Raw genomic sequence first — 57,671 nt, 5'->3', positions numbered from 1 at the left:
CCGCCCATGCTGCGGCCACGTTTTGAGCCTACTAGCATGCCCATTGCACCGCCGCCCAGCAGGCTTTTTACGTCAAAACCACCGGATGAGCCGCTGCCTTGACTACTGCCGCTACCGCCGCCTAACTGCTTAGAAAGTCCGCTCAACATTCCCTTAACATCGACACCGCTGCCACTAACGCCCTTCTGACTACCGCCGGCTTGCTTCATCAACTGCTGCAAAATTTTGCTTGCGTTCATCCTTGTACTCCTAAGTCGATATTATCTTTTGGCTCTTGTAAAGACTAACTCACGTTATAAAACATACTGTATGAACGCAGCATGAACTAACGCTGGCTGAGACATTAAAAAACTTAGACATCAAAGTTGTGTCCCCTTTATTTCCACCGAACTACCGTGGCGACTGGCACGCACGTCTATACGCACGGGCATTTGCTCTTTAAGTTCGCTGACGTGTGAGATAACGCCAATCATGCGCCCGCCCATTTGCAGCTCGCTAAGCATGGCAATGGCCTGATCCAAGGCATCTTGATCCAGGCTGCCAAATCCCTCATCAATGAACAGTGTATCCAGCTGAATACCGCCAGCATACGCCTGCACCACATCTGAAAGCCCCAGCGCCAACGACAGCGCCGCCATAAATGATTCACCGCCGGAAAGTGTCGCCACTGAACGGTTCTTGCCGGTGTAGGTGTCGGCTACATCCAGCTCCAGGCCTGACGCTCTGTTACCTTTGGAGGGGTCTTCCCGGCGCACCAACTGATAGCGCCCGCGGCTCATGCGTACCAGACGTTCAGAGGCTTGAATCAGCACGTCATCCAGCAATACGCCCAACACAAAGCGTTGCAGGCTAATACGATGCCCGGTGCGGCCATTAGCGACCTCGCTTAGCGTGCCCCACAGCTGATACTGGGCTTCCAGTTCGGCCTGGGCAGCGTGGGCCGCGGCCAGTTTTTGGTGAATGCCTTTGAGCGTGGTTAACCTGCCGTCAAGCGTTCGCCACGCCTCCAACTGGGTGTTCTCTTCCGCTTGGGCAGCCTCGGTTAGCCGGGTCAACGCAGCGAGATCTGGCGGTGTTTTATCCGCCAACTGGGTTTGATAACTCTGCAGCGCCCCTTCCAGTTCAGCCAGTCGATGCTGATACGTTTCAACCTGACGCGTCAGCTCTTGCCGCTGGGTGTCGTCCAACTGTGCCGCCTGAAACGCCGTGTCATCTTCGAAGGGGCTGGCCTGTAGGGCCGTTTGCCACTCGGTTTGCGCCTGCGCTTGCACCTGTTGGTGACGCTCGACGCGTTCGCTAGCACCGCGTAACTGCTCTTCCGCCCGCGCCAACTGGGTTTGAGCGATCGATAGCGTCTGCTGAGCGCTCTCCCAGGCTTTTTCAAGCAGGGCGATTTGGTGTTCAAGCTCAGCGAGGGTTCGGCGCATGGCCTCAGGGTCGCGGGCCTCTTCCGGCAGCGATTGGCTCAACTGGTCGCGCTGACTCTCCAGGCGCAAGGCGTCTTCTTTCGCCTTTTCAACCGCAGGTTGCTGGGCTTTCAGCTGCTTATCCAGCGCACCCCACTCCCGGCGCAGCGCATCGCGGGCGGCGGTTTGCTGGCGAATTTCCGCCTCAACGCTTTCCCGCCGCTGTGCTTGGCGACGCAACTCTTCGCAGGCATTTTCCAGTTCTATCAGCGCCTGGCTGGCCCACTCGCCCAGTTGCTGGTTAAGCCGCTGAACCTGGTCTGCGTTGTGACTAATCTGCTGGGTAAGCTGATGGTGACGACGTTCAGCATCTTGCTGCGCCTGACGGCTTTTTTCCAAGGCAGAGCGCGTCGTTTCTACCTGCGCTTGCGTAACGACAGCTGCGTTTTGAGCCGCTGGAGCTGGGTGATCACGGCTGCCACACACCGGGCAAGGGGCGTCCACTTCAAGGCTAAGCGCTAACAGTGCGGCCTGCCCCTGGTGCCAGTACATCTCCTGTTCAGTGGCATGTCGCTGCGCTTGCGCCACTTCGCTTTGCTGTCGGCTGAGTGCTTCCGTTGCCTGCTGCTGTTGGGCGATTAACTCCCGCCCCTGCCGGGTGAGTTCGTCCAGCTCCTGGCGCTGATTGAGTAGGCTTGCATGGCTGTTTAGCTCCGCGGGAGCGCTAGCCAGTTGCTGGAACTCCAGTTGCAAACGCTCAAGGTTCACGCCAATGGCTTCGCCTTGATGACGAATACTCTCTAGCTGGGCCTCATCGCGCTTAAGCGCCGTATCGCCTTGTTGCCAGGCAGCCTGCGCCGTTTGAAAACGCGCCTGCAGCTCGCTTAATTGCTGGCCTTTGTGGATAAACTCACCCAACTGGCGATGCCGCTCACGCAGTGTGGGGAGCTCCGTCTGACGCTGGCGTGCCGTTTCCAGCGTTTGCTGCGCCTGTTCGGCACTTGTGCGTTGGGAGGTTAACGCGGCTTGCGCCTGGCGCTGTTCTGCTTGAGCGGCGGCTAACGCCTGCTGCGCTTGGGCGAGCGCAGTGCTCTGTGGGCGCAGCGCCTGCGCGTGGGCACTTTGCGCTAAATGCTCCTTAATGCTTTGTACATAGGCGTGCTGCTCAAGATGGCGAGCTTTATCCGCCGCAAGTGACTCCCGGGCCGCAAATTGGCGCTGCAGAGCCTGAGCTTCGTCGCGTTGCTGCTCGGCCTGGCGGCGCTGTTGCTGGGCGGTGTCAAAGCGTTGCCGTGCCTGTTCTACTTGAGGCGCCAGCGCCTCTTGCTCTTGCGCTAATGCGGCTTGGTTTTCCAGTTCACCACCGGCGAGAATGCCGCTAATATGCTGGCGATGGTCATTCACCGCCCGCTCGATTTGATTGGCCTGGGTACGCAGGCGCTCTTCAATACGCTGAAAAATCTGGGTTTGAAACAACTGGGAGAAAATCACTTCGCGCTCTTTGGAGCCTGCCAACAGCAGTTCTCGGAACTTGCCCTGGGGGAGTACCATGACCTGACGGAACTGGTTAGCATCCAGGCCGATCAGGGTTTGCAGCTCCGCAGTGGCATCGTTGACCTTGCGCGCGACCAAGCAGGTTTCCTGCTCGCCCTGTGCGTTCAAGCGCCACAGCTGGGCTTCCGCGTTATGGGTGGTGGTGCCTTCGCCGCGCGCTTTGGGGCGCTCCTGCTGGGGCACGCGACGCACCCGGTAATCTACTCCACGCAGGCGAAAATCCAGCATGACTTCGGTCAACAGCGTGGCATCGGCCTGGTCGCAGCGCATCTGGGTGGGGTCGCGCTCATTGCCGGTAGTCTGACCATACAGCGCAAAACACAGTGCATCGAGAATCGAGCTTTTACCGGCGCCGGTAGGCCCGTTAATCAGAAACAGCGGGCTTCTACCCAGCGCGGTGAAATCGATGGTCTCACTGCCCGCAAAAGGGCCAAACGCCTGCATGGTGAGGACTAGTGGCGTCATTGCTGGGCCTCATCGCGCTGCAGTTGGGTAATTAACGCTGCCATGGCGCTTGCCTGCTCTTCGCTCATGGCCTCCCCACTGGTTTGATTAAAGAAGTCACTAAACATATCCAGGGCATCAAAGCGCAGCCGGTCGCGATCAAGCTGCTGATGGCCACGGGCGTCCAACATACCGGGCTTCTCCAGATGCAGGACATTGGGATACACCTCGCGAAGCTTGCCCATAGGGTCGAGAATGGCGTGGCGATCGGTAAGCCGCACCAGCAGGTAATCATCAGCGTGCGGGTCTGTTCGCCCCTGGGCGATCAATGCATCAATCTCACCCTCTAATATGCGCACTTCACGGCAGGGTATTAGCGGAATCTGTTCAATCTGGGTGACACCAGACTCGTCGATATCCACCAGCGTGACGCCTTTACGCTGATTAGCTTCCGAGAAGCTATATTTGAGCAGTGAGCCGCTGTAGCGAATATGCTCGCCACCGCGGTATTGCGGGCCATGCAGGTGGCCAAGCGCCACATAGTCAAAGCCTTGCATGGGCTCCCAGGCAACGCTTTCGGCACCGCCTAGCGTCAGCGGGCGCTCCGAATCTGAGGCGCTGCCGCCATCTACAAAGCAGTGGCTCATCAATATACAGCGGCGCGTTGGGTGACGCTGTTCGCTAATTCGTTCGACCAAATAACGATGGGCACCGTCAAAATCGTGCACGTCGACCTTAAAGTGACTGCGCACATGCTCAGGATCAGCGTAGGGAATACCGAAAACATCTACCTCAACGCCATCGACAGTGAGCGTCACGGGGGTCGCGAAGTCAGCCAGGTCAGAGAGAATATGCAGCCCGGCTTGACGCAAGTGGCGTGCGCCAAAGCGCAACCGCTCGGCGCCATCGTGGTTACCCGAAATCATGATGACCGGCAGCTTGCGCACCTCACAGAGCGCATGCAGCACCTCGTCAAGCAATGTTACCGCCGCTGAAGGAGGCACAGAGCGGTCGTAAATGTCGCCCGCAATCAGCACCGCATCGATCTTTTCCCGGTCAATGATCTCGATGAGTTGATTGAGCACCTGACGCTGATCTTCCAGCAATGAAAGATTATGGAATAGTCGACCCAGGTGCCAATCCGCGGTGTGGAGTAAACGCATAACAAGCTCAGTAAAAATGGTGTAACGGCATCATAACAACCCAGCCCGTCCTCTACTCATAAAAAAGCCCCGCACGCTGGCGGGGCTATTCGATGCTCAGGCGCTGACCTAGCGACGGAAAGCATCAGGGTAGTTGGTTAAATCCACGTTCCATAGCACTGGCAGTAGGAAATAAACCGCTGCCACTATTAACAACAAGGCAATAATGTTGATCCAAAAACCAGTACGCACCATCTCAATAATCTTGAGCTTGCCGGTGGCGAAGATAATCGCGTTGGGCGGCGTACCCACAGGCAGCATAAAGGCGCAGTTAGCGGCCATGGCGGCGGGCACCATGAGTACAAAGGGATGAATATCCAGCGCTAATGCCAATGACGCCAGCACCGGAAGAATCATCGTCGCCGTTGCGGTATTCGAAGTGATTTCGGTTAAGAACAGCACCATACCGGTTGCCAGCAGGATCACTAGCAGGAAGTTAGCACCTTCCAGCACGCTCATCTGTCCGCCGATCCACTCTGCTAAGCCTGAAGAACCAAAGCCTGCGGCAATGGCCAAGCCTCCACCGAACAGCAGCAAAATGCCCCAAGGTACGTCTTTGGCAACGTCCCAACCTAGTAAGCAGCCGCCTTTGCTCTTGGAGGGAATCAAAAACAGCAGAATCGCGGCAAAAATAGCGATCATCGTGTCACTGATACCCGGAATGTTGATGATCTGCCCTTGCCATAAAAACGAGCGAGTGATCCACAAAAAGGCAGCCAGCAGGAACACAGCCAGCACCGCTTTTTCTTCAAAGCTAGTAGTGCCTAAGGCAGCCTTTTCTTTGTGGATGAGTTCACGCCCACCCGGCAAATGATTAAATTTGATCGGGAAAAATACCCGTGTCAGCAGCAGCCACGTGGCGAATAGCAGCACCACGACAACGGGGAAAGCAAACATTAACCAGCCAGCAAAAGAGATCTCGATACCGAAAAGCTCGTTAACAATTGCCGCGAGAATAATATTCGGCGGCGTGCCAATCAGCGTCCCCAGGCCACCGATAGTGCCGCCATAGCCAATACCAAAAATCAACGCTTTGCTAAATTTATCAATTTCGCCGCTGTGATCCTCATCACTTTTTTTCAGCTCTTGGCTCACTTGGTAAACAATAGCCGACCCGATCGGCAGCATCATCATGACTGCCGCCGTATTGGATACCCACATCGATAAAAACCCCGTGGCGGCCATAAAGCCAAACACGATGTTATTAATGCTGGTACCCAATACGGCAATAATCGACAGCGCTATTCGCTTGTGCAAATCCCACTTTTCCATGGCCAGCGCGATCATAAAGCCGCCTAGGAATAGGAAAATAATCGGATTGCCGTACGCAGCGGTGACCGTACTGCCTTCAAGCGCGCCGGTAATCGGCAACAAGATGATGGGCAGTAGCGAGGTAACGGGAATAGGAATGGCCTCTGTGATCCACCAAACGGCTACCCACAGCGTGGTCGCCAGCACCATGCGCCCTTCAAAGCTCAAGCCGTCGGGATGAAAGAACATCACGACAAACGCAAATAGCAAAGGCCCAAGCAGTAACCCTACCTTTTGCGGCGGCGTGTAGGCCGGTGGCTTAGGATCAGGGGATGGCTCGCGCTTGGCATTGGAAGCCGCTGCCTTCGCGGCACCACCGGTGGGCAGTGCGCACATCAATAGGTTTTTGGCTTGGTAATGGGAATTCCATAGCTGATCCCATACCGTCATCAGGGCGGTTTTATGCATACAATTAGCGTCGCTTTCGAGATATTAGTGATCGGATGTCGAGAATGCACGCGCAGTTGGTTAGCCTACTAATACGCGTCGCGGGTCTTTCTATGGCGCCCTTTATTTCACTGCAACAGGTATTCAGTCCAGTCATTTACCCAAATTTACCACCAAAGTCTAACAGCCTTTAGTCCTAATTATTAGTTATCGCTAGCTATTACAACGGGCTTTTAGCTCGTAAGTTACTGCCATTATTAATTAATTAATTTCTTATACGCAGATTAAGAAGTCGCGCATGCTAGACCAAGGGACAATGCCGCTGATCCAGCGACCTCTCAAACGCTTCGCCAACGCGTTGCGCAAATGACGTATAACGCCCGACCAGGTCACGCTATGGGCTTTCTTGATCGGCATGACCGCCCTGCCGCTGTTAGCCTGGTACGCCCCAGCTTTCCTAACAAAGCGTTCTATTATTTAGAAGGGTTAACCGAGGGCACTGAAACCGTACTCGCCCTGGTGGTTTTTTGCCTTTTCCCTGGTCATTTTCCGACCCTGGCGACTCTTTTTGCCAGTGCATGTTTTGTCACCACGGCAACACGTCTATGGGGAGGCTACTGGACACTTCGCAGCCTTGCTGGCTGACGCTCAACGGCGGCTTACGCCGCTAATTGAATCGCCCCACTTGCTATTGCGCTACTCCCAAGCGCTGATGACTCAAATGGCGCAAATGGCGATGTGCAATCCACGGGGCCGCTTGAACGCGAACTCATACTGGAAGACGAGAAGCTTGCGCTATTAACCATGCTCGAACGGCCAATGACGCGGCACGTTATCGCGTCGAGCCCTATGTTGTCGCCGCGGACGTATACTCCGTTGCGCCGCACACAGGGTTCGGTGGCTGAACATGGTACACGGGGTCAGCAGGCTGGATGTACCGAGCTGCTATTGAGAGCATCTTGGGTATCCGCCGGGAAGGTGAATGCTGGTTATCGCCCCCTGCCTAACTAGCGACTGGCCAGGCTTTAATGCCACCTTTTTAGGAGATATGCGCCGAGATTTTGACACAGCCGCCCATGGCATACCCGCAGCTGATAGAATACCGCCCGATTCAAGCGCGTTAGCGGCCCCTCGCTGCCACGCCACTCACTTCCCACTATCTGAGAGTTGCGCAATGATCGCTACTGTCCAAGCCGTTTTTCGGCCATTTTTACGGCTAGGCCTTATCCCACAGATTTTAATGGGTATCGTTGCCGGAGTACTGCTAGCTCTGTTTGCACCGGGCATGGCTGGCAATGTGGCGCTACTTGGCCAGCTATTTATTGCCGCTTTGCAGGCGGTGGCTCCCATTTTGGTGTTTGTACTGGTCGCCGCTGCCATCTCGGCTCATCAAAAAGGTCAGCCAACCCATATTCGTCCCGTGCTGGTGCTATATATGGCAGGCACTCTAATCGCTGCGTTAATTGCGGTAGCAGCAAGCTTTCTATTTCCCACCGAACTTGCCTTGAACGCAGTGCAAGTGGACGGCAATCCGCCTGGCAACATCGTTAGCGTTCTACGCGACCTGTTGTTGAATGCGGTTACCAATCCCGTTGGCGCGCTGATGGAGTCGAACTTTATCGCTATCCTAGCGTGGGCAGTAGGCCTTGGCTTAACGCTTCGCCAAGCTAGCGATACCACCCGCCAAGCCTTAAGTGATTTATCCACGGCGATAACCCGCATTGTAACGCTGGTGATTCGCTTAGCGCCGCTGGGTATCTTTGGTTTAGTGGCCGGTACGCTGGCAGAATCTGGCGTTGAGGCGCTACTCAATTACGCCCAGCTACTGGGCGTAATTGTGGGCTGCATGCTATTTGTCGCACTAGTAAGCAATCCGCTGTTGGTTTACTTAACTACTCGAAAAAACCCTTACCCACTGGTATTTACTTGCCTGCGTGGCAGCGCGATTACCGCTTTTTTCACTCGTAGCTCGGCCGCAAATATTCCGGTTAACTTGGAGCTGTGCCGCCGCCTGAAGTTAGATGCCGATACCTACTCTATTTCGATTCCGCTGGGAGCGACGATCAATATGTGTGGTGCGGCTATCACCATTACAGTGATAACGCTGGCCACTACCCATACGCTGGGCATTAGCGTTGACTTCCCCACAGCGCTGCTGCTGTGCATGGTTTCATCGCTAGCGGCCTGCGGCGTTTCAGGCGTGGCGGGCGGATCACTAATGCTGATTCCCATGGCTGCTAGCCTGTTCGGCATCCCGACGGAAGTGGCCATGCAAGCAGTGGCTATTGGGTTTGTGATCAGCGTGGTTCAGGACTCAACCGAAACCGCGCTTAACTCCTCGACTGATGTACTGTTCACCGCAGCGGCCTGTCAGGCGAGAGCAAAGGTGCACTCTTAACCGCCAATCTAGAGGAGTGGCTTGTTTTCATCATAAGCGCGGCAAGAGCCCTCAGTGCAGCGCGCTAAGATGCTTTTGGATGGTCGTCACGATATGGTGGGCGGCCCCCTCCTGAAAACGATAGCGCGGAACGCTAACGCTGATCGCCCCCGAAACGCGTCCATCGACGCCATTCACCGCTTGACCGAAGCAGATGGTACCTAACTCATTTTCTTCATCGTCGATGGCATAGCCCTGCTTGCGCGTCACTGCCAGCGCCCGTCGTAAATCCTCCAGACTCGTCAATGTTTGTACAGTGATCGGTTCCAGCGTTAGCCGCGCTAGGTATTGTTCGCAGGCTTCTTTGCTCAGTGCGGCCAAGTAGGCTTTACCCACCGCGGTTGAGTGCATAGGCACCGGCATACCGATATAAGAGGCCATACGCACAGCGTCGGCCGATTCGACCTTATCGATAAACGTCATGTGATAACCATACGGAATCGCCAGATTAGAGTCGCCTGACAACGGCGTGACTGATTTCGGCGCTCGTCAGTATCAGTTAGATGTTCGCAATGACGATGCCGTGATGGCGTTCTTTGCTCAATTCACGCGCATTGATATGCTGGTTAACTGTGCGGGCGTCATCCTACGCGGTGGTAAGGAATTTACGCCTCAAGGTTTCGCCGATGTCGTGGATATGAATCTAAACGGGACCCAGCGTTGCTGTCAGGCGGCCTTTGAAGCGCTTAAGAACGCAGGTGGCTGTATTATCAATACGGCGTCGATGCTGTCATTGTTTGGCAGCGGGTTTGTTCCCGCCTACTCCGCATCTAAAGGAAGCGTCGCCCAGCTGACGCGCTCACTGGCGATTGCCTGGGCGCCCGAAGGTATCCGTGTCAATGCGCTAGCACCCGGCCGGATAGCGACAGAATTAACGTCAGCGTTAGTTCAAGACAAAGAGCGTTCAGCGGAGGAGCTTATAGACCGGACGCCTATGGGTCGCTGGGGAGCGCCCGATGATTTGATAGGGCCCGCCTTGTTTCTGGCATCACCCGGAGCCAAATTTGTAACCGGTGTCATTCTGCCGGTGGACGGTGGCTACGCCGCTCGTTAAACAATCTTTATCAGGAGAGCCACGATGGAACTAGGCATTAAAGGTCGCTGGGCAGTGGTTTGTGCCGCGAGCAAGGGTCTGGGTAAAGGGTGCGCCATGGCACTTGCCCAAGAGGGAGTGAATCTGGTCATCAATGCCCGCAATAGCGAAACCTTGGCGACCACGGCACAACAGTTAAAAGCGCTGAACCCGAGTATAGAAGTCGTCACCGTTGCTGGCGACATTGGTGATGCGCAGGTGCGTGCGGCAGTGTTAGAGGCCTGCCCCCAGGTCGATATCCTTATCAATAATAATGGCGGGCCGCCGCCGGGCGATTTTCGTGATTGGAGCCGGTCTGACTGGCTCAAGGCATTAGAAGCCAACATGATCACACCCATCGAGCTTATCAAAGCCACCGTTGACGGCATGTCGGAACGCGGCTTTGGGCGCGTGGTGAATATTACCTCCGGTGCCGTAAAAGCCCCGATCGACGTACTCGGGCTGTCTAACGGCGCTCGCAGTGGGCTGACGGGGTTTATTGCGGGATTATCGCGTCAGCCTCAATTGGTGAGTCGCAACGTCACCATCAATAATCTTTTGCCTGGCCCGTTTGAGACAGAACGCCTTGAAAGCGCCTTAGCATCTGAAGCCAACATTTCTGGCCACAGCCTGAAAGACGTGACTGAAAAGCGTCTAAGCGGTGTGCCTGCCGGTCGGTTTGGCACGGCGGAAGAGTTTGGCGCATTTTGCGCATTTATTTGCAGCCAGCATGCCGGCTACATGACGGGGCAAAACTTCTTGCTTGATGGCGGTAGCTACCCCGGTACTTTTTAACGTTTGCACTCCTTGCCCCCTCACAGCTGCCTGTTTCTCGGATAAAAATTCGAAAGCAGGCAACTGCCTATGAAGAATACCCGCCATTATCTATGCGCCAGGCCTGCCCAAATCTGGCACGCGATTACCGCGCTGACTCTCCTGACTGGCGCACTAGTCGTTGACAGGCTAACGTTCTTTATATAGAACGTTCTATATAAAGAACAGCTGGGCGGTATGTCATGGATAAGCTTTCACTCAGTACCCTAGGTCAACACCTGCAGACGCTGCGCATGGAGCGGGGCTGGTCGCTTTCGCAGTTGGCCAATGACGCGGGCATCGCTAAATCTAACCTGTGCCGCCTTGAGCAGGGTAGCGGCAACCCCACGCTGGATACTATCTGGCGGCTGGCGGTACAGCTCAATGTCCCCTTCGGTACACTGGTAGCCCCGATTACCGTGCCGCTAGGCGAGGATGGCATTCAGGTGCGCCTGATTGATCAAGGCAAAGGCATCCCGCAAGTGGATGCCTACTGGATGCGCTGTGCGCCCCATACGCTTCGCCACGCCGAACCTCATACGCCTGGAACCCGAGAGTCGCTAACGCTGATTAGCGGCTGCCTGGAAGCGGGGCCAGATGGCGCGACGATAGCGCTTACCCCAGGGCAGACGGTGACATTCTCCGCCGACCAGCCGCACCTTTATCGCACCCAGGCTGTGGAGGCCACTTTAATAATGACCATCACCTATGGTGAAAAAGGCAATACGCCATGAGCCAGCCTGCTCGTCACACACCGATTCGCTCAACCGTAAAAGGTGCCCGGGAAGCCATTCCGCTGCTGGGAGGCTATATACCGGTCTCACTCTCCTTTGGCCTGGTGGCGACTCAAGCAGGCTTTAGCACCTGGGAAGCCGCCGCAATTTCAGCGCTTGTTTACGCCGGTGCATCGCAGTTTCTATTTGTAGGCATGGTGGCGGCGGGTTCACCGCTATGGCTAGTGGTGGCAATGACCCTACTCATCAACGTGCGCCATGTCGTTTACGGTCCTAATCTAGCGTCATGGCTGCCACCCAGCCGCCACTGGCCTTGGTTAATGCATGGTTTGACCGATCAAGTCTTTGCCCTCGCTCTGACTCGACTGCCTCAGCTGTCTGCGCCCGAGCGTTTTAGCTGGTTTATGGGGGCCTCTTTGCTGGCATGGGGAGTGTGGATAGTGGGCACGGTAGTAGGCGCCACCGCTGGAGAAACGTTAACCACGCGCTGGCCGCTGCTTGGCGAGGTTATGCCGTTTGCTTTGCCCGCACTATTTTTGACTATGGTGGCGCCGCGCTTCACCGATAAGCGCTGGGCACTGGCGATGGGCTGCACCATTCTTTCAGCGCTGCTATTAACTCTTTATGGCTGGAGCAATGTGGCTATTCCGCTGGCCGCTGCCTGCGGCGCGCTGTGCTTCTATATCGTGAAGTTTCAGGCGGGAGGGCGCACGCTATGAGCACCGAGCTATGGATCGCCGTTATAGCGTGCGCCATCGGCACGCTGTTAATGCGCGTCGTCCCTTTCCTATGGATGCAGCGCCGCCTCAATAGCGATACCGGCATCAATAATATGCCTCAGTGGTTGGGCATTCTCGGCCCACTGATGATTGCCGCCGTACTGGGCGTTTCGATTATGCCGGTTAATCCCAGTGCTATTGCCTGGATCGCAACGGCCATTGGGCTTTCCGTCACGCTGGCAGTATGGTCGCGGCTACGTTCGTTAGGCTGGCCCGTGGCCGCAGGGGTGACCGTTTTTGGCCTAGTGCAAATAGTCGCTCACATTTGATAATGCGTTGCATTGACTTTTGCTGCATGACATCATCGCGGCTCTCTAATTTCCGCCGGCTTGAAAGTGATCTTCAACCTGAACGCTCACCGCCATTACCGCAAAATGTTACGGTGCGTGCTACTGGCGGCCTGTGCAACGCTGGCTTACGCCATTGCCGAGGCTAGCGAAGAGCAGCCCACTACGCCAGCCCGCATCGTCACGCTGTATCAGGGCGCTACCGATAGTGCCGTCGCCCTAGGTATTACGCCCATTGGTGTGGTCGATTCCTGGTTAGAAAAACCCATGTATCGCTACCTGCGTGACGCGCTTACTAACGTAGAGCACGTAGGCTTAGAAACTCAGCCCAACCTAGAAAAAATTGCCTGGCTGGCGCCTGACTTAGTGGTTGCCAGCGATTTTCGTCATGCCCGCGTAGCGCCGCTATTGAGCGCTATCGCCACCACGGTGACGGCGCCTAACGTGTTCGGCTTCAGAACAACGCTTACCATGATCGCCAATGCCACCGGGCGAGAGGCACAGGCAAGCGAGCTACTGCAACGCTGGGACGCGCGGGTTGCTGATTTTCGCCAGCAGATAGCCGCCCAAATGGGCAATGAATGGCCGCAAAAGGTTGCCGTCATTCGCTTCAAGAGCGACCACGTTCGCATTTATACCAGTGGCTTTGCGGGCTCCATTTTAGATGAACTGGGCTTTGAGCAACCCGATACGCTACAAACCCAGGGCTGGGGAATGAAGCTTTCCAGCACTGAAAATATTCCGGCACTGGATGCCGACGTTATCTTTGTACTGCTAGAGCCAGACGATGCCGCCATTGCTAATAATTACCGGCACTGGGCTTCTCACCCGTTATGGCAACAATTAAGCGCCGTTCAAAACCAGCGCGTGTATGAAGCCGAACCCGTGAGCTGGATGATGGGCGGCGGCATACTGGCGGCAAATGCCATGCTAGATGAACTCTATCGCCATTATGGGTTGACGCAACCGCTGCCCCGCCAAGCCTGTCGCGCTCTTGCCGCCACTAGCATTGAGCAAACGACATGCTGAACAGCCACACTGCAAAAAGCCTGGGCCTTTTACTGGCGGCCTTCACGGCACTTGCGGCCTTTTTCGCTAGCGTTATGCTCGGCACTACCGACATCCCGCTGGCATCATTAGCGGCCGCAATTCATCACTATGACCCCACCCAAATCGATCATATCATTTTATTCAACGAACGCTTACCCCGCGCGGTGATTGCCACGCTGGTCGGCGCCAGCTTAGCCATTGCGGGCGCGCTCATGCAGACCATGACGCGCAATCCTCTGGCATCACCGGGAATTTTGGGGATCAACGCAGGTGCAATGTTTTTTGTGGTGGTCGCGGTGTCCTTCCTAGCGCTGCGTACACCTGCTGACTATGTGTGGGCCGCACTGCTAGGCGCGCTTGTTGCCGCGGCGCTCGTGGTCATTCTCAGCAGAGGCCGCCACGGCGAGCTTTCACCTCTTCGCGTTGTGTTAGCGGGCGTTGCTGTCACCGCTATGTTTGTCTCGTTCAGCCAAGGGCTGCTGGTGATGGATCAGCAAAGTTTTGAAAGCGTCCTTTACTGGCTGGCGGGGTCGGTGTCAGGGCGCGATCTTTCGCTAGTCACGCCGCTATTGCCTCTTTTCGGCACGGCAATGCTACTGAGCGCGCTGTTAGTGCGCCACGCAAACGCGCTAATGCTAGGCGACGACATGGTCACGGCACTGGGCATGCAGGCAACCACGATCAAGCTACTGTTAGGACTTATCGTGATTGTATTGGCGGGCAGCTCTGTAGCATTGGCAGGCATGATCGGCTTTGTAGGCCTGATCGTACCCCACATGGCGCGAGGCATCTTTGGCATTGATCATCGCTGGCTATTGCCCAGCTGCGCGTTACTCGGCGCTTGCTTGCTGCTGCTGGCCGACGTGGCTTCACGATTTTTAATGCCGCCGCAAGAAGTACCGGTGGGTGTCATGACGGCCCTCATTGGCACGCCCTTCTTTATTTATTTGGCGCGACGCAAGATGACTAGCCAATGACTAAATCCAGCGTGCCCCTACTAAGCCTGTTACTAGCGGCTAGCGCCGGTCTTTCACTATGCTTAGGTAGCTTTCCAACGTCGCCAATAGAAGTACTGGGCGCCCTGACCGCGCCGCAAAATAGCGACATTACCTTTATCATTTGGGAATTGAGGCTACCTCGTATTGCGCTGGCAATACTCGTTGGTGCTGCCCTGGCGATGGCAGGGGCTATTCTGCAAAGCATTGTGCACAACCCGCTGGCGTCTCCAGATGTGATTGGCATTACCAGCGGCGCGGCGTTAGCGGCAGTGCTTTTTTTAGCGCTACTGAGTACTCATTTAAGTATTCACTGGCTACCTTTCGCGGCCATGCTAGGCGCACTGATATCAGCGCTGCTGGTGATTAGCCTCAGTTGGAAAAACGGCATCAACCCATCGCGTATGGTGCTAGTCGGTATCGGCCTTGCAGCAGCCACTGGCGCAGGTACCACGCTGTTGATTGTAATCAGCGATGACGCCGCCGCCATGACCGCCTACGTATGGCTAACCGGCAGCCTGTATGCCGCGCAATGGAAAGATGTAGAAGGGATATTGCCGTGGCTATTGGTGCCTGTGCCCATCTGTTTGGCCTTTGCGCGTCATGCGGATGCCATGGCATTGGGTGACAGCGTTGCCGAAGGGCTGGGAGTGCCTATTTTGCGCAGTCGGATGATATTACTCGCCTGCAGCGTAGCGCTAGCCGGTGCCGCCGTGGCCTTCGCCGGTGGCTTAAGTTTTGTGGGTCTGATTGCGCCTCACCTAGCGGCTAGGCTGGTGGGGCGTAATATGGCACGGCTAGTGCCCGCCTCTGCACTGGTTGGCGCGCTGATCGTGCTGTACGCCGACTTGCTGGGCAGAGTGGCCTTCTTACCGAAAGACCTGCCTGCGGGTATTTTCGTAGCAGGCATCGGCGCGCCCTTCTTTGTCTATCTATTGCATAGAATGCGCCGGCAGCGTTAGAAATCCAAACGATAGCCGAAGGTCACGGTTCTGCCACGCCCTGCAAAGTAACGTTCGTCGTTAACCAGCGCGCTTTGCGAATAGTAGGTGACGTACTGCTCGTCTAACAGGTTGGCAACGCCCACGTTGACCTGCCCGACCGGCAGTTTATATCCCACCGCCGCATCCATTAACAGATAGCCATCAAACTCACGGTTTTCCTCGTCAAAGGTTTCATCAAAGGCATAGTTTGCCTGTACAAACGTCGAGAGTTCCTCCGTCCAGTTCGCGGACCAGCTGGCGACCAGGCGATCCGGCGACACATCAAGCCCTGACAGTTGGGAATCTAGGCTACCGTCTTCATTACTGTCAAAGCGCCCTTCCATACGCGAGTAGGCCACGCGACCGGAATGCTGCTCGGTAAATTGATAATCCATCGAGGCTTCTAGCCCTTTAATCTCGGTTTCCTCGCGGCTCAAAAAGAAGACATCGTCGATTTCCGTCAGGCGGCTGCCGAACTCAGAGGACGATTCGTAATAGCTTAGCTCAGCGGCTAAGCGCCCGTTTTCAAAACGTACGCCGGTCTCAATATTATCGGTGACGATGGGACGAAGGTTATCAATGCTATTGACCGACTGTCCGGGCGTCGAAATACCACGCAGTGCACGCCCTACATCCGGAATCGAAAATCCTTCAGAGTAGTTGGCGAAGAGGCTCCAGTTATCAACGGGTTTCCACACGACCCCGGCGTTATACAGCGTTTCATTGAAGCTGGGGGCGCCACCTTCAACCTCAACGCCATTATTCGCCGCGACGGTCTGGTAGCTGCCAATATCCAGCTTGGCATATTCATAGCGGGCGCCAGCGGATAACAGTAGCGAATCGACAGGCCTAAACTCGGCTTGAATGAAAGGCGAAAGATCGGTGTACTCTGTCGACGGCACATAGGTACGGTCAGATTGATACAGGTACTGCTCGGTTTCATCAAACAGCGTATCAAAGCCGCCGGTCAGCGTGAGCCGGTCGCTAAACAGATCATCTTTAGTCAGCGATACTTTGGTGCCAAATTTGCTAGTCGTCGCCATGGTTTGATCATAAAAACTACCCACTGGCGCAATAGCAGGGTCTTGGAAGGTCGCTGAATTGGTCGCGCCAAACAGTGCCTCATAGTCCTGATAGAACACCTGAGCACTTAAGCGCATCCCGGCGAGATCGTAATGATCGTAACTCAGCCCCGTCGTCCATACGCGGTTATAGGGCGCATCGCCTTCTGGGGTTCCGCGCTCAGAGGTGGTTACCACACCGTTGGCACGGTCACCTGTCACGCTGACATAATTATTTTGCCCTTCAATATCAAAATGATTCAGGGTCAATTGCAGGCGCTGATTATCATCGATCCAGTAGGCCACCTTGCCCAAAAAGTCATAGGAGCGAGAGTCCATCAGATCGCCCTGCGTGTTATCGACGCCGACAGCATCACCGCTACCGTCGAGGAACAGCCCCTGCCTCTCGACGCTCGCCGAGAAGAGATAATCGATATCGCCAGTATTGCCACTCACGCCATAATTCGTTTCATAGCTCAGCGTGTCGCTATCCAGCTCGCTGGTAGGGGTTGTCACTCTAATTTCTGCATGCTGATTGTAAGAGCCAGGCTCCGGGCGCTTGGTAATCAGGTTAATCACGCCACCCGACGCCCCAACGCCATTGGTCGCGTTGGCACCTTGAATAACCTCGATTTGCTCAACCATGGAAAAATCGATGGTATGCGCTTCACGACCGGTGGGACGCAGCGGATTAGACTGAGGAATACCGTCAATCAAAATCAGCGGGGTGCGTCCGCGTAGCGTCTCGCCGCTACCGCTCATCTTCTGGCGGCTAGGCGAATAGGATGGCAGCAGGTTGCTTAATACTTGCGATGAATCGCTGGAAATCTGCAGCTGCTGGTCGATTTCCTCTTTAGTGATAATACGCACCGTTTGGGGAGAATCGTCTTTCGTGGCATTAGTTCGTGAGGCGGTCACGACCATTGTTTGATCGGCGTCACCACGGCTACTTTGTGAATCTGATACAGCCGTATTCTGCGCGTGGGCCTGACTCATAGCCACCAAACCAGCGAGTGTTACCGTTGGCCAAAACACTGGACGATTCTTAATGCGCATGTTCTTTTTATACCTTTGGAGTGAACGATCGAGGGAAAGCGTAATACACACACAAATGATAATGATTGTATTATGCATATAAACGTATTCAGGTCTACCAAACCTGAACGTGCCGTTCACTTTTTTGCAATCATCTTGCTTGCGTTTATGATTCTCTATTCTGTAGACGGTGGCACTGCCTAGTAAGCGCCCACTAACTTAGAGTGCTAAATATTGAAAATGAGAATGTTTTACCTTACGGTGCTGCCTGCCTAGGCCATGCAATGAGCCCTCCTGTGACCAACCTTTCAGACCAACAGCCCCGTTTAACCGGCAAAGCCTTATCGGCTGGCTACGAGACTCGTCCCGTATTAAAAGGCGTGGATATCGCCATAGCGCAAGGCAAGCTAACGGTGCTTTTAGGGCCTAATGGCAGTGGCAAATCGACGCTTTTAAAAACGCTTGCACGAACGCTTAAGCCCAGCGCCGGCCACGTGTATTTAGATGGTAAGGACATTCACCACAGCAATACGCGAGACGTGGCAAAACGGCTTGGCATACTCCCCCAAGGGCCCATCGCCCCTGAAGGGCTAACCGTTAAACAGTTGGTTGGTATGGGGCGTTTTCCCCATCAGACGCTGTGGCGCCAGGACACTAAGCAGGATGCCGAAGCCATTCGCGAGGCAATGGCCTACACCAACGTTACCGAGTTCGCTGACCGCAACGTGGATGCGCTTTCTGGCGGGCAGCGCCAACGCTGCTGGATTGCCATGGTGCTAGCGCAGAAAACCGATTTAATTCTGCTCGATGAACCCACCACCTTTCTTGATCTGAAGGTGCAGGTCGATCTTCTAGAGCTGCTCTCTCGCCTCGCCCACGAACATGGTCGCACCCTGTTATTAGTGCTTCACGACCTGAACCTGGCCGCCGCCTACGCCGACCATCTAGTCATGATGTGTGATGGCCGCATAGTCACCAGCGGCCCGCCCAGCGAGATCTTTACCGCCGCAAACCTAAAGCGCGTATTTGACCTAGATGCACGCGTGCTCCACGACCCCGAAAGCGGCAGCCCGGTGTGCGTACCGCGCAAGCAACCTGCCAGTGGGCTTGCGCCAATCCAATCGTAGATAGCTGACTATTTGAGCGTCATTGATGCCTGCTAATAAACAGCTAATAAAAGCAACCAAGAGTATTGAAACAGAGAGCGTCAGCGAGAGGTATTGAGCGTTGACAGCCGCAGCGGGCCTGCTGTTAGCAGCTACTGAGAAGGGGGAGCGGCTTCTGCTAATAATGATAGGTAAAGCACAGGACGTAAGATGAGCTGCTATTTGAAATAAGCAGTATAGAAATGGTGGGCCCAGTAGGACTTGAACCTACGACCAAGGGATTATGAGTCCCCTGCTCTAACCAACTGAGCTATAGGCCCGAAAAGCGTGCATATCATAGCGAATGTGACGGGTTGAGGCTAGCCCCATTGCGCTATCTTCATGCTGCTGTGGCACTTTATACGGTTTGGGGGGTCTTGTGGGTAGTGTTTAATGATTTGAGCGGCTCTTAGTTTTGTGGGTAGCTCAACATATTGTGGACAGTTTTTATACGGAGGCGCGCTTTGAAAGCATTGATTGCTCTATTTCCCTTATTGTTAGCCCTGCCGGTACACGCTGATTGGCAGCTTGATCCTGCTCAGTCCCAGGTGCAGGCATCAATTACCCAGCTAAACGGCGCAGCGCCGCAAACGCATCATCACCAAGTACGCGACCTACAGGGCACTATATCCAGCGACGGTACGCTGCGCCTGCCATTAAAGCTGAGCCAAACGGATGTACTTGAGCGCTTTAGCGAACTGCCGCCTTGGATTGGTTTGCTGGCAAACACCACGTTGGTCACGCTGGTGGCGCAAATGCCCCCTGAGCAGCTAGACAATTTGGACATTGGCGAATCGCTGGTCGAGACCCTGGAGTTTAGGGTTGAATCCGATATGGTTAACCAGCAGGAGTCAGTACCGCTGCGCTTTACCCGCGAAGGCCTTAATGAAATACGGGTTACCCACGCGGAACCAATGGCCATGGACGGCAGGGTTCTAATGGAAAACAGCACGGTGCGTACCGTGCTGTCGATGCTGGGTTACCAAGAAATTGATGAGAACGTGCCGGTGACGCTTAACGCGCTGTTAGTAAATCGATAACGATGACACAAAGCGTTTAAGACCTTAATACTTCTACGTCTCCTGCCAGAGCCTTGCCGGTTTGTACCCGCCACTGGGCGGCATAGTGTCCGTTGGTGGCAAGCAAACTGGCGTGCCTGCCTCGCTCAGCGACGCGGCCTTTCTCGATTACCACGATTTCATCAGCGTGAACGATGGTGGAAAGCCGGTGGGCAATCATAATCACCGTACGCCCATGAGCAATGCGCTTTAGGGAACGCTGGATGGCCGCTTCGGTTTCGTTGTCCACCGCACTAGTGGCTTCATCCAACACCAAGATCGGCGGGTCTTTAAGCAGTGCCCGCGCGAGTGAAAGCCGTTGGCGTTGGCCGCCAGAAAGCAGCACTCCGCGTTCCCCAACGGGTGTATCTAGCCCCTGAGGCAATGTTTCGATAAAACTCCAAGCCTCGGCGGTTTTGGCAGCGGCGATAATCTCGGCTTCATCGGCCTGCGGTTTTCCATAGGCGATATTGTCTCGAATACTGCCTTCAAAGAGATACACGTCCTGGCTGACTAAGCCAATGGACTGGCGCAGAGAGTTCATACTCACGTCAATAATAAGTTGGCCGTCGATCAGTATGCGCCCGGCTTCTGGGTCGTAAAAGCGTAGCAGCAGCTTGATCAGCGTCGATTTACCCGACCCAGTGGCCCCCACCAGCGCCAGGGTATTGCCGGAATAAACGCAGAGCTGACCTTAATCGCCCGGCGGTTAGCCTCGACATACGCTTCGCTGGTAAAGCTTTTGATCGTCGCAATGCCGCTAAGTTAGCGTGCGACTAAAGCGACGAGATAACCACTTAACTGACAGCCTATTAAACCGTCGCAGGCGAGCGCCGCACATTGGCCAACAGGGGGCTTCCGGTCGCGGGGTCGGTTATTAGCGTGCATTCTACTTGATAAAGCGTGCGAACCAGCTCGGGGGTCACCACTGAAGCAGGCGAGCCTTGCGCGATTATCTGCCCTTCCCGCATGGCCACTAGATGATCCGCATAGCGGCACGCGCTGGCAAGATCATGTAGCACCATCACGACGGTGCGGCCGTGATGGGCGAGCTCTTTTACCAGTTCGAAGACTTCGATTTGATGACCAAGATCCAATGCAGACGTGGGCTCATCTAACAGCAATAGCGGCGTTTGCTGAGCGATGGTCATGGCAATCCAGGCACGCTGGCGCTGGCCACCGGAAAGCGCCTCAATGGGCCGATCAGCCAGATCTTCTAGCCCTGCCGCTTCAAGCGCATGCTGAACAACACGCTGGTCTTCTGCCGACCACTGGCGCAGCCAGCCTTGATGCGGCTGCCGGCCAAAGCGTATTAACTCGGTCACGGTTAAGCCTTCCGGCGCGACAGCTTCCTGAGGCAGCAGCGCCAGCTGAGTGGCCAGCTGGCGAGAAGGCAATCGCTGAATATCCTCACCGTTCAACAATACGCAACCGCCATCAGGCTTATGCAGGCGAGCCAGCCCCGCCAGCAATGTTGACTTACCACAGCCGTTGGGCCCGACAATGGCCGTTACCTTTGCACTAGGCAAGTAGATATCCAGACTATCAATGACCCGCCGCGCACCGTAGCCCATGCTCAACGCATCGGTAGCCAGCGTCGGCGGAGCTTCAAAATCGTTCATGCGTGACTCCGTTGCGGCCGCATCAAAATCCATAAAAGCCAGGGGCCACCAATAATAGCGGTAACAATACCCACCGGAAGCTCAATCGGCGCCAGCAGGGTACGCCCCATTAAATCGGCCAGCACCATCACCAGGGCACCGGCAAGCGTCGCCGCGACCACCGGCACATGGCGTGGGGTAGACAGCGCGCGCGCAATTTCAGGCCCGATCAACCCCACCATGCCTACTGGCCCGGCAACGGCAACGGCAAGCGCCGTTAATATCACCGATAACAGCAATATTTGGATACGTCTTACTTTGGCGTTCACCCCAAGCCCGTTAGCCGTCGCTTCGGAAAAACGTAGGATCGTTAGCGAGCGGGCTAACGCCAGTGCCGTCACAAACCCCACCGCTAGGCCGACGCCCAATAGGTGAACGGAACCACCTGAGCGCGCATTCAGTGACCCTACCGTCCACGGATAAGCAGCATTGGCGGTATCAATGGCGACCCGCGCCAGCAGCAGCTGCGTGATCGCCCCGAAAACAGCCCCAACACCGATACCGGCGACGATAAAGCGATAACCCTGAGTACCGCTCCCCGCCGCGAGTCCAAATGTCAGCACCGCGGCGGTCACCGCACCGGTCAGGGCCATGGTCGAAGGTGCTAGCGAGACACTCATACCTACAACCGAGGCAACCGCAAACGCCGTGGCGCCGTTATCGATGCCGATAATGCCCGGCGTGGCCAGACGATTACGTGCCAGTGTCTGCATAAGGATACCGGCCAGGGCGAATGCCGCGCCGGTCAGGCAAGCCGCGACCAAGCGCGGCAAGCGCAACTCCTGAATCATAAATCCAGTCATCATGTCGCCCTGCCCCGCCAGCGCCATGATCACCTCGCGAGGCATCAGCGTTAGGCTGCCAAGGGACAGGTAGGCAATAGCGGCGCATACTAACGCGACCATCAGCGCGCTGTTGACCAAAACGGCGCGGCGTTCAATCAGAACACTGGCACCATTAGCTCGGCGCTCGCCCCACCGCCAGTAGCCGGTAGGCGGCTTAACCGATTCATCGTCATACGGTGCCATTTTCATCGTGGGCGCGATGGACACCAGCGCAGCGGCGCTATTTTTTCTGAGATTAGTGAGTTTTGTGAAATTCCTGACATCAGATTTTAACCAGCGGGCCCTCATAAAAAAACTCATAACATAGGTAGGCGGCGGGCACGCACGGCGGCGATCAGCACCGGCGCCCCGCACAGTGCCGTAAGAACCCCCAGCGGAAGCTCAGAAGGCGCGACGACCACACGCGAAATGATATCAGCCGCTAAAATAATCAAGGGCCCAATCGGCAAGCAAAACCACAGGGTGCGGCGAATATCAGGCCCGGCAAAAGCGCGAGCGATAAAAGGCACCACCAATCCAACGAAGATAATAGGTCCGGCAATCGCCGTTGCCGCCCCCACCAGCAGCGCCACGCAAAGTACCACCAAGGCGCGGATCAGTTGAGGATGATGCCCAAGCCCCGACGCCATACGTTCACCAAGCGCCAGCGCCGAAAGCGGACGCGCAATTAAAGCTATCAATACGCTACACACCGCCGCCGATGGCAACACGGCCAACAGGTCTTCCAAGCGGCGTCCTGCCAAGCTGCCGATAACCCAAAAGCGCACCTCATCGGCCGAGCGCTGATCAAATAGCAGCATTAACGAGGTCATCGCCCCGAGCAAGGCTGAAAAAGCAGCCCCTGCAAGTACCAAGCGGATGGGATCATTGCCAACCCCGCGCCAGCGAGCAACGCCTAATACGCACAGACAGCCCACCAGCGCCCCCAGCTGCGCCACTGAAATACGCAGCGTTGCCGCACTGGCTCCCAGCACCAACGCCAGCGCCACGGCAAAAGCGGCGCCCGCGCTGACGCCCAGCAAGCCAGGTTCCGCAAGAGGATTGCGAGCCACCGCTTGTAACAGTGCTCCTGAAACGCCCAGCGCCACGCCCACCGCAATACCGATTAAAGTACGCGGCGCACGCAGCTCCCACACCACGAAATACGCCTCTCTGTCCTCGCCGCCCAGCAGCATTGAGAGCGCCTGAGACGGCGAAACGTTGCCCGCTCCTACCAGTAAACTAACGAGACTCACCGCCACAAGGGCGGTGAGTAGGCATAACAATAGCGTGCGCTGATTGAAGCGTTGCACACGCGCGAAGACTTTCATGGCCATTCCTTCACGAGCGTATCTGGATACCAAACACGTTTATAACAAGAATCTTTGCACCGAAAACTGTTGTGCCACGCATATTGGTAGCAAGAGCGCCTAAGGCAACAACGCTTTTTCGATATCGTCCAAAATGGCTTGCGCGGCTAAGGGGCCTGATGCGCTGCTCCAAACCTGGCCATTAACAGGCACCACGTGACCTTGTTGGACAACGTTGAGACGCGTAAAGGCGCTGCTTTGCTCAGCGGCATCCAGTGCCTGCTGGCCTTCGTCGTTAAGCGTGGCGAGAAACAGCCAGTCACCGTCGATCATAGACAGGTTTTCAAGGCTCAGAATATCGCTATGCGCGCTGCCTTCTTTAACCAGCCCTTCGTCTTCCACGCTAATACCGGTCGAGGCCAGCACACCGGTTGCAAACAGTTCAGACGACATCACCATGGGCCCTGCGGGCATCCAGCGAGCCAAATAGGCAGTACCGCCCACCTGTGCTTCGCTTAGGCGCTGGTTAAGCTCAGCCGCGCGCTGCTCAACGCTTTCAAGCACCTCATCCACCTCGGCTTCTTTACCCAAGGCCTGCCCATAAAGGCGTGACTCGGCCTTCCAGTTTTCACGCGACAGGCCGTTTGATTCAGGCACAACGGTGGGCGCAATGCGCGAAAGCAATCGATACTGCTCCTCGGGAAGCTGCGGGGTAGCCAGAATGAGATCCGGCTGTAAGCGAAGCACCGCTTCAATATTGGTTTCGCGCGTAACGCCTACCATTTCCAACTGGCGCGTATCGATATGTTCACTCATATAGGTCGCCACCTCATTGCCACCCCGCGTGGCGATCGCACCAATCGGCGTCACTCCAACCGCAACCGAGGCGTCCAAGGCACCTTCGTAAAGTGTCACCACGCGAGCCGCTGAATCAGGCACTTCCACTTTACCAAAGGCGGTATCCAGTTCACGCGCCTGGGCATTGGCAATAAGGCTCGTGAATAGCACACCTGTTAAGCCATGACGCAGTATCGAACGCAGCATTGAGATCCCCTACTTTTAAATAAAGTATCGATAAAAATTAGTTGGCAAATAATAACCCAGATGATGGACAGTAACGATTCTCAAAATCACTTGCACTACTATTTGCGTGAATGCCATGTTCCATATTTTGCAACAGCGCCAATCATGCCAAGGTTTCCATTCACGCAACGCGCCGTTCCATAATTTTGCATCGCAAATGGGAACTTTTATTTTTAGAATCCAAACCCTATTTGATAATAAATATCATTAGCAAGCAAATCGTATTATCACGGGGTTCGTCATGCAACAATTTACTCGCCTTACCTTAACCAGCGCTATCGCACTTGCCGCTGTCTCCTCAGCCGCTTATGGTCAAGAAACCGCTCAGCTCAATAATATGGTGGTGACCGCCGCTGGCTATGAGCAGTCGGTAAATAGTGCGCCAGCCAGTATTTCGGTCATTTCTCGTGAAGAGCTGGAGCTTAAGCAGTTTTCCAACATTGCCGAGGCGATTGCTGATGTGCCTGGCGTTGATGTGCGCTCGGGAACAGGTAAAACCGGTGGGTTAAATATTTCCATTCGCGGCATGCCCAGCGAATACACGCTGATTTTAATTGATGGCCGCCGCCAGAACACATCAGGCAGCGTCACGCCAAACGGGTTCGGCGAAACCTCGACCGGCTTTATGCCCCCGCTCTCGGCTATTGAGCGCATTGAGGTAATTCGCGGGCCGATGTCGACACTCTACGGCTCCGACGCCATGGGCGGGGTAGTCAACATTATTACTCGCCGCATAGGCGAGGACTGGGCTGGCTCGGTGACGGTCGAAAATACCTTTCAAGAAGACCGCGATGCCGGCAATAGCTCCGCGATCAGTCTCTATACGTCGGGCCCATTGATCGAAGATACTCTCGGACTACAGCTGCGCGGGCGCCTGTTTGATCGCGACAGCTCCGAACGTATGATTGAAAATAGCGCCGGGCGTGACCCGCGCCCGTCTGAAGCACGCAATTACTCCATTGGCGGCCGCTTAAACTTAACGCCAGATGACAACAACGAATTATGGGTCGATGCCGAGCGCGCTCGCCAAACCTATTCAAACGACGATAATCGGTTAGGCACTCAGGACGGCACCGACCGCAACGGCAACCCTTCTCCAGGCACCTTTAATGGCTATAAGGATGAGCTGCGTTTTAACCGTGACCAGATTGCTATTGGCCACACGGGGCGCTACGCGCCGGGCACTTGGGAAAGTAGCATTACCCATAGCACTACCGAAACCTTTGGTCGTACCCTACCCGCCGGTAGCGCCCCTGACTTTGGTTACGAGGCCCAAGGCGGCGAAGATCGCATCCTTGAAAACCGCGACATTATTGTCGATACCAAGTTTGTTGCCCCCATCGGAGATCATATGGCCACCATTGGCGGGCAGTATATTGACGCCGAATTAAAGGATGGAACAGCAGGCAATATCACCTTCGAACAAACCAGTTGGGCACTGTTTGCCGAGGACGAGTGGCTGCTGCGAGATGATCTTGCGCTGACAGTAGGCGGGCGCTATGAACATCACGACGCCTTTGGCGGCCACTTTAGCCCGCGCGGCTACCTTGTATGGAATACAACGCCCAACTGGACACTGAAAGGCGGCGTGAGCCGCGGCTATAAGACGCCATCACTCAACGATCTTCACGATGGTATCAATGGCTTTGGCGGCCAAGGCACCACGGTCAATCTCGGCTCCCCTGATCTAGAGCCGGAAAAAAGCACCAACTACGAAATCGGTGCTATTTACGACAACCAAAGCGGTTTTGCCACCAGTGCTACCGTTTTCTATAACCGCTTTACCGACCGGATCGCCAGCGCGGCAGACCTGCCCAACTGTCAGTTCGTGAGTAACGGCGAGACCCCAAATGCAGGGCTTGCTAATTGCTTAAGCGTGGGTAACTTTACGCAACAAGAAAGCTTTGGCCAATTAACCAATATTGACGAAGCTGAAACGCGTGGCGTAGAGCTTACCGCAAGCTACCAAATTACACCGGCTTGGCGTGTTAGCGGCGGCTATACCTTTACAGATTCTGAAATCACCTCTGGCGACAACGAAGGAATGGTGCTCACTAATACGCCTGATCACAAACTCACCGCAGACTTAACCTGGGCCATTAATGACCGCTGGAGCACCACCTTAGAAGGAGAGTATTACTCCTCACGGGAGCGCTTCTCCGCAGGCCTGCCAACCTCCGGCGAGACGCTGTCACTCTACGAGCAACTAGGCAACAAACTGAATGGCTATGAGCTATTCAACCTGCGTAGCTCTTATCGTGTGTCTGACAACGTGCGGTTAACCGGTACTATTTATAATCTGTTTGATAAAGACTTCACTAGCTCCGACACCTTTGAACATAACGGTGAAACGTTGCGGGCCTACAACTTCACCCAAACGGGCCGCTCTACCGACGGCGTTGCCTTAGATGGCCGCAGCTTCTGGGTCTCAGCTACCTACGAGTTCTAACCCGTTCCTACTCGCTACTGTTTCAATGCTGACTTGATGCCCCGGCCTTGGCCGGGGCTTTTTTTATGCCTATAAACCCATCGCCAGGAGACAGCGCAGCATCAAAACTCTATCGCTGCGTTCAGTTGCCCAAAGCAGAACAGCATGTTCATTTTTTCGCCTCGAAAAGTGGAACTATTAGCAATAGAATAAATATCTCATATAACAATACATCTCATATGCTAAGAAAAACCATGAGCATCTGTAAGTAATATCATACCAAGGAACTCAAATGCCTCACTTCTCTCGTTGTGCATTAGCAAATGCCATCGGCCTGTCTTCTATGGCCATAGCGACTGCTGCTGTCGCACAAGAAAACGCCACTCTCGACCCGATGGTTGTTACCGCCTCTGGGTACGAGCAGGCCATTGCCGATGCTCCCGCCAGCATCTCGGTGATTAGCGGGGAGGAGCTGAACCGTCAATCCTATAGTGATATTACGGATGCGGTCAGAAACATCCCAGGCGTTTATGTTACTGGTGGAGGTGGAGCTCAAGACATCAGCATCCGGGGTATGGATGATAGCTATACCTTGTATTTGATTGATGGCCGCCCCATTTCCGCCGGGCGGTCCGTCAATACGAACGGCCAGGATAGCGGCAAACAAATCGGCCTGCCCCCCATTGCAATGATTGAGCGTGTTGAAGTCATTCGCGGCCCTATGTCCTCGCTATATGGCTCTCAAGCAATGGGTGGCGTTATCAACATTATTACCAAAAGCGTGCCAGAAGAATGGTCAGGCCAAGTTGTCACCGAGTACACCCACTCTCTCAACGATATCAACAACGACTCGCAGCAAGTTAGCTTCTATACAGGCGGCCCGCTAATAGAAGGACTGCTGGGTTTACGCGTTCATGGTAGCTGGCAAGGAACAGAAGAGAGTGATTACTTAGGCGGTAGCGATAACGCCGAAAGCACCCCAGACAGCGATACACGCCAGATCGGTGCTGAGTTAATACTCACACCAGACGAGCTGAACGAGTACAGTTTCGGCTACACATCATCGGTTAAAGAATTCACACACAACCCTGGCCGAAGCATTGCCACGATAGATAGCCGTGGTAACCCCGCAACTTCGAGCACTTATCGCTACGATAAGGATGTATTCACCCTTGGTCATAAAGGCACTTATGGTGCCTTTATGACGGATACCTACCTGCAACATGATATTTCAGAGCGCGTCAGCCCATCACCTGATGAAAAGCGTGAAGAAGTCACAACCCTTAATAACCAATCAACTTACTTCTGGGGCGATCATATGCTGACCTTTGGTGGTCAGTACCGAGAAGAAGAGCTTGTTGATGATACCAATGGGCTTATTGGCAATAGCCCCAATGCTATGCGTAACGTAGAACGTTGGATTGCCGCGTTGTTCGTAGAAATGGAATGGAGCCTTAAGGATGCCTTTAGCGTTACCACGGGCATGCGTTACGACGACGACGAATTATTCGGTGGCCACCTTTCGCCGCGCGTTTATGCCAATTACCACCTAACGCCTGAATGGACGTTGAAGGGCGGCGTATCTACCGGCTATTCCCAGCCTGGGCTTGCCGCCGCCTCAGAAGGCTTCGGCCGCGGCACCGGCGGCAGTGGCTCTCCCGCTCCCCATTCACGCGCACTCATTATTGGGAACGAAGATCTGAAGCCTGAAACCAGCACGAACTATGAAGCCGGCTTTATCTTTAATAGCTCAGACCGACGCCTTACCTCCAGCATGATGATATTCCATACGCAGTTTGACGATAAAATTGCAGAGGATCGCTACTGCAACACACCAAACGCGGATCGCAACGATCCTTCTACATGGGAATGCCCATACGCCGGCAATGATTATGTTTTCCTTAGTACTTATCGGAATATCGACGAAGCCGAGATGCAAGGCGTAGAGTTCACGCTAGACTACGACTTTACCCAAGATGTGCGCCTAAGCTCTAGCTATACCTATACCGACTCAGAACAAAAATCCGGCGAATTTGCTGGCGAGCCACTGAATAAAATTCCTGAGCATATGTTCAATCTTGCCGTTAACTGGCAGGCAACTCCTGAGTTAAGTCTATGGACACAAGGCAATTACCGTGGCTCCACAAGTGATTATTTAGCTCGGACGAGCATGGGTGATGGCACGCCAGGGTATGGCTTCGTCGATGCCGGTGTCGTTTATGATTTAACTGACCGCGCACAGGTGAAAGCAGGCCTCTACAATATCGCCAACAAAGAGGTGACGAATGATGATTATGGCGTCGTATTAGATGGCCGCCAGTACAATCTGGGCTTAACGTTCAACTTCTAGTGCCTGCTTAACGAACTATCCTGATTTGATCCTTCGCCCCACCTCATGATGGGGCTTTTTATTAGCGGCTGTGTATTTATTTAAGAGCGATAACAAGCAGCACTTTCATTAAATAATGAATGCTAATTATTTGCATTCAATCTTTTAAATGGCACAATAGACAACCCTTAATCGCTGCGGGCCTGACAATGTATGACTTCCACGAACTGTCTGCTTTTGCCGATGTGATGACGACGGGTAGCTTGACACGCAGCGCTCAAAAACTCGGGTTAGCCAAGTCGACCTTAAGCCGTAGAATCAGCCAGCTAGAAGCACGACTCAATCAGCCGCTGTTGAGGCGCCAAGCAAACCGCCTGATTCCAACAGAGGCCGGGCTGCTGTTTCATACTTACTGCATCGAGCTCCTGGCTATGGCTGCCCATAGCCAGGAAGCGCTTTCGGAACTACGCGAGGAAATCAGTGGTGAAATTACACTTGAAGTGCATGGCGCGCTGGCGCGCAGCTGGTTAGCAAGCGCCATTGATGCGTTTCTCAATCGTCACCCAAAGGTAGCGCTAACGCTACACACTCGTGAGACGCCCCCGACGAAAATGGACAGCAATAGCATTCACGTATGGCTTGGCCCACCGCATGAGTGCGGCTTGAATCAGGAGCGTTTGGGGCACTTAAGCCGAGGCCTTTATGCCAGCCCCCAGTATTTAGCTAACGCTGGCATACCCCAACGTCCCGATGAACTTAACCAGCATGCATGGATAGATTTGCTAGGCTCGACCTCAGATGGGTTAATGCTTGCTCACCCTGAACATGGCGAATATACATTTCACCCGCCTCGCTCGCGACTAAAGGTAGACCTCACGAGTCTTCACATTGATGCCATCGCGCGCAGCCAGGGCATTGGTCTTTTATCTCACTGGCTAACCGAGAAGCGTGAGCAGCATCACCCGGGCGAGTTGATTAACTGCCTGCCGGGCTGGGAGCCAATCGCGCTGCCGATCACGCTACTTTATGCCTACGGCCATCAAACGCGACGTACTCATGCACTGCTAGAGTTTTTGCGTAGCCAGATACCGCTACAATGGAAAGCCTCTGCCGCCGTGATTTAGTGTAATTGGCGTGTTTGCCTTGCCAGCAAGACCACTGATTAACGACAATAGCTGGCTGACGACTGCCAGGGACCGTAAATGCTTGCCGAACTTTTTGCCGTTATGGCGCCCGTATTAGCCGGTGCAGGACTTGGCTTTCTATGGATACGCTTAGGCCAGCCCTACCCGGTCGACTTCATCACCCGACTAGTGTTTAACATCGGCACACCATCGTTGGTGTTAGCCTCGCTGGCAGGTGCTGATATTGATGCTGCCACGTTTGGACAGACAATGCTGGCCTCAGCGCTGGTGATTATCACCATGGGAGCGGCCACCTTTCTGGTGGCAAGACTGTTGCGCCGGAACTGGCGCGTATTGCTGGCCCCCATGATGTACCCCAACACCGGCAACATGGGGTTACCCGTGGTGCTTTACGCCTTTGGTAGTGCAGGGTTTGCTTACGGCATCACGGTCATGGTCACCGTGTCACTGTTTCAGTTTACTCTAGGCGCTGCGCTTAATAGCCAGGGCAATCCGTTCAAAACCCTTATCAAAACGCCCACTGTCTACGCCATTATCATTTCTATGGCGCTGCTACTGACCGGCACCTCACTGCCGCCGTGGCTGGCAAACACGGTGGACTTAATGTCAGGGTTCACGGTACCGCTTATGCTGATTACGCTAGGCGTGTCGCTGGCCAGCATTCAGGTTAAAAACCTACGTTCAGGTTTGGGCTTTAGTCTGGTGCGCGTGCCGCTCGCCGCTGCCGCCGCTTGGTTCATTGCCGGCTGGGTCGGCCTACCACCGCTGGCACAAAGCATTTTAGTGGTGCAGATGTGCATGCCCGTGGCGGTGTTCAACTATCTGTTTGCTCAGCGTGCCCAGCGTGAACCCGCCTATGTGGCAAGCCTCGTCTTTTGCTCTACGCTACTCGCACTGATTTATCTGCCGGTACTACTCGCCTTACTCATGTAAGCTGGTCATCTAAGCCTGCCTAGGGAACCCCTGCACTGAAGAAGAGTCACTGCTAGACATACTGATTATGTTGATTTGCGCTGACACCATTACCAGAGGACACGCTATGCATGATGTGGACCAGACGAGTCTAACCGCCCGTTTACTAATTCCCGCCGTTAGCGGACTAGTGTTGGCAAGCATAATTAGCACAGCGAATGCAGAAGCCATTCAAGGCTCACTGGAAACCGATTCTCTCAATATTTCAATTGAGCTTATCGCCGAGGGCTTTGAACACCCTTGGGCCGTGGCATTTTTACCTGATGGCCGTTACTTGGTTAGCGAACAAAGCGGGCAGTTGAAGCTACTCGACCCTGAAAGTGGTGACATCAACACGCTGGAAGGCATGCCTGATGTGAATAACCAAGGTCAAGGTGGCTTATTGGATATCGTGCTGCATCACGATTTTGGTCAGGATAGTGGCGATGGCAGCAACAACTGGATTTACTTTACCTGGAGCAAGGCCGACGGCAGCAACAGTCAGACCGCACTTTCCCGCGTCAAATGGCAGGGCAATGAACTGGGTGAGGTGGAACACTTATTTGCACAAGATCGCGCCTCTGGGCCTGGGCGTCACTACGGCTCACGTCTAGCATGGCTGCCTGACGGCACGCTGCTAATGAGTATCGGCGACCGCGGCAGCGACCCTTCTCGCGCCCAGGCAAGCGATGACCATGCAGGCTCCACCCTGCGCCTTACCGACACAGGCGGCGTTCCTGATGACAACCCTTTTGTTGATGATGATGCAACCCTGGATGAAATCTACACTATGGGTAATCGCAATATTCAGGGCATGACGGTAATGCGCAACGGCGAAGCCTGGGTCTCAGAGCATGGCCCGAGCACTGGCGACGAGCTTAATCATATAGAAGCAGGCCTTAACTACGGCTGGCCCGACGTTAGCCAAGGCAATGACTACGCCACGAATGAGCCTATTGGTGAAACCTCCCTGCCCGGCATGACCGACCCGGCCTACGTGTTTGAAGGCCGTTTTGCGCCCGCCGGGCTTGCTGAAGTGACCAGTGCCGCGTTTGGTGACTGGGAAGGCAGCTTACTGGCTGGCGGATTAGGCAGCGAAAAACTGCTGCGCCTGCGCTTAGAGAACGGCAGCGTCGTCGAAGAGGAGCGGATTCTGGAAGGCCAGATAGGGCGTATCAGGGATGTGCGCCAAGGCCCGGATGATGCTATCTATGTGTTGACGGATGACCCGCGGGGTGGCTTATATCGTCTGCGGCCCGCCGATCAATAGTCATTTCATTCACTCGCGTGCAGCCCCGGTAACACTGCCCGTCACTACTCAGCATTAAGGCCACCATGGATATCGCATGCGACTACGCAATTTAATTATTCTGACGGTGATTGTGCCGCTGTTTGTGATCCTGGTGGTTTTTAGCTTAGTCGCTATTAAGTCGCTTGAAGATAACGTACGCTCCAAACTACAGACCGAAGTCGAAATTATTACCCGCGCGTTAAGCACCTCACTTAGCTATTCCATCACGCCGGGCAGCGATACATCGCTTGAAGAAGCCCTACAGTCAGCGTTCTCTTTCCACCGCATTTACGGTGCCTATGTGTTTGATACCGATGGGCGCGATATTTATGGACTGGGTCTAGGCAAAGACATTTTTAGCCGTGAAGAGATCCAGCAGGTCATTGAACGCGACGATCTTTATAGCAATTATCGCGAGCACGATGGCTGGAACTATTACTCTGCCTTAACGCCATTACGCGCCCAAAATGGTACCGTGTACGGCGTGCTCCAGGTCAACCGGCTCAATACTGGCATCGAAACCTACACGGGCTTTATTAGCATCGTCGCCGTGCTGGTATTTGTGGTGGGTGCAGGAGGAATCGTACTCAGTATTTGGTGGGGATTCCGCCGTTATATAGAGCGCCCGCTGAATCGATTACTCCACGTTATGCTGCTGGTAGAAGACGGTGATCGTAGTCAACGCGCGGTTGAAAATGGCCCCACCGAATATCGCCGCCTCGCATCAGGGTTAAACGGCATGCTTGATGCGATGGCTGGGAAGGATCACGATATCGAAGACCGTCAGCGGCGCGAAATTGAGCTTGAGAAACGCTTACGAAAATCGAAAAAACTCGCTGAATTAGGCGTGCTGGCCGCGGGCGTTGCCCATGAGATAGGCGCCCCGCTGACGGTCATCAATGGCCAGGCACAGCGCCTTGCTCGGCGCGATGTGATTGGCGATGACGAACGCGCCCGGCTAGGCCGCATTCGCAGTGAGGTGGAACGTATTGTTGAAATCGTGCGCCAGCTAATGGAGCTAGGCCGCCAGCATAATGTTGAGAAAGGCAGCCAGGCGCTCGATAAACTTATTAAGAGCGCCAGCGACTTGGTGGAGGATGAACTAGAGCCACGCAATATTCGTCTGGTCATTGAATTACCATCGCCGACACCCAACTTATTAGCGGACGGCCAACAAATTATTCAGGTACTTACCAATTTACTGCGCAATGCAGCACAAGCACCCGACGTCAGCTGCATTCGCCTACACGCCCAACAGAACGATCACGAGCTAATCATATGGGTAGAAGATGATGGCCCAGGCATCCCCACTCCCCATCATCTTAAAGTGTTCGATCCATTTTTTACCACCAAACCCGTTGGCCAAGGCAGCGGCTTGGGGCTTTCCATGGTACATCGCATTATTAACGACCACCGCGGTACGATTGGCGTATTTGACAGTGCTCTTGGCGGCGCTGGATTTGAAATTACACTCCCCCTTGGTGAAACCGCATCCGCGTGAGGACAACATTTGTGACCCATCAGGAACACCTTTTACCTTTGCTAGTGGTGGAAGACGACACCGCGATACGTGAGTTATTAGAAGAAGAGCTGCAGGATGCCGGCTACACAACGCTGGGTGTCCCTAGCGCAGAAGAGGCGGTTGCCTTACTGAGCCATACCACGGTTTCGCTCGTCATCACGGACGTGCGGCTACCTGGCATGACTGGCATTCAACTGCTTCAACAGCTACGCCAAGCAGGCAGTGAGCTGGGTATTATTGTCATTACTGCATTCGGCACCATTGACCAAGCTGTCGAAGCGCTAAAATTGGGCGCTGACGACTTTTTGACCAAGCCGCTGGACCTTGATGCCATTCGCGATGCGGTATTCCGCGTATTGGAAAGGCAGCGCTTGGCAGTCTCCCACGACACTAACGTCAGCCACTTCCACGGTATTGTGGGCAAAAGCCCGGTGATGCAGGCGCTTTTTCACGATGCGTCACGCCTCGCCAAAAGCGCTGCTCCGATTCTGATTTTAGGTGAAAGCGGTACCGGTAAAGAGCTTTTGGCCCGCGCTATTCACCAGGAAAGCTCTCGCAATGATCAACCGTTTGTACCGGTCAACTGCGCAAGCATCCCGGCTGACTTGATGGAAAGCGAATTTTTTGGCCATGTTAAGGGCGCGTTTACCGGTGCTAACGAAGCGCGTAAAGGCCTATTTCACAGCGCCCAAGGTGGTAGCCTATTTCTAGACGAAATTGGTGAAATGCCGATTAACCTTCAAGCCAAGCTACTGCGCGCACTGCAAGAAAAAACCGTACGCCCGGTGGGTGGTGAGCGTGAAGAGCCGGTAGATGTTCGCATCATTGCCGCGACGCACCGCAATTTAAGCAAAGAAATAGAGCAAGAAAACTTCCGCAGTGACTTGTTCTATCGCCTAGAGACTTTCTCGCTCCGCATTCCTCCATTGCGCGAACGCGGCACCGATATTGAGCATCTCGTTTTTGCACTAATCGATAAGCATGCCGAGGCCCAGGGCAAGCAGATAGAAAAATTTGAGCCGGAAGCACTCAACAGCCTTCTTAACTACCCCTACCCAGGCAACGTCCGCGAATTAGAAAACGCCATTATGCGCGCGGTAACGTTAAGTGAAGACGGCTCACTCAACCATACAGATCTACCCGAGCGGCTGCGCGTCAATTCCGTTTCTGATGCGGGCGCTCCGCTAGTGGCAACGCTTAGCGGCGAAGTGCTTGCGGCAAGCCAGGTATCAACGCCCGCCACTGCCCGCTGGCCCAGCTTAGAAGAAGTTGAAAAGCGCTATATCAACAAAGTATTGGAAGCAACTGGCGGCAATAAACGTCGCACGGCTGAGGTGTTGGGCATTGCCCGTAGAACGCTGTATCGGCGCTTAGAAGACAACGAAGAATAGCAGGCATGGCGCCAGCCAGAACGTTAATCGCTATACAAAACTAAAGACCGCAAAACCAAAAAAGAGACATAAAAAAACCCCCGCGGGCGCGGGGGCGAAAAGGATGATAAATCGTGTGGAGCAGCCGCAGGGAACAGACAGCTGAGTCGACTTATCATCATAGGGACTGATACTTCCTGTCCAAGCGCTAACCTCACCCTTGAAGTTAAGCTAAAAACAGAACTTACGTATTACTTGATGTTTCATCATCTGCATTGCTGTCACCAGGCATTGGATCAGTGCCTTTGCCGAATCCTGCTTCATCTTCACTAGGGTTCATAGTGCCTTCAGCAGGCTCATCCATTGTGTCTCCGGGCATAGTCTCGTCACTAGACATAGGATCCTCAGGGGGCCTAGGATCCTCAGAGGGCATAGCCTCTTCAGAAGGCATAGAACCTTCAGCCCCGGCACCCGTATTCTGATTCATTGAACCTTGAGCCGCAGGATCGCCATTTAATCCAGGATCCTGCTCCATGGCTGGCTCTTCGCTCATGCCAGCAGCAGGTTCAGCTGTCGTATCTTGCTCTAACGGAGCAGATTCTTCAGCAGGCGGCGGTACAGCTGCGTCGTCTCCGCTATCTCCACAGCCAGCCAAAACGATAACGCTGGCGGCGGTCGCCATCATGCAGAGTGTCAGCCAGTGAGGACGCTTGGTTGAATGCTGATCAGTGGTTTGATTATCGGTCATAGCCAGATCGTTATTAACGCGGTCACATTGCTTGTCCATAATTACCACCTCTAATCTTGAAACTAATAAAGCTCGCTATCCCACAGATAGCTTCAACTTGAAATATTACTGATACGCTTTCCTTACACTTCGCGTGCCACTTATCTTTTTTTAAAAAAATAGTACTTTAAAAACAGTATCTTAAAAAATAAAAAAGTATTGCTTATATTATTTATCATTCACACTTGATGGGTAAAAAATGACACATGTGGCGTTAGTTGCCGCGTTGAACGGGCCGTTGTGACACACAGACCCTACACATGTATAATAATTAGTAATAAATCACTCAGCTGAATCTCTTATTTTTTTATGAATAGCGTGTATCGCTGCCTCCATTGCCATGGCCCCTCTCATCCATGGGGTCTAAACGGAGTGACGCTGCACGGCTACTCTGCTCAACAAAAGGCATCGTCGATGGATCAAACACGACCCGTCAAAATTCAAGTGCGCGGTTTAAGTAAAGTCTTTGGCAAGCATCCCCAAAAAGCCATTGAGCTTCGCAACCAAGGCATGAAGCGTCCAGAGATTCTGGAAAAAACAGGCCAGACACTCGGGCTTTCCAATATCTCCTTTGATGTCTATGAGGGAGAGCTGCTAGTTATCATGGGACTGTCAGGATCTGGCAAATCAACGCTGATCCGCTGTCTCAACCGTCTTATTGAAACCACCGAAGGTGAGATCATCATCGACGGTGAGAACATTCCAACCTTAAAAGACAAGGCGCTTTTAGAGTGCCGTCGTCGTCACTTTTCGATGGTATTTCAGAATTTTGCACTCTTTCCTCATCGCACCGTTCAACAGAATGCTGAATTTGGCCTAGAGGTTCGCGGCGTTGAGAAGACTGAACGGCATGAAATTGCCCACCGTTCGCTCAAGCAGGTTGGCCTTGAAGGCTGGGAGGATGCTTATCCCAATCAGCTTTCTGGCGGCATGCAGCAGCGCGTTGGCTTAGCGCGCGCGCTGGCCAACGATGCGACGGTGCTATTGATGGACGAAGCCTTCTCGGCACTCGACCCGCTGATTCGTAAAGACATGCAACAAGAGCTTTTGCAGTTGCAGTCTAAAATGCAAAAGACCACGGTCTTCATTACTCATGATCTCGATGAAGCACTCAACATTGGCGACCGGATCGTGCTGCTGAAAGATGGCGAAGTCGTGCAAATTGGCACGCCCGAAGAGATTCTCACCCAACCGGCAGATGACTACGTTCGGCGCTTTATCCAAGGCGTTGATCGCGCACGCATATTAACCGCTGAAAGTGCTATGCGTCCCTTGCGCTCCACCGCTCGCGATAGCGATGGCCCCCGCACTGCGCTACACCGTATGCGTGACCATAGCATCGACTCTATCTATGTTGTCGACCGTGACCGTCGCTTGCTCGGTTTATTAGAGGCTGATGCGGCTAGCCGCGCAATTGACGAAGGTGCCAGCTCCATCACCCCCTACTTAACTCAAGATTTCCGCAAAGTTCCCATGGACAAACCGCTGCAGAACCTGTTTGCCATGTTCAGTGAAAAAAGCTTCCCCATCGCCGTTACTGACCAGCAACAGCAGCTGCTGGGCGTGGTGGTAAAAGGCGCGGTACTCGATGAACTGGCACGAGCAGGAGAGCAATAATGGATATCCCTCGCATTCCGCTTGGCAATTGGATCGAAACGGGTCTGACATGGTTGACCAGCGAATACTCATCGGTAACCCGGGGCATCTCGCGCTTCACTCAAACCGGCATTGATGTCTTAAACGATAGCTTAATGTGGCTACCTGAATGGGCGCTGCTGGCGCTGATTGCGCTTTTATGCTGGAAACTGGCCGGCCCTCGCTTAGCCATTGGCGCTATTGCGGGCCTAGCGCTGATTTGGAATCTGGGGCTGTGGAACCCCATGATTGAGACGCTCACCCTGGTCGTCTTTGCTACCTTCGTTGCCGTGATTATTGCGCTACCGGTGGGCATTACAGCGGCCTTATCGGACCGGCTTTACCGGTTCATCATGCCGACGCTAGATTTTATGCAGACCATGCCGGCCTTCGTGTATTTGATTCCCGCGATTCCATTTTTCGGCATTGGCTCGGTATCGGCTATTTTCGCGACCGTTATTTTTTCAATGCCGCCAGCGATACGCTTTACAACGCTAGGCATTCGCCAAGTACCGGTAGAGCTGATTGAGGCCGCCGACGCCTATGGCGCAACGCGGAGTCAGAAACTATTCAAAGTACAGCTGCCACTCTCGTTACCGACGGTGATGGCAGGTATCAACCAGACCATTATGCTCGCCCTTTCCATGGTAGTAATTGCCGCGATGATTGGTGCAGATGGGCTAGGCAGCGAGGTGTGGCGCGCCATTCAGCGTCTGCGCCCTGGTGATGGTTTTGAAGCAGGTATTGCGGTCGTGATTCTGGCGATGTTGCTTGATCGCTTAACACAGTCGCTCAGAAAAACACGGCAATAGTGCAAATAGCAGTAGAACGACACATTAATAAATCTATACCCAAGGGAGAACGTGAATGAAATATCGCACATTGAACCTCCGCATCCGTATGGCCTCGCTGGCCCTATTAACCGGCACCGGTATCGCGGTTAGCAGCGCGGCGCAAGCCGAAGAAGACAAAGGCTCGATTAACCTGGCCTATGTGGAGTGGTCATCTGAAGTTGCTTCCACCAACGTTATTGCCGCCGTGCTTGAACAAGCGGGTTATGAGGTTGACCTTACCTCTCTCTCAGCAGCGGCCATGTTCCAGGCGCTTTCTACGGGTGACGCGGACGCTATCGTTGCCGCTTGGCTACCGACCACCCATGCTGAATACATGGAACGCGTAGGTGACAGCACTGAAGATCTAGGCGCTAATCTCGACGGCACTAAGCTGGGCCTCGTTGTGCCCGAGTACGCCGATATTGACTCCATTGCGGATCTTAACGATAACGCCGACAGCTTTAATGGCGAGATCATCGGTATTGACCCCGGTGCAGGCTTGATGGCGCTGTCCGAAAAGGTTGTGGATACCTATGACCTTGGGCTGAATCTGCGTAGTGGCAGTGGCGCCACTATGACAGCGGCACTCGCTAGCGCCATCAACAACGAAGAAAATATCGTTGTTACCGGCTGGACCCCTCACTGGATGTTCGCTCGCTTTGATCTTAAATACCTAGATGATCCGGAAAACGTTTACGGTGGTGCGGAGCAGATCCACACGGTTGTTCGTCAAGGCCTGGAAGACGACATGCCCGAAGCCTACGCCATTCTCGATGCCTTCGAGTGGACACCAGAGCAGATGGGCGAAGTCATGCTTCTCAATCAGGAAGATGGAAGCGATCCCTACGAAAATGCCAAACAGTGGGTTGAAGACAACCAAGACGTAGTCGAACAGTGGCTAGGTAGCTAAGACTGTACAGCTAAACAAGCTTGTCGCTTCGACGGCGGAGAGCTTTGTCCTCTGTCGTCGTTGTAAATCTATTTATTATGCAAGGCAACGCATAATACGTTGAATGCTCTGCTAACAGATTTGCTATTGTGGATGCCTAACCAAGCATCATTCAATGTTGGTCGACGACCACATTTTGGTTTATGTACGACCTATTTTTTTGATCGCCATAGAGAGGCTCCTGTGGAAAACCACGACGATAAACGCTCCCCTGAAGAGCCAAGCTCTGAGGGCATACGCGCTCCAGATGGCGCGGCTAACCTAATCGACACGGATTACGTGATCGGTCAGGACAACCTTATCACCACTACCATGGGTCTTAATCTTGACCTACATGGAAAGGTGTTCAGCATTTCGGCGATCGTCGTCCTGCTGTTTGTGATACTAACACTGGCGCTGCAAGACACTATCGCGCCTATTTATGACGCTATTTTCGGTTTTCTGACCGGTAATTTAGCGTGGTTCTTTATGTCAGCGGCGAATATATTCGTCATTCTCTGTATTGGCCTGATTTTCTCACCGTTGGGTAAAATCCGTATTGGCGGTGCTGATGCCAAGCCTGATTACACCTACATGGGCTGGTTCTCAATGCTGTTTGCCGCGGGCATGGGCATTGGCCTGATGTTTTTCGGCGTCAATGAGCCGCTGACCCATTTTAGCACCTCGCTCAATGGCGGTGACTGGGCGCCATTAGGCGGTGCCGAAGGTGATCCTGCCGGCGCAGCATCGCTCGCCATGGCGGCAACTATCTATCACTGGGGCTTACACCCTTGGGCGATTTACGCGATTGTGGCACTGTCGCTAGCGCTTTTCGCCTTTAACAAGGGCCTGCCGCTTTCCATGCGCTCAGTGTTTTATCCAATTTTGGGTGAGCGTGTTTGGGGTTGGCCAGGTCATATCATCGATATTTTAGCGGTATTTGCGTCGCTGTTTGGTTTGGCCACCTCGCTCGGCCTTGGCGCTAGCCAAGCAGCCGCGGGCCTAAGCTACCTGTTCGGCGCGCCTGAAAGCGATGTCACGATGATTCTGCTCATTATCGGGATTACGATTATCGCCATTGGCTCCATTGTGGCGGGCGTCGACAAGGGCGTGCAGTTGCTCTCCAAGATCAACATCGCCATGGCGGCGCTGCTGCTTTTCTTCGTCATCGTGGTCGGCCCGACGCTGCTAATTTTAACCGGCTTCTTTGAGAACCTATGGAGCTATGCGGTTCACTTACCGGCGCTGTCAAACCCGTTTGGCCGCGAAGACGCTAACTTCAGCCAAGGCTGGACGGCCTTCTACTGGGCATGGTGGATTTCCTGGTCCCCTTACGTTGGCATGTTTATCGCGCGGGTATCACGCGGCCGTACAGTGCGTGAGTTTTTGATTTCAGTGCTGCTGATACCTTCGCTGGTATCGGTACTCTGGATGACCACCTTTGGCGGCACGGCAATTGACCAATTTGTGAGCCAGGGCATTGAGGCCGTGCGGGATGCAGGTGTCGATCTACAGCTCTTTATCATGTTGGAGCAGCTGCCGCTGTCGCAAATCACCTCTTTCCTCGCTATTTTGCTGGTGATTATCTTTTTTGTGACGTCATCCGACTCAGGTTCTCTTGTGATTGACTCAATCACGGCTGGTGGCAAAGTAGATGCACCCACGCCACAGCGCGTGTTCTGGGCGATCATTGAGGGTGCCATTGCGATTGCTCTGCTGCTAGGCGGTGGCCTAACCGCTCTGCAAACCATGGCGGTATCTACCGGCTTCCCGTTCACTATTATCCTGCTGGTGGCGTGTTATGCCATCATCAAAGGATTAATGAGCGAACCTAAAGCGGTCTAAGGACTGTCTTAAGGACTGTCTTAAGGACTATCTTAAGAACGACCTTAAGCACTACCGCTGCTATGCAAACGGGCAACCCTCTGGGTTGCCCGTTTTGCTTTCTAGCCTTTCAACCTTATGTTCAGCACCATAGGTCTTTCAATGGCGTTTCCGATCGATAGTGAGTAGCAATCTGTGCCTGCAGCAGCTCTGCCGTCGCCAAGGCATCCACCAGCGCATGGTGCCCTTGATAAACTGGCAGCCCATAGCGCTCACGGCTAGCATTCAGGCGTATTGAAACCGGTGGGCGGCCCAGCCAGCGACGAAAACGGGCCCACAGCGTTTGACGGTGTAGCCTAGCTTCCAGAGACATCGTATCAATCATTGGAAACAGCACCCCTTCCCCACGCCGCGCATTAACGGCCGCATCTAAAAAGGGTCGCTCAATATTGCGAAAATGTACTACGACTAAGCGCCCGGCTAGCTGTATCAATAGCTCATCGAGTATTGCGTCTAAGTCCGGTGCCTGCGCAATTTCGGAGTGGGTAATATGATGATAAGCAATGGATGCTTCTGCCAATGGGCGCGAAGGGTTAACGACCCAATAGCGCCGTTCTGCGAGCTTTATACGGTCTAGCGTAAACGGCACAATGCCGACACTTACGATCGCGTGCCGCCGCTCATCAAGCCCAGTGGTTTCCATATCCAGCGCCACCATGGGCACCTGCGAAATGGGCGTTTCAGGTTCTGGAAGTAGCGTACCAAAAAAATTTTGAATGGCTGGATTACGTGCTTTCTCCCGCCGCTGAGCCATATAACCAGCCCAGTCTGCCTGAGTTATTTTTTGGCGTGGGCGTATTCCATGCATCCTAGCGCCCCTGCCGCTGGGCGGGCATCGGATAGCGGAATTTTAAAAACTTCTGTGCGTTACTGAGCACTTGGAAAGCATCCTTCAATGTGTGACGTTCGCTATCTTCAACATTTTCTGGCTCGATATTGTTATCGGGCAGACGGTCCTCTTGAAGATCAATCATCTGATGGCGTAGTCGTGACATGCATAAAAACTCAAACGCGTAGCTCAGCTTTTCGCTCATACCGGTCGCCAATAGCTGCGTATGACTGATGTCATTCAAACGCTGAAACGAGTTTTGCGCCTTAGAACCACAGGCCAAGGCATGTATCCTCACCAAATCTACCATCGGCGCCGTGCCTCGCCGCTTAAGGTTGATAGAGTTATTGTGCTTGCCATCTTGCTCCATCACAAAAGTGCGAAAAAACCCCAGTGGCGGTGTGCGATTTAACGCATTACGCGCCATGGCGGCTAAGAAGAGAGGCGATTTAGGCGCCATCAGGGCAATCTGGTCTTGCAACGCTTCCACATAGTGATCCTCGCCATAGCAGCTATCCAGATCGAAGAAAATCGAGCTATGCAGCAGTCTTTCCGGCGTAGGATTAGCCATCCAATCTTGGAAGTAACGTTTCCAAACACTCAGCGGCTGACGCCATTGCGTATTGGTGGCCATAACATCGCCTTTGCAATAGGTATAGCCACAGGCATCTAGACCATCGCTGACAATGTTTGCCATCGCGAGAAAATACGCATCGTGCTCCTCAGGGTTAAACTCATCTGAAAGGATCAGCGCATTATCCTGATCAGTGACAATGCTCTGTTCATTGCGCGCCATAGAGCCATTGACCATAAAACAATAGGGCACGGGCGGAGGTCCAAGCTCGGCTTCAGCCATTTCCAACAATCGCCTTGTAAAACTACGCCCAACCGTTGAGAGTGCGCTACCGACCATCTGTGAGTTAGCTCCCTCTTGCACCATACGCACAAACGCGGCCCTGACATCCGACGCTAAACGGGCAAGTCCCTGCACGCTTGATTGGTTAAAGATATTGCTAACCAAATAGAGGCCACTGTGTGTTTCATAGCGGATAATATCGGATAAATGCACGACGCCTACGGGCCGCTGACGATACAGCACTGGCAAGTGGTGCACGTTATTACGCAGCATTGTTAGCATCGCTTCATTAACAGAAGCGTCGGATTGAACGGTGATGAGCCGTGAGGAAATCACCTCGCCTACTGGCGTTTGCGGCGATAGGCCTTCAGCCACCACGCGGGTACGAAAATCGCTATCGGTCAGAATGCCACACATTTGCCAGGTTCGACCTTTGCTATCTTGAAAGCTGAACCGCGGGTTATCACTGCCCTCTTTGATGACGAGTAGAGCAGAGGCCTGCGCTTCACTCATCTGCTGTGCGGCAAGTTGGACGCTGGTCGACGTTTCAACCATTACCGGAGACCGGGTAAGCAGCTTGCGTATCCGCGTGACCATCATATCGTTGGATTTTTTTTGCTGCTCAGCGATCGTTTCTAGCCTTGGTCGCTCGAGTTCTACAAAGTCGGCGAAATTATCGTCATCTTCACATAACCGCTGGAACACCGCATCAGGAATAAAATAGATTAACGTATCTTCTATAGCCTCTGCGGGGAAACGCACCTTGTGATTGCGCAGCAGGCTAAAGTGACCAAAAATATCGCCTTCACCCAAGCGGTTATGTAACTCTCCTTTGCTACGGTAGACTTCTACAGCGCCGCTACGGATATAGCACAAATCATTGAGCGTCTCATTAAGCACTAAAATAGCGCTGCCATTTTTGAAGTAGCTGACTTCCACCTGTTCGGCAATGGTATCAAGAAGATCATCCGATAGGCCGTCGAAAGGCGGGAACCGCCCCATATGCTGGCGTATTTCTAACAGCTCAACGTCCATGGAATCTCCTAGAGCGTAACGTTCAAAAGTTAAGATGAATTGTGTAGGGGTGGCCCCTGGACGTAAACCCTGTGCACATAATAAAAACAGTTAACAGCAAAAAGCCCGGTACTGAGAGCACCGGGCTTTGAGTAGCTAAGGCCGCATTGACATTAATTTTTGCGAATCAAATCAAATAATGCCAGCGGATATCGATCATCGATCTTATGGTTGACCAGCCATTTCTTGAACGCGCTGCATCATCTCTGGATCTTGCTGAATGGATTGACCAATAGCATTGAAGGTATCAACATCTAGGCCGCTGTCTTCGACCACTTCAATCATTCGGTCGTTGGCTTCAGTGCGCACCTCCTGCTGCGCTGATTCATCTTCCGTTTCCTGCAGACGCTGAGTGTACTCTTGCGAAACTACCGCAATTTCTTGAGAAGCATCGGCAAACTGCTGGAGCTGATCATCAGAGAAATCCTGGGCTGGTGCTGCTTGCTGTGTCGCCATCGGATCTTGCGCTGGATCTTGCTCTTGCTGGGCGTGGGCAGTAGTCGCCACCAGACCAGTGGCAAGTAGGGCAGCAGAGAACAGAGCAGTTATACGTTGCATAATAAGAAACCTCATTCACACGTTATGGATGTGCCAACTGTGACGCGTCGTATCCAAGCAGGTTCAATTTATGATGTAAAAGTTAGTAACAAAAAGAACGATAAGTAACTTATGCACGCTAACACTCACCTTCCAGGAAAACTATAGTGATTAATTTCAATAACTTGCAAAAAAATACCGAGCCTCGTTAGGGCTTGCGGCCATGCCCATTCTTTTTGTGCTGCTATGGAGTACTGGTTTCATTGGCGCGAAATTCGGTCTTCCCTATGCCGAACCTTTTACGTTTTTGTTTATTCGTTTTGTCCTAACACTATTACTGCTAACTTCCCTCGTCGTGGCGATGCGTATTCCCTGGCCATCATCACCGATGCTATGGATGCATATCGCGATAGCCGGTTGCTTGGTCCACGGTGCCTACTTAGGCGGCGTTTTTTATGGCATTAGTTTAGGCATGCCCGCGGGCCTTGCAGCTCTTCTTGTCGGCCTTCAGCCGCTACTGACCGCAACGTTTGCGGGCCCGCTCTTGGGCGAACGGCTTAGTCGACGCCAGTGGCTAGGATTAATGCTGGGATTAGTCGGCATCGTCTTAGTACTGGGCAGTAAGCTTGAAATTGGCGAGTCGCTGTTCGATGGCTTCGGCATAAGCGCCTTACTGTGTGTGACGACCGCTTTAATAGGCATTTCTGTGGGCACGCTGTATCAGAAACGCTACTGCACCAGTATGTCGTTGCTGTCAGGAGCTGTGATTCAATATTTGGCAGCAGGGGGGTTGCTGGGATGTGGAGCACTGTTGTTTGAAACGCGCAAGGTTGAATGGACGATCACCTTTGCACTGACGCTGGGATGGCTGGTGCTGATTCTTTCAGTCGCTGCAGTTTTGCTGCTCATGGCATTGATAAAAAAGGGCGAAGCCTCGCGGGTAGCGAGCCTTTTTTACCTGGTCCCACCGGTCACGGCGCTTCAAGCGTGGTGGCTATTTGACGAACGCCTCCCACTGCTAGGGCTGGGAGGCATGCTGATTGCCTTGACCGGCGTAGTCATGGTGGTTCGAAAACCCAGAGACAAGGCGACATAGCGGCAAAACATTTACAGATTATTTAGATAGCCTGGGCCACCTAAATTACGCATTTGCTGGCGTATCCACTGGCTGCGCCGTTCAACCTGGGCGTCTGGGCGGGCAGCGCTACGCGTACGAGGACTGGGTAAAATAGCGGCAAGCAGGCTTGCTTGCCGCTCCGTAAGGCTGTTGCCAGAAACGCCAAAATAATGCTGAGAAGCCGCCTCTAAACCAAACACACCGCTATCCCATTCGGCCACGTTAAGATATACCTCCAAAATGCGTTGTTTGCTCCATAGCGTTTCAATCAGCAGCGTAAACCACGCCTCTAAGCCTTTTCGCGCCCAGCTTCGCCCCGTCCATAGAAAAACGTTTTTGGCCGTTTGTTGGCTAAGCGTACTAGCGCCACGCAGCCGCCCACCGTCTTGGCTAGCCTGCAATGCCCGCCGCAGTTCCACTAAATCAAACCCACCGTGATGAGGGAAACGCTGATCTTCTGCGGCAATAACGGCCAGCTTGGCATTCGTAGAAAGCGAGTCCCAGTCGCGCCACTGCCGCTGTAGGCGAATTGGCTCGCTGTTAATCCAACTCTGCACTTTGCGTTCGACCATGACCATCGATCCCGGCGGGGGGACCAGGCTAAAAAGCAGCACAATGGCCACTGAGAGAAACGCAAACGCTAGAACGCCGCGCCATACAAAACGCCATAGCAGACGCATGAAACGACGCAGCAAGCGATTGAGCATCCCGTTATCCTATTATTAATTCAGGTCTTAACGCTTCATGAGGTGGTCTGCATGATAGCGCAGATGGTCCTCAATAAACGAGGCAATGAAAAAGTAGCTGTGATCATAGCCAGGTTGACGGCGCAGCGTTAGAGGGTGGTCGTGCTCCTCGCAAACGGCCTCTAAACGCTCTGGCTGCAACTGCTCTTCCAGGAATTGATCCGCTTCTCCTTGGTCGATAAACAGACGCTGGCGCGATGCGCCGTTAGCCACAAGTTCGCAAGCATCATACTGGCGCCAGCGTGACTGGTCCTCGCCCAGGTAGGCAGTAAACGCTTGCTGGCCCCACGGGCAGTTCATCGGATTAACAAGCGGCGAAAACGCCGAGACTGAACGAAAGCGCCCAGGATGACGTAACGCAAGAATTAGCGCCCCGTGCCCACCCATAGAGTGGCCGCTAATCGATTCGCGCCCATTGACCGGAAAGTGTTGGCGTACAACAGAAGGCAGCTCTTCCACTACATAATCGTACATTCGATAGTGAGGTTTCCACGGCGCTTCGGTTGCATTCACATAAAAGCCCGCGCCTGAACCTAAATCGTAGTTTTCATGTTCGCCGGGCAGATCAGTGCCTCGTGGGCTGGTATCGGGGCAAACAATAGCAACACCTAGTTCGGCTGCCACGCGATGAGCGCCCGACTTCTGCATGAAATTTTCATCATTGCACGTCAGCCCAGAGAGCCACCAAAGCATAGGCACACGATCATTTTCGGCCTGAGGCGGTAGGTAAACCGCAAAAATCATGTCGCAGTCCAGTGCGCGGGAGTAGTGGCGGTAGCGCTTATGCCAGCCACCGAAACTACGGTTGGCGGACACCAGTTCTAAAGTTTCACTCATGCTCATGGGCAGGTTCCTCTAAATGCAGCAAACGCGGGAGGTCTCCCCCACCGCGTTTTAAACATGCTAGCGATAGTGTAATGATACTCAGTAATGCAACACGGTACGAATGCTCTTACCCGCATGCAGTAATTCAAATGCTTCGTTGATTTTCTCGAACGGCATATCGTGGGTAATAAAGTCATCGATATTGATCTCGCCGTTCATATAGCGCTCAACATAACCGGGCAGCTCACTGCGACCCTTAACGCCACCAAAGGCAGAACCCTTCCAGACACGCCCGGTCACCAGTTGGAAAGGCCGTGTGGAGATCTCTTCACCGGCCCCAGCGACACCAATCACAATCGATTCGCCCCATCCCTTATGGCAGCACTCAAGCGCTGAACGCATCACATTGACGTTGCCGATACACTCAAAGGAATAGTCGACCCCTCCGTCGGTCAAATCGACAATCACCTGCTGGATAGAATCGGCGTAATCTTTAGGATTCACACAGTCCGTGGCGCCAAACTGCTTGGCCAGCTCAAACTTGTCAGCGTTAACGTCGATAGCAATGATACGCCCGGCTTTAGCCATCACCGCACCTTGAATAACGGCTAGACCGATAGCACCCAGGCCAAAGACTGCCACCGTAGCGCCCGGTTCCACCTTGGCGGTATTCAGTACCGCACCGATGCCGGTAGTCACACCACAGCCCAGCAGACAGATTTTACCCATGGGGGCTTCTTTAGATATCGCTGCCAGAGAAACCTCGGGCAATACTGTGTATTCACTAAAAGTTGAGGTGCCCATGTAGTGATGAAGCATCTTGCCATCTAGCGAAAAACGCGAGGTGCCGTCAGGCATTACGCCTTTACCTTGGGTGGCACGTACGCTGCCACACAGGTTAGTTTTACCCGACAAGCAGAATTTACACTTGCCGCACTCGGCGGTGTAAAGCGGAATAACATGATCGCCCGGCTTAAGGCTCGTAACGCCCTCGCCAACTTCTTGAACCACACCGGCACCTTCGTGGCCAAGCACGGCGGGGAAATTACCTTCTGGATCAGCACCAGAAAGCGTGTAAGCATCAGTATGGCAAACGCTTGTCGCTGCCATTTTCACCAGCACTTCGCCCGCTTTAGGGCCTTGTACATCAATTTCCACTAGTTCAAGCGGCTTGCCCGCTTCCAATGCAACAGCTGCGCGTGACTTCATTGACTAACTCCTAATGCATCGTCAACAGCAGGCAATGCCTGTCTGTTTGACGTAATTGGTGTGGTTGCAGTGTAGATCAGCTGGGAGGCCTTGATAAACCGGGATATACTCATAAGATTATTGCCACACAGCAACAATCATCGTTAAGGCAAGGAAATAGCATGCAGCACTGGAGTCGCATCGAAGCATTTGTGGAAGTAGTGCGATTGGGCACATTTTCTGCCGCTGCTCGGCATCTAAACGTATCGACCTCTCACATTAGCCGTTTAGTCAGCCAGCTAGAGAATCAGCTGGGCGTGCAGTTACTGTATCGCACTACGCGGCAAATTCGCTTGACCGATGCCGGGGCTATCTACGTTGAGCACTGTCGTCATCTGTTTGACGGGCTACGCGATGCCGAGCAAGCGATTAGCGAGCTCCAGGCCACGCCCAACGGGCTACTTAAACTCACCTCAGCCACTACCTTTGGCGAGCGCTTTATCGCCCCGCTGGTTAACGACTTTCAGCGCCTACATCTACAGCTCGACATTCACATGCACTTTACTAATCGCCCGGTCGAGCTGATTGATGAGGGGTACGATATTGCGATTCGGATGGGGGTATTAAAGGACTCTAGCTTGATCGCTAGGCGCCTGTGCGACCGGCGCGAATACATCGTCGGCTCGAAGGAATATTTTCGCCAAGCACCCCGCCCTCATACGCTGGGGGAGCTAAGCCAGCACCGCTGCCTGATTGGCTCGCGGCCTAACTGGCTATTTGATATGAACGGCCAGCGCCGCGAAGTGCGCATCGAAGGCCGCTGGACAGGCAACTCCGGCCCCGCCCTACTTGATGCCGCCCGCAAGGGGCTGGGGCTTGCACAGTTACCCGACTATTACGTTGCACCTTACCTTGCCAGCGGCGAACTGATAGCGGTGCTTGAGCCTTTTCAACACCACGATACCGCGGTATGGGCGGTGTATCCCCGCCATCGTCACCTATCGCCTAAGATCCGCCAAATGGTTGATTATCTGGTGGCCAATATCGACACTACGCTGCCGCGCCATGCGCCTATTTAGCACTCAATCACGTTAACCGCGAGCCCACCTTTCGACGTTTCTTTATATTTGTCCTGCATATCACGGCCCGTATCACGCATCGTCCGGATCACTTTATCGAGCGATATAAAGTGCTCACCGTCACCGTGCATCGCCATACGCGCGGCGTTGATCGCCTTGACGGATGCTATCGCATTGCGCTCAATGCTGTCTCTCATGGCGTGCCAAATGCTCAGCAGCTCCTGACGAATAGCCGCCTCGCTACGCCAGGCTTTTTCGTTCGCGAGCATTAGCTGGCTAATGCGCAGCTGATGCTGATGACACAGGCTAAGCAGCTCAGCGGCTGTATTAAAAGGATAAGTCAGCGCCGTACTGTCTTCTCCAACCTCACCTTGATCCGCTTTCGCCTGATCGACATAAAAGCCGCCGCCTAGAGAATAGAACGTATTAGTCGCTACCCGCGCGTCATCGCAGTAAGCGCTTAAAATCATCGCGTTAGGATGAAATGGCAGGCAGGCCTCATCCCACTGCACATCATCGGCGCGCGAGAAAGCGACCTGCTGCCCGTTGGCAAGTATCAAAAGCGCACCTTCATCGATAGCATTCAGCCGCACATCAATGCTGTCAGGATCAATGCTTTCAGGCACTTCGCCCATCAGTCCCATAATAACGGCGCGATCTGCACCATGGCCGATTCCGGTAGCAGCCAGCGATCCGCGTAGCCTAACAACGAGCCGAGTCACCGCGGTTTGCTGACTCAGTGCTAAGGCAAAATCTCGCGCTGCACGCATAGGCCCTACGGTATGTGAGCTTGAAGGACCAATACCAATTCGGAAAAGATCAAATACACTGATAGCCATAGCTGATGCGCCTCGCAAGGGCGTTATTGCTTACCGGTAAGATACTTTGCAGAGCAAACCAGCAAACGTCGAGTGATTAACCGAAATACCGACGTGCAAGCAAATAAGTGTGACGATATAATGAACATTCAACCATGCATGTTTGTTTTGCAATGCGCTTCTTCTAGATAAGGATGTCGTATGTCTTCCCTTCCCGCTTTGCCCATCGATTTTCGTACGACCCTGCTACGTGCGACCCTTTATGTGTTGTTTATTGGCGCCATCGCTCACGGCGCTTATCTAGAAGCGATCTATCTTCCCTCGGTACGTTTTACCGAGCTGGGGTTCACCGAGTTTACGCAAACGATCATTCTGGCGACCTGCTGCCTGATATTGCTTTACGTGCGCCAGGTGCTAAAAGTATGGCCAACGGTGACGCTGCTTTTATTCGCGTTTATTGCAGCTTCGCTGGTACGCGAACAGGACTATTTTTTTGATGAATATGTGGGCCATGATGCGTGGAAGGTTGTGGTATCGCTCATCGTCATCCCTTCTATTGCGTGGGTGTACATTCAACGCCGCCGCTTTATGGAAGAGTTCATTTACTACAGCAACACGTTTTCCTTCGGGCTGTTTGCCGCCGGGCTGCTCACTACTTATGTGTTTTCACGCCTCTATGGGCGGCAAATTTTTTGGCGCGCCGTACTTGAAGATAACTACATTCGCGACTTTAAAGACATAGCAGAAGAAGTAGTGGAGCTGCTAGGTTACAGCTTAATTTTATTTGCCACGCTTGAGCTACTGCTGCTTGCCCGCCGCATTTATAAAGCGCGCCACGTACCGAACTAACGGCTTTCGTCCTCCGTTTCTAAACGCCGCCCTGGGCTTTTCCACTGGCGGCGTTTCATTTTTCAAATCTCGTCATGCAAAAAGCCATTTGCGAGCCGCGACGCTTCAACGTAGTGTCGTTCGCTAGGCTATTTCGGCACGTCTTTACTAAAAAAACCCACATTGACGATATAAACCTTATGAATAAAACCGAAAATGATAGAAACAACCTGCAACGAAGCTTTTTTACGCGTTTTTTAGATAGTATCGAGTGGCTAGGTAATCTGCTGCCTCACCCTGTCACGCTCTTTGCGATACTGTGCGTACTGGTCGTAGTGGCTAGCGGAATTGCCGCGGCACTGGGCGTCTCGGTGGCCGACCCCAGGCCCGCCAATGAGGGAGAGTGGATTGCGGTCAACTCATTGCTTAATGCCGAAGGCCTGCGCCGTCTAATCACCGACATGGTGACTAACTTTACCGGGTTTGCCCCACTGGGCACGGTACTCGTGGCCATGCTGGGCGTTGGCGTGGCCGAACACTCGGGACTGCTTTCCGCCAGCATGCGAGCCTTAGTACTTAACCGCTCACCGCGCATTGTTACCTACGCCGTGGTCTTTGCGGGCATTATGTCCAACACCGCCTCAGAGCTTGGCTACGTGGTGCTGATCCCTCTGGCCGCCATGATTTTCCACTCGTTAGGACGCCACCCGCTGGCTGGCTTGGCAGCGGCATTCTGCGGTGTCTCCGGAGGCTATAGTGCCAACCTGCTCATCGGCACGGTTGACCCGTTGCTATCTGGGATTACACAAGAAGCCGCGCATCTGTTAGACCCAACCTATATGGTCGGCGCCGAGGCTAACTGGTTCTTTATGTCCGTCAGCACCTTCTTTGTCACCATCATTGGTGGTCTGGTGACCGAGTACATTGTGGAGCCAAAACTAGGTAAATTTGATCCTGCTTACGCTGAAGATGACATCGACCAGCAGCGTATGGAAGGACTATCCAGCACTGAAAAACGAGCCTTGAAAGGCACTGGTTTAGCGATGCTGGTGATTGTTGCGCTGCTTGTTGCCACCATAGCCCCTGAGAACGGGATTCTACGCGACCCGGAAACAGGCCTTGTCAGCGGCTCGCCTTTCTTACGCGGCATTGTGGTTATTGTGGCGGTTCTATTCACCGTCCTCGGCTTCGTTTACGGTCGGCTTGCTGGCACTATGCATAATGATCGCGATATCGTAAACGCCATGGCTAAGAGCATGAGCAGCCTCGGTCTGTATATTGTCCTGGTGTTTTTTGCCGCTCAGTTTGTGGCGCTATTCAACTGGAGTAATTTTGGCACCGTCACCGCCGTCGCGGGAGCAAGCCTATTAGAATCGCTTGGTTTAAGCGGGCCAGGCTTATTTGCCTTGTTCATTGTGATGTGTGCGATTATCAACCTATCGCTTGGTAGCGCATCTGCTCAGTGGGCCGTAACGGCACCTATCTTTGTGCCGATGCTAATGCTGATGGGCTATGCGCCAGAAGTGATTCAAGCCGCCTACCGGATCGGCGACTCAGTGACCAATCTGATTACGCCCATGATGAGCTATTTCGGATTAATCATGGCGATTGCGGCACGCTATCGTAAAGACTTAGGTATCGGAACACTGATCGCCATAATGCTGCCCTATACGCTCTTTATGCTGATTGGCTGGAGTCTGCTGTTCTTTGTCTGGGTTTTCTTATTAGGTCTGCCCGTTGGCCCCGGCTCAGCCACCTATTACACGCTATAAGCACTTAGGCGACAGAACGCAAAAAGCCCGTCGTTCAATGAACGACGGGCTTTTTATCTTAACGACTACTTAGCGTTTATTGACTGCTTCACTCATCAAGGAATGAACGCAGCGGCTCAGAACGGCTAGGATGACGCAGCTTACGCAGCGCTTTGGCCTCGATTTGACGAATTCGCTCACGCGTTACGTCAAACTGCTTGCCCACCTCTTCAAGCGTATGGTCGGTATTCATATCAATACCAAAACGCATGCGCAGCACTTTCGCTTCGCGAGCGGTCAAGCCGCCAAGCACGTTGCGGGTCGCTTCGATCAAGCCTTCACCGGTTGCCATATCAATAGGCAGCAACATAGTGCCGTCTTCGATAAAGTCGCCCAGATGCGAGTCATCATCATCACCAATCGGCGTCTCCATGGAGATCGGCTCTTTAGCGATTTTGAGTACCTTACGCACCTTGTCTTCCGGCATTTCTAGGCGTTCGCCAAGCTCTTCCGGCGTCGGCTCACGGCCCATTTCCTGCAGCATCTGACGCGACACGCGATTAAGCTTGTTAATCGTTTCAATCATATGCACCGGAATACGAATGGTGCGCGCCTGATCGGCAATTGAACGAGTAATCGCCTGACGAATCCACCACGTGGCGTAGGTCGAGAACTTATAGCCGCGACGATATTCGAATTTATCGACCGCTTTCATCAAGCCGATATTGCCTTCTTGGATCAAATCCAAGAACTGCAAACCACGGTTGGTGTACTTCTTAGCAATCGAGATCACCAAGCGCAGGTTGGCCTCAACCATCTCTTTCTTAGCGCGACGAGCTTTTGCCTCACCAATAGAGAGCTTGCGGTTCACCTCTTTAAGGTCGGCAACGGAAAGTTGCACCATGTCCTCTTCAAAGGCGATTTTGCGCTGAGCACGGGCGATATCGGCGCGCAGCGGCTCAAGGCGATCAGCGTATTTGCTCTGCGCTGCCTGAAAGTCATCCAGCCACGTTTTACGCGACTCGTTACCAGGAAACGACTTGATAAACGTTTTGCGCGGTACTTTGGCTTTTTTCACACACAGCTGCATCACCGCTTTTTCTTGGGCGCGAACTTGCTCAACACTGATACGCACTTGGCCCACTAGGCGCTCAAAATGCTTGGGTACCAGTTTGATGGGTGAAAACAATACGGCCAAACGCGTCTGCTCTGACTTCAGCTCGGCGCTACCGCGGCCATGCTTAGTAAAAGCGGCTTCAACGAGGGCATTCTGCTCACGGATCTGCTCGAAACGCGCACGCGCTTCTTCAGGGTCCGGACCGCCTTCGCTAGCCGTAGAGTCGTCCTCGCCTTCAGCCCCCTCTTCAATCTCGGGCTCAGGCTCAGGCTCAGGCACTTCGGCTTCGGCAACGCCTGGAATACCTTCATCAGGATCGATGAAACCAGAAAACAGGTCCGAAAGTCGCCCTGGGGCTTCTTCATCCTGAGTGGCATCATAGGCATTCAGAATAGAGGCGACGGCTCCCGGCAAATACGCCAGGGACGACATCACTTCACGGGTACCCTCTTCGATCCGCTTCGCGATTGCAATTTCGCCTTCACGGGTCAAAAGCTCAACCGTCCCCATTTCACGCATGTACATGCGCACGGGGTCAGTGGTGCGGCCCACGTCGCTATCAACAGCGGCGAGCGCGGCTACGGCTTCTTCCGCAGCGGACTCGTCCGCAGAATGATCCGACATCATCAAAGTGTCTTCATCAGGCGCTTCTTCAGCGACACTTATACCCATGTCGTTGATCATGCCAATGATTTCTTCCACTTGATCCGGGTCGGCAATATCCTCGGGTAGATGGTCGTTGACCTCGGCATAGGTCAGGTAGCCCTGTTCCTTACCGCGTGCGATCAACTCCTTCAGACGTGTCTGCTGCTGCGCATTTCCAGCCATAGAAACCCTATCTCGACGAAGAAGAATGAAACACCTGGAGCGCTGAATCGATTAAACTCAACAAGCGACGTAGTATAGCGTAAATAGCCGGTTTTTTCCAGCAAAACGTATTTGCGCAACCATTCAGGTGTGTTAGGTTGTTCGGTTAGGCCAGCGCTAAGCTGACCTCATATCTGGTGCTGAAACGGTAAGAATTCAACCCCTATCGCTTAAAACACCGCCTTATTGGCGCTGCGCAAGCTCCATTATCAAGCTTGCCAAACGCTGGCGCTGCTCCTTATCTAACTTTTGCCCGGCGCGCTCCTGCGCCAGCAACGCCTCGTACTCCTCCTGCGGAGAACGCTGGCGATGAATGTACTGCAAGTGCTCTACCAAGCCATTCAGCTCGGCCTCTCGATCCGCTTTTGCGATCAACAAATCGCGTTTAGCGAAGGCAGCCAACGCCTGCCCCTGCTGGCTACCTTGAAAATGTGCCAATACCACCTGCGGACTGCGATAGCGCCCCGCCTTGAGTAGCGTAATCAGCTCTTGGCATAGCGGCGCATTCTCATCTTCTGGCAGCCAATCCAAATGATCCGGCAATGCGCCAACCAAATTAGGCTCATGCAGCAACAGCTGCACTACACGTCCCACGGGCGAAAGCGCCTGAGAGCGTGAGCGCGATGATCGATCAGGCGCTGCATGCGAAACGTTCGGCACAGCTGATGACACTGATTCTTCCGCCGGATCAACAGGCGGTGCTTTCTGCAACGCATACTGCTGGGCCATTTGAACGCGCTTTTCAAGCAACACTTTCAGTTGCTCTTGAGCCAACCCGCTGCGCTGGGCCAACGACTCAAGCAGTAACGATTTGAGCATCCCTTCGGGTACTTTGTTCAATGCTTCCAGCACTTGACTGGCAAATCGCTCGCGTCCTTCGACCGTATTTAAGTCACGACCCTGAGCCGCCTGTTCGAACAAAAACTCCGACAGCGGCATGGCACAGGTCACGCGATCTTGGAATGCCTGCGTGCCTTCGCGACGCACTAACGAGTCGGGGTCATCACCCTCTGGCAAAAACAAAAAGCGCGCTTCACGGCCATCGAGCATTTGCGGCAGCGCCGTTTCCAGCGCCCGGCTAGCTGCCTGGCGGCCGGCACGATCACCATCGAAACAAAACACCACGCGGCTCACCAGCCGAAACAGGCGAGTCAAATGATCTTCGGTGGTAGCAGTGCCCAACGTTGCCACGGCGTTATGGATGTCGTACTGCGCCAGCGCCACCACGTCCATGTAGCCCTCGACGATCACCAGCTGCTCGAGCTTGTTCGATGCCTGACGCGCCTCAAACAAACCGTACAGCTCGCGGCCTTTATGAAACACCGGCGTTTCAGGCGAGTTGAGGTACTTGGGCTGATCATCCCCCATGACCCTGCCGCCGAAAGCAATGGTTCGCCCGCGCAAATCCCTAATCGGGAACATCACCCGGTCGCGAAAACGATCGTAGGTACGCCCAGTATCTTCACGATGAATCAGCAGGCCGTATTCCACCTGAACAGGCTCACCAATTCCACGCTCGCTGAGGTGCTGCTTTAGCGCCTCCCATCCCGCCGGGGCATAGCCAATACCATAGGTCTTGATTACATCGTCCGAGAGCCCACGATCCAACAAGTAACGCTGGGCCGACTTACCTTCCTGCATTTTCAATCGCTCGCGATAAAAACTCGCGGCGAGCTCAAGCAGGTTAACGCCCTCTTTGCGCTTTTTTTCACGCTGCTGGGCACGCGGATCATCAGCCCCCTCGCGGGGCACCTCAATACCCAAACGCCCCGCTAGCTGCTCTATGGCCTCGGGAAACGGTAACTTGTCGTACTCCATCAAGAAGCGTAGTGCATTACCATTGGCTCCACAGCCAAAGCAGTGATAAAACTGCTTATCCGCACTGACCGTGAACGACGGCGTTTTCTCTTGATGGAAGGGACAGAGCCCAGAATAGTTACGGCCGGCCTTTTTAAGCTGCACACGCTCACCGACCACCTCAACCACATCGACGCGGCCTAACAGATCATCAATAAAACGCTGTGGAATTTGGCCTGCCATGAACTACGGGCATCCTTGCGCATCGCGCTGATTCGCTGACATTAGAGACAGAGCTTTTAAGACAGAGCTTTTAAGACACTGCTTAGGGTCATCAGACCCACTGCCAGATCACCTTAAACAGCGTTGGACATGAACGGCATTAAATATGCCGAAAAACAAACGGCCACCTAGTGGCGGCCGCTTGGCATCCCTCTTGAGACGACCAGCTAACTGCTCCGGCCCCCTCGGGTACGGATCAATAGAGCCGTTCGAAACGCTTAGTTTC

The 57,671-nt window shown here is 53.8% G+C and carries 47 protein-coding genes, 1 tRNA gene and 1 pseudogene (1 of these 49 running past the window's edge); 27 read left to right on the top strand and 22 right to left on the bottom strand.

The features are described 5' to 3' along the window. From ACTH5D_RS03495 to ACTH5D_RS03480, 4 genes are all read right to left on the bottom strand, one after another. On the bottom strand, window positions 1–239 hold the 5' portion of the coding sequence (locus ACTH5D_RS03495) for a tellurite resistance TerB family protein (protein WP_441668429.1). The gene continues 511 nt to the left of window position 1, outside the view; 239 of the gene's 750 nt are visible here — the first part of the coding sequence; its start codon is at window positions 237–239; the stop codon falls past the left edge of the window. Window positions 240–359: 120 nt separating this feature from the next. Continuing rightward, window positions 360–3,425 (bottom strand): AAA family ATPase, encoded by a 3,066-nt coding sequence (locus tag ACTH5D_RS03490; protein WP_441668427.1) that lies wholly within the window; start codon window positions 3,423–3,425, stop codon window positions 360–362. Beyond that, a complete protein-coding gene (locus ACTH5D_RS03485) occupies window positions 3,422–4,567 on the bottom strand; it encodes an exonuclease SbcCD subunit D (RefSeq protein WP_441668425.1) in 1,146 nt (381 codons plus the stop codon). The genes ACTH5D_RS03490 and ACTH5D_RS03485 overlap by 4 nt, the downstream gene beginning before the upstream one ends. A gap of 108 nt (window positions 4,568–4,675) precedes the next feature. Next, window positions 4,676–6,307 (bottom strand): SLC13 family permease, encoded by a 1,632-nt coding sequence (locus ACTH5D_RS03480; RefSeq protein WP_441668439.1) that lies wholly within the window; start codon window positions 6,305–6,307, stop codon window positions 4,676–4,678. Between the two features lie 363 nt (window positions 6,308–6,670). Between ACTH5D_RS03480 and ACTH5D_RS03475 the strand changes: the two genes are divergently transcribed. Beyond that, window positions 6,671–6,949: a hypothetical protein gene (locus ACTH5D_RS03475; RefSeq protein ID WP_441668423.1), complete on the top strand. Its 279-nt coding sequence runs from the start codon at window positions 6,671–6,673 to the stop codon at window positions 6,947–6,949. A 529-nt stretch (window positions 6,950–7,478) separates the two neighbouring features. Continuing rightward, a complete protein-coding gene (gene sstT, locus ACTH5D_RS03470; RefSeq protein WP_441668421.1) occupies window positions 7,479–8,702 on the top strand; it encodes a serine/threonine transporter SstT in 1,224 nt (407 codons plus the stop codon). A 51-nt stretch (window positions 8,703–8,753) separates the two neighbouring features. Here the strand turns inward: sstT and ACTH5D_RS03465 are convergent, their stop codons facing one another. Then, a complete protein-coding gene (locus ACTH5D_RS03465; RefSeq protein WP_441668419.1) occupies window positions 8,754–9,206 on the bottom strand; it encodes an IclR family transcriptional regulator in 453 nt (150 codons plus the stop codon). A 4-nt stretch (window positions 9,207–9,210) separates the two neighbouring features. Here ACTH5D_RS03465 and ACTH5D_RS03460 point away from each other — a divergent pair, with 4 nt between their 5' ends. From ACTH5D_RS03460 to ACTH5D_RS03425, 8 genes are all read left to right on the top strand, one after another. Continuing rightward, complete coding sequence (locus ACTH5D_RS03460; protein WP_441668417.1) at window positions 9,211–9,795, top strand: SDR family oxidoreductase; 585 nt, start codon at window positions 9,211–9,213, stop codon at window positions 9,793–9,795. A gap of 24 nt (window positions 9,796–9,819) precedes the next feature. After that, window positions 9,820–10,608 carry an SDR family oxidoreductase gene (locus ACTH5D_RS03455; protein ID WP_441668415.1) on the top strand — a complete coding sequence of 263 codons (789 nt, stop codon included), beginning with the start codon at window positions 9,820–9,822 and terminating at the stop codon, window positions 10,606–10,608. A 221-nt stretch (window positions 10,609–10,829) separates the two neighbouring features. Further along, a complete protein-coding gene (locus ACTH5D_RS03450; RefSeq protein ID WP_441668413.1) occupies window positions 10,830–11,360 on the top strand; it encodes a helix-turn-helix domain-containing protein in 531 nt (176 codons plus the stop codon). Further along, on the top strand, window positions 11,357–12,079 hold the full coding sequence (locus ACTH5D_RS03445) for an AzlC family ABC transporter permease (protein WP_441668411.1): 723 nt from the start codon (window positions 11,357–11,359) through the stop codon (window positions 12,077–12,079). Before ACTH5D_RS03450 ends, ACTH5D_RS03445 begins: the two co-directional genes overlap by 4 nt. Further along, window positions 12,076–12,408 (top strand): AzlD domain-containing protein, encoded by a 333-nt coding sequence (locus ACTH5D_RS03440; protein WP_441668409.1) that lies wholly within the window; start codon window positions 12,076–12,078, stop codon window positions 12,406–12,408. Before ACTH5D_RS03445 ends, ACTH5D_RS03440 begins: the two co-directional genes overlap by 4 nt. Before the next feature lie 66 nt (window positions 12,409–12,474). After that, entirely contained in the window at window positions 12,475–13,455 is a 981-nt protein-coding gene (locus tag ACTH5D_RS03435) for an ABC transporter substrate-binding protein (RefSeq protein ID WP_441668407.1), read from the top strand. Further along, window positions 13,449–14,453, top strand: a complete 1,005-nt coding sequence (locus tag ACTH5D_RS03430; RefSeq protein ID WP_441668405.1) for a FecCD family ABC transporter permease — start codon at window positions 13,449–13,451, stop codon at window positions 14,451–14,453. Before ACTH5D_RS03435 ends, ACTH5D_RS03430 begins: the two co-directional genes overlap by 7 nt. After that, a complete protein-coding gene (locus tag ACTH5D_RS03425; protein ID WP_441668403.1) occupies window positions 14,450–15,433 on the top strand; it encodes a FecCD family ABC transporter permease in 984 nt (327 codons plus the stop codon). Before ACTH5D_RS03430 ends, ACTH5D_RS03425 begins: the two co-directional genes overlap by 4 nt. On the opposite strand, the gene ACTH5D_RS03420 is transcribed toward ACTH5D_RS03425, so the two are convergent. Continuing rightward, the gene (locus tag ACTH5D_RS03420; protein WP_441668401.1) at window positions 15,430–17,571 is read right to left on the bottom strand and encodes a TonB-dependent receptor; all 2,142 of its coding nucleotides are present in this window, start codon (window positions 17,569–17,571) and stop codon (window positions 15,430–15,432) included. The two genes, ACTH5D_RS03425 and ACTH5D_RS03420, sit on opposite strands and share 4 nt — an antisense overlap. A gap of 263 nt (window positions 17,572–17,834) precedes the next feature. On the opposite strand from ACTH5D_RS03420, the gene ACTH5D_RS03415 reads away from it, so the two are divergent. Next, a complete protein-coding gene (locus ACTH5D_RS03415) occupies window positions 17,835–18,677 on the top strand; it encodes an ABC transporter ATP-binding protein (protein WP_441668399.1) in 843 nt (280 codons plus the stop codon). Between the two features lie 222 nt (window positions 18,678–18,899). On the opposite strand, the gene ACTH5D_RS03410 is transcribed toward ACTH5D_RS03415, so the two are convergent. After that, a tRNA-Ile gene (locus ACTH5D_RS03410) sits at window positions 18,900–18,976 on the bottom strand. A gap of 183 nt (window positions 18,977–19,159) precedes the next feature. Here ACTH5D_RS03410 and ACTH5D_RS03405 point away from each other — a divergent pair. Further along, window positions 19,160–19,735, top strand: coding sequence for a hypothetical protein (locus ACTH5D_RS03405; protein ID WP_441668397.1), 576 nt, complete (start codon window positions 19,160–19,162; stop codon window positions 19,733–19,735). A gap of 16 nt (window positions 19,736–19,751) precedes the next feature. Here the strand turns inward: ACTH5D_RS03405 and ACTH5D_RS03400 are convergent. The 5 genes and pseudogenes from ACTH5D_RS03400 to ACTH5D_RS03380 all read right to left on the bottom strand — a co-directional run. Then, a pseudogene (locus tag ACTH5D_RS03400) lies at window positions 19,752–20,441 on the bottom strand (ABC transporter ATP-binding protein); the annotation flags it as partial. A 124-nt stretch (window positions 20,442–20,565) separates the two neighbouring features. After that, a complete protein-coding gene (locus ACTH5D_RS03395; protein ID WP_441668395.1) occupies window positions 20,566–21,375 on the bottom strand; it encodes an ABC transporter ATP-binding protein in 810 nt (269 codons plus the stop codon). Next, window positions 21,372–22,448 (bottom strand): FecCD family ABC transporter permease, encoded by a 1,077-nt coding sequence (locus tag ACTH5D_RS03390; protein ID WP_441668393.1) that lies wholly within the window; start codon window positions 22,446–22,448, stop codon window positions 21,372–21,374. Before ACTH5D_RS03390 ends, ACTH5D_RS03395 begins: the two co-directional genes overlap by 4 nt. 107 nt (window positions 22,449–22,555) lie before the next feature. Then, window positions 22,556–23,569, bottom strand: coding sequence for a FecCD family ABC transporter permease (locus ACTH5D_RS03385; RefSeq protein ID WP_441668391.1), 1,014 nt, complete (start codon window positions 23,567–23,569; stop codon window positions 22,556–22,558). A 99-nt stretch (window positions 23,570–23,668) separates the two neighbouring features. Continuing rightward, entirely contained in the window at window positions 23,669–24,592 is a 924-nt protein-coding gene (locus ACTH5D_RS03380; protein ID WP_441668389.1) for an ABC transporter substrate-binding protein, read from the bottom strand. Between the two features lie 280 nt (window positions 24,593–24,872). Between ACTH5D_RS03380 and ACTH5D_RS03375 the strand changes: the two genes are divergently transcribed. The 7 genes from ACTH5D_RS03375 (at window position 24,873) to ACTH5D_RS03345 (ending at window position 35,688) form a co-directional block, all read left to right on the top strand. Further along, window positions 24,873–27,080, top strand: a complete 2,208-nt coding sequence (locus ACTH5D_RS03375; protein ID WP_441668387.1) for a TonB-dependent receptor domain-containing protein — start codon at window positions 24,873–24,875, stop codon at window positions 27,078–27,080. Window positions 27,081–27,351: 271 nt separating this feature from the next. After that, complete coding sequence (locus ACTH5D_RS03370; protein WP_441668385.1) at window positions 27,352–29,409, top strand: TonB-dependent receptor domain-containing protein; 2,058 nt, start codon at window positions 27,352–27,354, stop codon at window positions 29,407–29,409. Between the two features lie 188 nt (window positions 29,410–29,597). Then, entirely contained in the window at window positions 29,598–30,512 is a 915-nt protein-coding gene (locus ACTH5D_RS03365; RefSeq protein WP_441668383.1) for a LysR family transcriptional regulator, read from the top strand. Between the two features lie 78 nt (window positions 30,513–30,590). Continuing rightward, window positions 30,591–31,466, top strand: a complete 876-nt coding sequence (locus tag ACTH5D_RS03360; protein WP_441668381.1) for an AEC family transporter — start codon at window positions 30,591–30,593, stop codon at window positions 31,464–31,466. Between the two features lie 106 nt (window positions 31,467–31,572). Continuing rightward, window positions 31,573–32,754 carry a PQQ-dependent sugar dehydrogenase gene (locus ACTH5D_RS03355; RefSeq protein WP_441668379.1) on the top strand — a complete coding sequence of 394 codons (1,182 nt, stop codon included), beginning with the start codon at window positions 31,573–31,575 and terminating at the stop codon, window positions 32,752–32,754. Window positions 32,755–32,830: 76 nt separating this feature from the next. After that, window positions 32,831–34,276 (top strand): ATP-binding protein, encoded by a 1,446-nt coding sequence (locus ACTH5D_RS03350; protein WP_441668377.1) that lies wholly within the window; start codon window positions 32,831–32,833, stop codon window positions 34,274–34,276. An 11-nt stretch (window positions 34,277–34,287) separates the two neighbouring features. Continuing rightward, the gene (locus ACTH5D_RS03345) at window positions 34,288–35,688 is read left to right on the top strand and encodes a sigma-54-dependent transcriptional regulator (protein WP_441668375.1); all 1,401 of its coding nucleotides are present in this window, start codon (window positions 34,288–34,290) and stop codon (window positions 35,686–35,688) included. A gap of 223 nt (window positions 35,689–35,911) precedes the next feature. Here ACTH5D_RS03345 and ACTH5D_RS03340 read toward each other — a convergent pair whose 3' ends face one another. Beyond that, entirely contained in the window at window positions 35,912–36,454 is a 543-nt protein-coding gene (locus ACTH5D_RS03340; protein ID WP_441668373.1) for a hypothetical protein, read from the bottom strand. A gap of 414 nt (window positions 36,455–36,868) precedes the next feature. On the opposite strand from ACTH5D_RS03340, the gene ACTH5D_RS03335 reads away from it, so the two are divergent. From ACTH5D_RS03335 to ACTH5D_RS03320, 4 genes are all read left to right on the top strand, one after another. Beyond that, complete coding sequence (locus ACTH5D_RS03335; protein ID WP_441668371.1) at window positions 36,869–38,071, top strand: quaternary amine ABC transporter ATP-binding protein; 1,203 nt, start codon at window positions 36,869–36,871, stop codon at window positions 38,069–38,071. After that, on the top strand, window positions 38,071–38,901 hold the full coding sequence (locus ACTH5D_RS03330; protein ID WP_096278557.1) for an ABC transporter permease: 831 nt from the start codon (window positions 38,071–38,073) through the stop codon (window positions 38,899–38,901). The genes ACTH5D_RS03335 and ACTH5D_RS03330 overlap by 1 nt, the downstream gene beginning before the upstream one ends. Window positions 38,902–38,956: 55 nt before the next feature. Further along, window positions 38,957–39,832 (top strand): glycine betaine ABC transporter substrate-binding protein, encoded by an 876-nt coding sequence (locus tag ACTH5D_RS03325; protein WP_441668368.1) that lies wholly within the window; start codon window positions 38,957–38,959, stop codon window positions 39,830–39,832. Window positions 39,833–40,054: 222 nt separating this feature from the next. Further along, window positions 40,055–41,695, top strand: coding sequence for a BCCT family transporter (locus ACTH5D_RS03320; protein ID WP_441668366.1), 1,641 nt, complete (start codon window positions 40,055–40,057; stop codon window positions 41,693–41,695). A 121-nt stretch (window positions 41,696–41,816) separates the two neighbouring features. On the opposite strand, the gene ACTH5D_RS03315 is transcribed toward ACTH5D_RS03320, so the two are convergent. The 3 genes from ACTH5D_RS03315 to ACTH5D_RS03305 form a co-directional block, all read right to left on the bottom strand. Continuing rightward, window positions 41,817–42,542, bottom strand: a complete 726-nt coding sequence (locus tag ACTH5D_RS03315; RefSeq protein WP_441668364.1) for a 3'-5' exonuclease — start codon at window positions 42,540–42,542, stop codon at window positions 41,817–41,819. A 1-nt stretch (window position 42,543) separates the two neighbouring features. After that, window positions 42,544–44,454, bottom strand: coding sequence for a DUF294 nucleotidyltransferase-like domain-containing protein (locus tag ACTH5D_RS03310; RefSeq protein WP_441668362.1), 1,911 nt, complete (start codon window positions 44,452–44,454; stop codon window positions 42,544–42,546). Window positions 44,455–44,658: 204 nt separating this feature from the next. Further along, window positions 44,659–45,051 (bottom strand): DUF4168 domain-containing protein, encoded by a 393-nt coding sequence (locus ACTH5D_RS03305; RefSeq protein WP_441668360.1) that lies wholly within the window; start codon window positions 45,049–45,051, stop codon window positions 44,659–44,661. Between the two features lie 202 nt (window positions 45,052–45,253). On the opposite strand from ACTH5D_RS03305, the gene ACTH5D_RS03300 reads away from it, so the two are divergent. Beyond that, a complete protein-coding gene (locus ACTH5D_RS03300) occupies window positions 45,254–46,126 on the top strand; it encodes a DMT family transporter (protein ID WP_441668358.1) in 873 nt (290 codons plus the stop codon). Window positions 46,127–46,137: 11 nt separating this feature from the next. On the opposite strand, the gene mtgA is transcribed toward ACTH5D_RS03300, so the two are convergent. The 3 genes from mtgA to ACTH5D_RS03285 form a co-directional block, all read right to left on the bottom strand. Then, window positions 46,138–46,854, bottom strand: a complete 717-nt coding sequence (gene mtgA / locus ACTH5D_RS03295; RefSeq protein ID WP_441668356.1) for a monofunctional biosynthetic peptidoglycan transglycosylase — start codon at window positions 46,852–46,854, stop codon at window positions 46,138–46,140. Between the two features lie 27 nt (window positions 46,855–46,881). Then, a complete protein-coding gene (gene fghA / locus ACTH5D_RS03290) occupies window positions 46,882–47,736 on the bottom strand; it encodes an S-formylglutathione hydrolase (protein ID WP_441668354.1) in 855 nt (284 codons plus the stop codon). An 81-nt stretch (window positions 47,737–47,817) separates the two neighbouring features. Next, window positions 47,818–48,927 (bottom strand): S-(hydroxymethyl)glutathione dehydrogenase/class III alcohol dehydrogenase, encoded by a 1,110-nt coding sequence (locus ACTH5D_RS03285; protein ID WP_441668352.1) that lies wholly within the window; start codon window positions 48,925–48,927, stop codon window positions 47,818–47,820. A gap of 161 nt (window positions 48,928–49,088) precedes the next feature. On the opposite strand from ACTH5D_RS03285, the gene ACTH5D_RS03280 reads away from it, so the two are divergent. Further along, window positions 49,089–49,985 carry a LysR family transcriptional regulator gene (locus tag ACTH5D_RS03280; RefSeq protein ID WP_441668350.1) on the top strand — a complete coding sequence of 299 codons (897 nt, stop codon included), beginning with the start codon at window positions 49,089–49,091 and terminating at the stop codon, window positions 49,983–49,985. Here the strand turns inward: ACTH5D_RS03280 and ACTH5D_RS03275 are convergent. Then, the gene (locus ACTH5D_RS03275) at window positions 49,982–50,824 is read right to left on the bottom strand and encodes a serine dehydratase beta chain (protein WP_441668348.1); all 843 of its coding nucleotides are present in this window, start codon (window positions 50,822–50,824) and stop codon (window positions 49,982–49,984) included. The genes ACTH5D_RS03280 and ACTH5D_RS03275 overlap by 4 nt on opposite strands. Before the next feature lie 180 nt (window positions 50,825–51,004). Here ACTH5D_RS03275 and ACTH5D_RS03270 point away from each other — a divergent pair, with 180 nt between their 5' ends. Then, on the top strand, window positions 51,005–51,652 hold the full coding sequence (locus tag ACTH5D_RS03270; RefSeq protein ID WP_441668346.1) for a hypothetical protein: 648 nt from the start codon (window positions 51,005–51,007) through the stop codon (window positions 51,650–51,652). 179 nt (window positions 51,653–51,831) lie between these two features. Beyond that, entirely contained in the window at window positions 51,832–53,403 is a 1,572-nt protein-coding gene (locus ACTH5D_RS03265) for an AbgT family transporter (RefSeq protein ID WP_441668344.1), read from the top strand. A gap of 88 nt (window positions 53,404–53,491) precedes the next feature. Here the strand turns inward: ACTH5D_RS03265 and rpoD are convergent, their stop codons facing one another. Next, window positions 53,492–55,327: an RNA polymerase sigma factor RpoD gene (rpoD, locus tag ACTH5D_RS03260; protein WP_441668342.1), complete on the bottom strand. Its 1,836-nt coding sequence runs from the start codon at window positions 55,325–55,327 to the stop codon at window positions 53,492–53,494. A 222-nt stretch (window positions 55,328–55,549) separates the two neighbouring features. Then, a complete protein-coding gene (gene dnaG / locus ACTH5D_RS03255) occupies window positions 55,550–57,406 on the bottom strand; it encodes a DNA primase (RefSeq protein ID WP_441668340.1) in 1,857 nt (618 codons plus the stop codon). Window positions 57,407–57,671 lie beyond the last annotated feature (265 nt).

The organism is Halomonas sp., assembly GCF_052095695.1.
Taxonomy (GTDB): domain Bacteria; phylum Pseudomonadota; class Gammaproteobacteria; order Pseudomonadales; family Halomonadaceae; genus Vreelandella.
The sequence above is the reverse complement of the archived record's forward strand: the minus strand, read 5'-3'. Positions and strand labels throughout refer to the sequence as shown.

Coding starts and splice junctions, on each gene's coding strand:
- ACTH5D_RS03370 (WP_441668385.1), top strand. CDS start 27,352: ATGCCTCACTTCTCTCGTTGTGCATTAGCAAATGCCATCGGCCTGTCT.
- ACTH5D_RS03455 (WP_441668415.1), top strand. CDS start 9,820: ATGGAACTAGGCATTAAAGGTCGCTGGGCAGTGGTTTGTGCCGCGAGC.
- dnaG (WP_441668340.1), bottom strand. CDS start 57,406: ATGGCAGGCCAAATTCCACAGCGTTTTATTGATGATCTGTTAGGCCGC.
- mtgA (WP_441668356.1), bottom strand. CDS start 46,854: ATGCTCAATCGCTTGCTGCGTCGTTTCATGCGTCTGCTATGGCGTTTT.
- ACTH5D_RS03450 (WP_441668413.1), top strand. CDS start 10,830: ATGGATAAGCTTTCACTCAGTACCCTAGGTCAACACCTGCAGACGCTG.
- ACTH5D_RS03300 (WP_441668358.1), top strand. CDS start 45,254: ATGCCCATTCTTTTTGTGCTGCTATGGAGTACTGGTTTCATTGGCGCG.
- ACTH5D_RS03490 (WP_441668427.1), bottom strand. CDS start 3,425: ATGACGCCACTAGTCCTCACCATGCAGGCGTTTGGCCCTTTTGCGGGC.
- ACTH5D_RS03285 (WP_441668352.1), bottom strand. CDS start 48,927: ATGAAGTCACGCGCAGCTGTTGCATTGGAAGCGGGCAAGCCGCTTGAA.
- ACTH5D_RS03380 (WP_441668389.1), bottom strand. CDS start 24,592: ATGCTGCGTTCGATACTGCGTCATGGCTTAACAGGTGTGCTATTCACG.
- ACTH5D_RS03360 (WP_441668381.1), top strand. CDS start 30,591: ATGCTTGCCGAACTTTTTGCCGTTATGGCGCCCGTATTAGCCGGTGCA.
- ACTH5D_RS03420 (WP_441668401.1), bottom strand. CDS start 17,571: ATGCGCATTAAGAATCGTCCAGTGTTTTGGCCAACGGTAACACTCGCT.
- ACTH5D_RS03440 (WP_441668409.1), top strand. CDS start 12,076: ATGAGCACCGAGCTATGGATCGCCGTTATAGCGTGCGCCATCGGCACG.
- ACTH5D_RS03425 (WP_441668403.1), top strand. CDS start 14,450: ATGACTAAATCCAGCGTGCCCCTACTAAGCCTGTTACTAGCGGCTAGC.
- ACTH5D_RS03385 (WP_441668391.1), bottom strand. CDS start 23,569: ATGAAAGTCTTCGCGCGTGTGCAACGCTTCAATCAGCGCACGCTATTG.
- ACTH5D_RS03350 (WP_441668377.1), top strand. CDS start 32,831: ATGCGACTACGCAATTTAATTATTCTGACGGTGATTGTGCCGCTGTTT.
- ACTH5D_RS03275 (WP_441668348.1), bottom strand. CDS start 50,824: ATGGCTATCAGTGTATTTGATCTTTTCCGAATTGGTATTGGTCCTTCA.
- ACTH5D_RS03355 (WP_441668379.1), top strand. CDS start 31,573: ATGCATGATGTGGACCAGACGAGTCTAACCGCCCGTTTACTAATTCCC.
- ACTH5D_RS03315 (WP_441668364.1), bottom strand. CDS start 42,542: ATGCATGGAATACGCCCACGCCAAAAAATAACTCAGGCAGACTGGGCT.
- ACTH5D_RS03485 (WP_441668425.1), bottom strand. CDS start 4,567: ATGCGTTTACTCCACACCGCGGATTGGCACCTGGGTCGACTATTCCAT.
- ACTH5D_RS03395 (WP_441668395.1), bottom strand. CDS start 21,375: ATGAACGATTTTGAAGCTCCGCCGACGCTGGCTACCGATGCGTTGAGC.
- ACTH5D_RS03415 (WP_441668399.1), top strand. CDS start 17,835: ATGAGCCCTCCTGTGACCAACCTTTCAGACCAACAGCCCCGTTTAACC.
- ACTH5D_RS03280 (WP_441668350.1), top strand. CDS start 49,089: ATGCAGCACTGGAGTCGCATCGAAGCATTTGTGGAAGTAGTGCGATTG.
- ACTH5D_RS03445 (WP_441668411.1), top strand. CDS start 11,357: ATGAGCCAGCCTGCTCGTCACACACCGATTCGCTCAACCGTAAAAGGT.
- ACTH5D_RS03330 (WP_096278557.1), top strand. CDS start 38,071: ATGGATATCCCTCGCATTCCGCTTGGCAATTGGATCGAAACGGGTCTG.
- ACTH5D_RS03325 (WP_441668368.1), top strand. CDS start 38,957: ATGAAATATCGCACATTGAACCTCCGCATCCGTATGGCCTCGCTGGCC.
- ACTH5D_RS03340 (WP_441668373.1), bottom strand. CDS start 36,454: ATGGACAAGCAATGTGACCGCGTTAATAACGATCTGGCTATGACCGAT.
- ACTH5D_RS03310 (WP_441668362.1), bottom strand. CDS start 44,454: ATGGACGTTGAGCTGTTAGAAATACGCCAGCATATGGGGCGGTTCCCG.
- ACTH5D_RS03390 (WP_441668393.1), bottom strand. CDS start 22,448: ATGAAAATGGCACCGTATGACGATGAATCGGTTAAGCCGCCTACCGGC.
- ACTH5D_RS03480 (WP_441668439.1), bottom strand. CDS start 6,307: ATGACGGTATGGGATCAGCTATGGAATTCCCATTACCAAGCCAAAAAC.
- ACTH5D_RS03475 (WP_441668423.1), top strand. CDS start 6,671: ATGACGTATAACGCCCGACCAGGTCACGCTATGGGCTTTCTTGATCGG.
- ACTH5D_RS03375 (WP_441668387.1), top strand. CDS start 24,873: ATGCAACAATTTACTCGCCTTACCTTAACCAGCGCTATCGCACTTGCC.
- ACTH5D_RS03305 (WP_441668360.1), bottom strand. CDS start 45,051: ATGCAACGTATAACTGCTCTGTTCTCTGCTGCCCTACTTGCCACTGGT.
- ACTH5D_RS03335 (WP_441668371.1), top strand. CDS start 36,869: ATGGATCAAACACGACCCGTCAAAATTCAAGTGCGCGGTTTAAGTAAA.
- fghA (WP_441668354.1), bottom strand. CDS start 47,736: ATGAGCATGAGTGAAACTTTAGAACTGGTGTCCGCCAACCGTAGTTTC.
- rpoD (WP_441668342.1), bottom strand. CDS start 55,327: ATGGCTGGAAATGCGCAGCAGCAGACACGTCTGAAGGAGTTGATCGCA.
- ACTH5D_RS03365 (WP_441668383.1), top strand. CDS start 29,598: ATGTATGACTTCCACGAACTGTCTGCTTTTGCCGATGTGATGACGACG.
- ACTH5D_RS03265 (WP_441668344.1), top strand. CDS start 51,832: ATGAATAAAACCGAAAATGATAGAAACAACCTGCAACGAAGCTTTTTT.
- ACTH5D_RS03270 (WP_441668346.1), top strand. CDS start 51,005: ATGTCTTCCCTTCCCGCTTTGCCCATCGATTTTCGTACGACCCTGCTA.
- sstT (WP_441668421.1), top strand. CDS start 7,479: ATGATCGCTACTGTCCAAGCCGTTTTTCGGCCATTTTTACGGCTAGGC.
- ACTH5D_RS03430 (WP_441668405.1), top strand. CDS start 13,449: ATGCTGAACAGCCACACTGCAAAAAGCCTGGGCCTTTTACTGGCGGCC.